Origin of the sequence: Mesorhizobium sp. NPDC059054 (assembly GCF_042739215.1) — a bacterium.
Classification (GTDB): domain Bacteria; phylum Pseudomonadota; class Alphaproteobacteria; order Rhizobiales; family Rhizobiaceae; genus Mesorhizobium.
Genome location: NZ_JBHYHV010000003.1, coordinates 379,323 through 436,212, shown reverse-complemented (window position 1 = coordinate 436,212; position 56,890 = coordinate 379,323). Strand labels below are relative to the sequence as shown.

54 protein-coding genes (1 of these 54 running past the window's edge) are annotated in these 56,890 nt (G+C 63.7%); 38 read left to right on the top strand and 16 right to left on the bottom strand.

The window, feature by feature from the left end; translation table 11 throughout:
- Positions 1-591, top strand: partial view of a type I pantothenate kinase gene (gene coaA, locus ACFWXH_RS15470; RefSeq protein WP_379121639.1) — the 3' portion only. It extends 369 nt beyond the left edge of the window; 591 of the gene's 960 nt are visible here — the last part of the coding sequence; its start codon lies beyond the left edge, outside the window; its stop codon occupies positions 589-591.
- A 29-nt stretch (positions 592-620) separates the two neighbouring features.
- Here the strand turns inward: coaA and ACFWXH_RS15465 are convergent, their stop codons facing one another.
- From ACFWXH_RS15465 to ACFWXH_RS15445, 5 genes are all read right to left on the bottom strand, one after another.
- The gene (locus ACFWXH_RS15465; RefSeq protein WP_379121637.1) at positions 621-1,769 is read right to left on the bottom strand and encodes a glycosyltransferase family 87 protein; all 1,149 of its coding nucleotides are present in this window, start codon (positions 1,767-1,769) and stop codon (positions 621-623) included.
- A gap of 82 nt (positions 1,770-1,851) precedes the next feature.
- The gene (locus tag ACFWXH_RS15460) at positions 1,852-2,466 is read right to left on the bottom strand and encodes an alpha-ketoglutarate-dependent dioxygenase AlkB (RefSeq protein WP_379121635.1); all 615 of its coding nucleotides are present in this window, start codon (positions 2,464-2,466) and stop codon (positions 1,852-1,854) included.
- Positions 2,467-2,572: 106 nt separating this feature from the next.
- Entirely contained in the window at positions 2,573-3,043 is a 471-nt protein-coding gene (gene lysM, locus ACFWXH_RS15455; RefSeq protein ID WP_054312610.1) for a peptidoglycan-binding protein LysM, read from the bottom strand.
- A gap of 179 nt (positions 3,044-3,222) precedes the next feature.
- Positions 3,223-3,660, bottom strand: coding sequence for an alternative ribosome rescue aminoacyl-tRNA hydrolase ArfB (gene arfB / locus ACFWXH_RS15450; protein WP_379121632.1), 438 nt, complete (start codon positions 3,658-3,660; stop codon positions 3,223-3,225).
- A gap of 176 nt (positions 3,661-3,836) precedes the next feature.
- A complete protein-coding gene (locus ACFWXH_RS15445; RefSeq protein WP_379121630.1) occupies positions 3,837-5,447 on the bottom strand; it encodes a phosphoenolpyruvate carboxykinase in 1,611 nt (536 codons plus the stop codon).
- A 351-nt stretch (positions 5,448-5,798) separates the two neighbouring features.
- On the opposite strand from ACFWXH_RS15445, the gene ACFWXH_RS15440 reads away from it, so the two are divergent.
- The 23 genes from ACFWXH_RS15440 to ACFWXH_RS15330 all read left to right on the top strand — a co-directional run bounded on the left by ACFWXH_RS15440 (position 5,799) and on the right by ACFWXH_RS15330 (position 34,313).
- The gene (locus ACFWXH_RS15440; protein ID WP_326894229.1) at positions 5,799-6,500 is read left to right on the top strand and encodes a response regulator transcription factor; all 702 of its coding nucleotides are present in this window, start codon (positions 5,799-5,801) and stop codon (positions 6,498-6,500) included.
- Between the two features lie 16 nt (positions 6,501-6,516).
- Positions 6,517-8,298, top strand: coding sequence for a sensor histidine kinase (locus tag ACFWXH_RS15435; protein WP_054312607.1), 1,782 nt, complete (start codon positions 6,517-6,519; stop codon positions 8,296-8,298).
- Between the two features lie 20 nt (positions 8,299-8,318).
- The gene (locus ACFWXH_RS15430; protein WP_379121628.1) at positions 8,319-8,774 is read left to right on the top strand and encodes an HPr kinase/phosphorylase; all 456 of its coding nucleotides are present in this window, start codon (positions 8,319-8,321) and stop codon (positions 8,772-8,774) included.
- A gap of 164 nt (positions 8,775-8,938) precedes the next feature.
- Positions 8,939-9,340, top strand: a complete 402-nt coding sequence (locus ACFWXH_RS15425) for a PTS sugar transporter subunit IIA (RefSeq protein ID WP_054312606.1) — start codon at positions 8,939-8,941, stop codon at positions 9,338-9,340.
- Positions 9,337-9,633 (top strand): HPr family phosphocarrier protein, encoded by a 297-nt coding sequence (locus tag ACFWXH_RS15420; protein WP_054312605.1) that lies wholly within the window; start codon positions 9,337-9,339, stop codon positions 9,631-9,633. The genes ACFWXH_RS15425 and ACFWXH_RS15420 overlap by 4 nt, the downstream gene beginning before the upstream one ends.
- 178 nt (positions 9,634-9,811) lie before the next feature.
- Positions 9,812-11,212, top strand: coding sequence for an adenosylhomocysteinase (ahcY, locus tag ACFWXH_RS15415; RefSeq protein ID WP_379121625.1), 1,401 nt, complete (start codon positions 9,812-9,814; stop codon positions 11,210-11,212).
- 290 nt (positions 11,213-11,502) lie between these two features.
- Entirely contained in the window at positions 11,503-14,061 is a 2,559-nt protein-coding gene (locus tag ACFWXH_RS15410) for an ATP-binding protein (RefSeq protein WP_379121623.1), read from the top strand.
- A complete protein-coding gene (tsaE, locus tag ACFWXH_RS15405) occupies positions 14,058-15,563 on the top strand; it encodes a tRNA (adenosine(37)-N6)-threonylcarbamoyltransferase complex ATPase subunit type 1 TsaE (protein ID WP_379122226.1) in 1,506 nt (501 codons plus the stop codon). Before ACFWXH_RS15410 ends, tsaE begins: the two co-directional genes overlap by 4 nt.
- Entirely contained in the window at positions 15,560-16,294 is a 735-nt protein-coding gene (locus tag ACFWXH_RS15400) for a nucleotidyltransferase family protein (RefSeq protein ID WP_379121621.1), read from the top strand. The genes tsaE and ACFWXH_RS15400 overlap by 4 nt, the downstream gene beginning before the upstream one ends.
- The gene (addB, locus tag ACFWXH_RS15395; protein WP_379121619.1) at positions 16,291-19,434 is read left to right on the top strand and encodes a double-strand break repair protein AddB; all 3,144 of its coding nucleotides are present in this window, start codon (positions 16,291-16,293) and stop codon (positions 19,432-19,434) included. Before ACFWXH_RS15400 ends, addB begins: the two co-directional genes overlap by 4 nt.
- On the top strand, positions 19,431-22,949 hold the full coding sequence (addA, locus tag ACFWXH_RS15390) for a double-strand break repair helicase AddA (protein ID WP_379121617.1): 3,519 nt from the start codon (positions 19,431-19,433) through the stop codon (positions 22,947-22,949). The genes addB and addA overlap by 4 nt, the downstream gene beginning before the upstream one ends.
- A 73-nt stretch (positions 22,950-23,022) precedes the next feature.
- Positions 23,023-23,346, top strand: coding sequence for a thioredoxin (gene trxA, locus ACFWXH_RS15385; RefSeq protein WP_024924257.1), 324 nt, complete (start codon positions 23,023-23,025; stop codon positions 23,344-23,346).
- 234 nt (positions 23,347-23,580) lie between these two features.
- The gene (locus ACFWXH_RS15380; protein WP_379121615.1) at positions 23,581-23,862 is read left to right on the top strand and encodes a cupin domain-containing protein; all 282 of its coding nucleotides are present in this window, start codon (positions 23,581-23,583) and stop codon (positions 23,860-23,862) included.
- Positions 23,863-23,922: 60 nt separating this feature from the next.
- Positions 23,923-24,687: a TSUP family transporter gene (locus tag ACFWXH_RS15375; protein WP_379121613.1), complete on the top strand. Its 765-nt coding sequence runs from the start codon at positions 23,923-23,925 to the stop codon at positions 24,685-24,687.
- Positions 24,688-25,023: 336 nt separating this feature from the next.
- Positions 25,024-26,562: an ABC transporter substrate-binding protein gene (locus ACFWXH_RS15370; RefSeq protein ID WP_379121611.1), complete on the top strand. Its 1,539-nt coding sequence runs from the start codon at positions 25,024-25,026 to the stop codon at positions 26,560-26,562.
- A gap of 102 nt (positions 26,563-26,664) precedes the next feature.
- Positions 26,665-27,606 carry an ABC transporter permease gene (locus ACFWXH_RS15365; protein WP_054312595.1) on the top strand — a complete coding sequence of 314 codons (942 nt, stop codon included), beginning with the start codon at positions 26,665-26,667 and terminating at the stop codon, positions 27,604-27,606.
- Positions 27,606-28,469, top strand: coding sequence for an ABC transporter permease (locus ACFWXH_RS15360; protein WP_379121608.1), 864 nt, complete (start codon positions 27,606-27,608; stop codon positions 28,467-28,469). Before ACFWXH_RS15365 ends, ACFWXH_RS15360 begins: the two co-directional genes overlap by 1 nt.
- Complete coding sequence (locus tag ACFWXH_RS15355) at positions 28,469-29,692, top strand: amidohydrolase/deacetylase family metallohydrolase (RefSeq protein WP_379121606.1); 1,224 nt, start codon at positions 28,469-28,471, stop codon at positions 29,690-29,692. The genes ACFWXH_RS15360 and ACFWXH_RS15355 overlap by 1 nt, the downstream gene beginning before the upstream one ends.
- Before the next feature lie 8 nt (positions 29,693-29,700).
- Positions 29,701-30,708: an ABC transporter ATP-binding protein gene (locus ACFWXH_RS15350; RefSeq protein ID WP_379122224.1), complete on the top strand. Its 1,008-nt coding sequence runs from the start codon at positions 29,701-29,703 to the stop codon at positions 30,706-30,708.
- A complete protein-coding gene (locus tag ACFWXH_RS15345; RefSeq protein ID WP_379121604.1) occupies positions 30,705-31,697 on the top strand; it encodes an ABC transporter ATP-binding protein in 993 nt (330 codons plus the stop codon). Before ACFWXH_RS15350 ends, ACFWXH_RS15345 begins: the two co-directional genes overlap by 4 nt.
- A gap of 12 nt (positions 31,698-31,709) precedes the next feature.
- The gene (locus ACFWXH_RS15340) at positions 31,710-32,198 is read left to right on the top strand and encodes a RidA family protein (RefSeq protein ID WP_379121602.1); all 489 of its coding nucleotides are present in this window, start codon (positions 31,710-31,712) and stop codon (positions 32,196-32,198) included.
- Between the two features lie 22 nt (positions 32,199-32,220).
- Positions 32,221-33,438, top strand: a complete 1,218-nt coding sequence (locus ACFWXH_RS15335) for an aminotransferase class V-fold PLP-dependent enzyme (RefSeq protein ID WP_379121600.1) — start codon at positions 32,221-32,223, stop codon at positions 33,436-33,438.
- A gap of 56 nt (positions 33,439-33,494) precedes the next feature.
- Positions 33,495-34,313 carry an IclR family transcriptional regulator gene (locus ACFWXH_RS15330; RefSeq protein ID WP_379121598.1) on the top strand — a complete coding sequence of 273 codons (819 nt, stop codon included), beginning with the start codon at positions 33,495-33,497 and terminating at the stop codon, positions 34,311-34,313.
- A gap of 60 nt (positions 34,314-34,373) precedes the next feature.
- Here the strand turns inward: ACFWXH_RS15330 and ACFWXH_RS15325 are convergent, their stop codons facing one another.
- The 6 genes from ACFWXH_RS15325 to ACFWXH_RS15300 form a co-directional block, all read right to left on the bottom strand.
- Positions 34,374-35,705, bottom strand: coding sequence for a bifunctional folylpolyglutamate synthase/dihydrofolate synthase (locus tag ACFWXH_RS15325; RefSeq protein WP_379121596.1), 1,332 nt, complete (start codon positions 35,703-35,705; stop codon positions 34,374-34,376).
- Between the two features lie 30 nt (positions 35,706-35,735).
- Positions 35,736-36,659 (bottom strand): acetyl-CoA carboxylase, carboxyltransferase subunit beta, encoded by a 924-nt coding sequence (accD, locus tag ACFWXH_RS15320; RefSeq protein WP_379121594.1) that lies wholly within the window; start codon positions 36,657-36,659, stop codon positions 35,736-35,738.
- Between the two features lie 60 nt (positions 36,660-36,719).
- Positions 36,720-37,559, bottom strand: a complete 840-nt coding sequence (gene trpA, locus ACFWXH_RS15315) for a tryptophan synthase subunit alpha (protein ID WP_379121592.1) — start codon at positions 37,557-37,559, stop codon at positions 36,720-36,722.
- A 91-nt stretch (positions 37,560-37,650) separates the two neighbouring features.
- On the bottom strand, positions 37,651-37,896 hold the full coding sequence (locus ACFWXH_RS15310; RefSeq protein WP_054312584.1) for a hypothetical protein: 246 nt from the start codon (positions 37,894-37,896) through the stop codon (positions 37,651-37,653).
- Entirely contained in the window at positions 37,893-39,113 is a 1,221-nt protein-coding gene (gene trpB / locus ACFWXH_RS15305) for a tryptophan synthase subunit beta (protein WP_379121590.1), read from the bottom strand. Before trpB ends, ACFWXH_RS15310 begins: the two co-directional genes overlap by 4 nt.
- Before the next feature lie 29 nt (positions 39,114-39,142).
- Complete coding sequence (locus tag ACFWXH_RS15300) at positions 39,143-39,814, bottom strand: phosphoribosylanthranilate isomerase (protein WP_379121588.1); 672 nt, start codon at positions 39,812-39,814, stop codon at positions 39,143-39,145.
- Between the two features lie 104 nt (positions 39,815-39,918).
- On the opposite strand from ACFWXH_RS15300, the gene ACFWXH_RS15295 reads away from it, so the two are divergent.
- A complete protein-coding gene (locus tag ACFWXH_RS15295; protein WP_054312582.1) occupies positions 39,919-40,137 on the top strand; it encodes a hypothetical protein in 219 nt (72 codons plus the stop codon).
- A gap of 30 nt (positions 40,138-40,167) precedes the next feature.
- Here ACFWXH_RS15295 and ACFWXH_RS15290 read toward each other — a convergent pair whose 3' ends face one another.
- Positions 40,168-41,040: a LysR family transcriptional regulator gene (locus tag ACFWXH_RS15290; protein WP_379121586.1), complete on the bottom strand. Its 873-nt coding sequence runs from the start codon at positions 41,038-41,040 to the stop codon at positions 40,168-40,170.
- Between the two features lie 170 nt (positions 41,041-41,210).
- Between ACFWXH_RS15290 and bla the strand changes: the two genes are divergently transcribed.
- The 3 genes from bla (at position 41,211) to ACFWXH_RS15275 (ending at position 43,969) form a co-directional block, all read left to right on the top strand.
- The gene (gene bla / locus ACFWXH_RS15285) at positions 41,211-42,104 is read left to right on the top strand and encodes a class A beta-lactamase (protein ID WP_379121584.1); all 894 of its coding nucleotides are present in this window, start codon (positions 41,211-41,213) and stop codon (positions 42,102-42,104) included.
- Between the two features lie 30 nt (positions 42,105-42,134).
- On the top strand, positions 42,135-43,307 hold the full coding sequence (gene ampC, locus ACFWXH_RS15280) for a class C beta-lactamase (protein WP_379121582.1): 1,173 nt from the start codon (positions 42,135-42,137) through the stop codon (positions 43,305-43,307).
- A 149-nt stretch (positions 43,308-43,456) separates the two neighbouring features.
- A complete protein-coding gene (locus ACFWXH_RS15275) occupies positions 43,457-43,969 on the top strand; it encodes a GNAT family N-acetyltransferase (RefSeq protein WP_379121580.1) in 513 nt (170 codons plus the stop codon).
- Between the two features lie 27 nt (positions 43,970-43,996).
- Here the strand turns inward: ACFWXH_RS15275 and ACFWXH_RS15270 are convergent, their stop codons facing one another.
- The 4 genes from ACFWXH_RS15270 to ACFWXH_RS15255 form a co-directional block, all read right to left on the bottom strand.
- The gene (locus ACFWXH_RS15270) at positions 43,997-44,755 is read right to left on the bottom strand and encodes a M48 family metallopeptidase (protein ID WP_379121578.1); all 759 of its coding nucleotides are present in this window, start codon (positions 44,753-44,755) and stop codon (positions 43,997-43,999) included.
- Between the two features lie 147 nt (positions 44,756-44,902).
- Complete coding sequence (locus ACFWXH_RS15265) at positions 44,903-45,379, bottom strand: DUF2852 domain-containing protein (RefSeq protein WP_054312577.1); 477 nt, start codon at positions 45,377-45,379, stop codon at positions 44,903-44,905.
- 118 nt (positions 45,380-45,497) lie between these two features.
- Positions 45,498-46,640 carry a benzoate/H(+) symporter BenE family transporter gene (locus tag ACFWXH_RS15260; RefSeq protein WP_379121576.1) on the bottom strand — a complete coding sequence of 381 codons (1,143 nt, stop codon included), beginning with the start codon at positions 46,638-46,640 and terminating at the stop codon, positions 45,498-45,500.
- Positions 46,640-47,410, bottom strand: coding sequence for an alpha/beta hydrolase (locus ACFWXH_RS15255; RefSeq protein WP_379121574.1), 771 nt, complete (start codon positions 47,408-47,410; stop codon positions 46,640-46,642). The genes ACFWXH_RS15260 and ACFWXH_RS15255 overlap by 1 nt, the downstream gene beginning before the upstream one ends.
- 307 nt (positions 47,411-47,717) lie before the next feature.
- Here ACFWXH_RS15255 and infC point away from each other — a divergent pair, with 307 nt between their 5' ends.
- From infC to ACFWXH_RS15205, 10 genes are all read left to right on the top strand, one after another.
- Positions 47,718-48,254: a translation initiation factor IF-3 gene (infC, locus tag ACFWXH_RS15250; protein WP_082407524.1), complete on the top strand. Its 537-nt coding sequence runs from the start codon at positions 47,718-47,720 to the stop codon at positions 48,252-48,254.
- A 120-nt stretch (positions 48,255-48,374) separates the two neighbouring features.
- On the top strand, positions 48,375-49,016 hold the full coding sequence (locus ACFWXH_RS15245; protein ID WP_379121572.1) for a methyltransferase family protein: 642 nt from the start codon (positions 48,375-48,377) through the stop codon (positions 49,014-49,016).
- 112 nt (positions 49,017-49,128) lie between these two features.
- Positions 49,129-49,761, top strand: a complete 633-nt coding sequence (locus ACFWXH_RS15240; RefSeq protein ID WP_379121570.1) for a methyltransferase family protein — start codon at positions 49,129-49,131, stop codon at positions 49,759-49,761.
- Positions 49,762-49,932: 171 nt separating this feature from the next.
- Entirely contained in the window at positions 49,933-50,136 is a 204-nt protein-coding gene (gene rpmI / locus ACFWXH_RS15235) for a 50S ribosomal protein L35 (protein WP_027166935.1), read from the top strand.
- A gap of 33 nt (positions 50,137-50,169) precedes the next feature.
- Positions 50,170-50,571 (top strand): 50S ribosomal protein L20, encoded by a 402-nt coding sequence (rplT, locus tag ACFWXH_RS15230; protein ID WP_379121568.1) that lies wholly within the window; start codon positions 50,170-50,172, stop codon positions 50,569-50,571.
- Positions 50,572-50,718: 147 nt separating this feature from the next.
- The gene (pheS, locus tag ACFWXH_RS15225; RefSeq protein WP_379121566.1) at positions 50,719-51,816 is read left to right on the top strand and encodes a phenylalanine--tRNA ligase subunit alpha; all 1,098 of its coding nucleotides are present in this window, start codon (positions 50,719-50,721) and stop codon (positions 51,814-51,816) included.
- Entirely contained in the window at positions 51,813-52,244 is a 432-nt protein-coding gene (locus ACFWXH_RS15220; protein WP_379121564.1) for an ASCH domain-containing protein, read from the top strand. The genes pheS and ACFWXH_RS15220 overlap by 4 nt, the downstream gene beginning before the upstream one ends.
- Positions 52,241-54,646: a phenylalanine--tRNA ligase subunit beta gene (gene pheT / locus ACFWXH_RS15215; RefSeq protein WP_379121562.1), complete on the top strand. Its 2,406-nt coding sequence runs from the start codon at positions 52,241-52,243 to the stop codon at positions 54,644-54,646. The genes ACFWXH_RS15220 and pheT overlap by 4 nt, the downstream gene beginning before the upstream one ends.
- A 27-nt stretch (positions 54,647-54,673) precedes the next feature.
- Entirely contained in the window at positions 54,674-55,516 is an 843-nt protein-coding gene (locus ACFWXH_RS15210) for an aldo/keto reductase (protein WP_379121560.1), read from the top strand.
- A 193-nt stretch (positions 55,517-55,709) separates the two neighbouring features.
- Complete coding sequence (locus ACFWXH_RS15205) at positions 55,710-56,723, top strand: Tim44 domain-containing protein (protein WP_379121558.1); 1,014 nt, start codon at positions 55,710-55,712, stop codon at positions 56,721-56,723.
- Positions 56,724-56,890: the final 167 nt, after the last annotated feature.

The window sequence follows — 56,890 nt, the reverse complement described above, 5'->3', positions numbered from 1 at the left end:
GATCTGGTGACGACCGACGGTTTTCTTCTGCCCAACGAAGTGCTGCGTCGCGACCGGCTGATGGAGCGCAAGGGCTTTCCGGACAGCTATGACGTCGGCGCGCTGCTGCGGTTCCTGTCCTCGATCAAATCGGGCGAACGCGACGTGCGCGCGCCGCTCTATTCGCACCTCACCTATGACGTGCTGCCAGGGGCCTATGTCACCATCGATCGGCCGGATATCCTGATCTTCGAAGGCATCAACGTGTTGCAGCCCGGCAGGCTGCCGATGGACGGCAAGTTCGTGCCGTTCCTGTCGGATTTCTTCGATTTCTCGATCTACATCGATGCCGACGAAGAGCTGATCCACGAGTGGTACATCGCCCGCTTCATGCGGCTGCGCGAGACCGCTTTCCGCAATCCGGAATCCTTCTTCCATCGCTATTCGCAGCTGTCGGAGACCGCCGCTCGCGCCATCGCCGAGGGGCTTTGGGCCAACATCAACCTGAAGAACCTGCGCGAGAACATCCTGCCGACGCGCCCGCGCGCCGATCTCATCCTGCGCAAGGGCGCCAATCATCTGGTCGAGGAAGTGGCGCTGCGGAAGCTTTAGGTTGTGCTTGTTGACGGCCGATTCTCGGGTCACGCGAGGAAAAGAAGCGGCAGGATCAACAGCGGGGAGATCGGCACGCCCGCCATGTTGAGAAAAAGCACGAGCTGAGGAATCATCCAGGCAAAGATAATCGGCAGTTCTGCTTTGAATGGGCCGCTGCCAGCGACCCAGGGGCGCCGCGCGACGAGGAGAGCGCCGCACAGCAACAGCGCAAGATCGTAGTTGTGTATGTAAGGGGTTATCAGAACCGTCGCCAGCAGCAGCAGGGCAGCTCGCCGCTCGGGGTCGGACACACGCCAAAGGCGCCAAACGAAAGCAATGCCGATCGCGATGGCGAAGACGGCATGGGCTGCTATGGCGATATCGGACTGCCCCGTCACGATCCGCATGGCCATGAACACGGACGGTATCATGGCCATGAAAGGTCCAGTGCCATTCCGTTCGAGCTCACTGAGTTTCGGCAGGGTGTCACCCAGATAGGTGCGCCATGTTTCGATTCCGAAAATGGCTATCGAGGAACCCAGGAAAAGCACCGTTAGAAACGCTGTCCAGAGGATCATCCACCAGCGGCGTTCGACACCCCAAAGCAGAGGCAGCAAGAAACCGCCTTGCGGTTTGATCGTCAACACGGTGGCGGCGATGGTTGGAATTGCGTCGCGTGACGTCCGGGCCGACAGTGCCAGCAGCACGAGTCCGGTGACGAGGCTGCCGCTCTGACCATAATAGAGGTTCAGGACCGTGGCCGGGGACGTGAGCAGGACGGCAGTCTCGAGCCGATTGAAACCAAACCGCCGCGCGCCGATGAAGAGCAGGATAAGGCCGAGCGCTGACCATATGGCGAGTGCCGGATAATAGCCGATGAGCCCAAACGGCCAGACAAGAAGCAAGGAGTGTGGTGGATAGGCCCACAGGCGCAGGCCAAGTTCGGCTCCGCCTACCAGTGTCGCCTGATAGGCTTCGAAGTCGGCAATGGAATAGATTTTACCTGCCTGGCCCGACAGCTCCATGCGGGCCACCGTCCACAGATTGATGAAGTCGTCACCAACAGGCCTGCCATCGGCATTAAGCATTCCGTTGATGCCGCTCAGCTCGCTGCTTTTGTATGCCAAAAAGCCGACGAGATGAGCCAGGCCCAATGCAAGAAGAGATAGTTTGAGATTGCGCCCGGTCTTGCCCATGCCCACCACCGCAGCGATTCGATGGCGAGACGATCCCCGAACTGGATGTGGACTGTCTATAGAGAACTTGCGATGAGCCGCGCTACGGCTGTGTCACCCGCCTCAGCGTCAGATTGATCCGGCCGCCGTTCTTCAGCAGTGCCGAAGTCATCGGATAGATGCGATCGACGCCATGGAAGGCGAGGCGCCCTTCGCCGCCCAGCACAACGACGTCGCCCGATTTCAGCCGGAACGAGACAGTCTTGCCGTCGCGCACCGTCTGCCCGACACGGAACAGGCAATCGTCGCCGAGCGAGATCGAGACGACCGGCGCTGCGAATTCAACCTCGTCGCGGTCCTGATGCAGCCCCATCTTGGCGTCGGCCGTGTAGAAGTTGACCAGGCAGGCTTCCGGCGGGTGCGGATAGGCTGAAACTTCACGCCACAAGGCGAGCAGGCTTTCCGGGATGGCTGGCCATGGCTTTCCGGTCACCGGATGCACGGCCTGATAGCGATAGCCGTTCTCCTTGTCCGTCACCCAGCCAAGCGTGCCGCAATTGGTCATGCGCACGCTCATCTCCTTGCCGGTGCGCGGCATTGCCGGCACGTAGAGCGGCGCTTCCTGCACGACGGTGCGTACGGCTTCGACCAAGGCCTCCTGGGCCGGCCGCGGAAGGTAGCCAGGCATGTGGCGGACGCCTTTGGGCAGGACAAGCATGATGATGTTTCCGGATTCGTCTCGCGTTCGAGGATAACAATGGATCCGCAAACGAAAAACGGCGACCCGAAAGCCGCCGTGTCGTTGTTCTGGTCCGTTTCGCGGATCAGGACAGCTCAGGGATGCGCAAAACCTGACCCGGATAGATCTTGTCGGGATGGGTGAGCATCGGCTTGTTGGCCTCGAAGATCAGCGTGTTCTTGGCACCCTTGCCCTTGCCGTACTGCGCCTCGGCGATCTTCCAGAGATTGTCGCCCTTCTTCACCGTATAGAATACGGGGGCATTGGCGGGTGCCGCGGTGGCGGTATCGGCGCCGACCTTGAGCTCGTCCGCCTGCACTTTCGAGACACCCAGCGTGTTGCCGACGGCAATCACCGCTTTCTCGAAGATCGACTGGTCCTTGACCTCGCCCTTCAGCACAGCCGTGTCGCCTTTGATCTCGACCTGGACGCCATCGGTGCCGAGCTTGTGCGAATCCAGCTCTTTCTTCAGCGTGCCTGCATCAGGTGCCGCTTCCTCATCGTCGCCAATGCCGAGCTTCTTGCCGACGCCTTTGACGAAATCGAAAATTCCCATTGGAGGCCTCCATGCCTGTTGAGCGGGAGCGCCAACCTTGCATCAGAAAGCTTCGATGGGAAGTCACTTAGAACATGATCCCCGAAAAATTGCATGCTTTTAGGGAAAAATAACGTTTCAAAACAAAGAGATAGGTAAAATAGCGGCTCGTCTTTTATCACATTCCGCTCGACCGGAATTTATTCTTCGCCAACCCTGCCGCGCAGCTTTTTCACCGTTGAACGCCCGGCCTTGCTCTTGAGCCGCCGTTCGATCGCGCCCTTGCTGGGCCTGGTCTTCTTGCGGGGCGGGGGCGGTGGCTCCGCTGCCTTGGCCACCAGCGCCACCAGTCGGGAACGCGCGTCGGCGCGGTTCTGCTCCTGCGTGCGGAAGCGGCCCGCTTCGATGACGATGACACCGTCCTTGGTGGCGCGCTGGCCGGCAAAGCGTATCACGCGATCGCGCACACGCTCGGACAGGCCTGTCGCAAGCGCCGCGTTGAAGCGCAACTGCACTGCGGTGGCGACTTTGTTGACGTTCTGCCCGCCGGGGCCGGAAGAACGGATGAAGCTCTCCTCGAGGTCGTCCGGATGGATGACCGCCTCCGCGCTCACCATGATGATGTCTTCGTTTGCCATGACGCAGTGATGGCGCGGCGGCGACAAAAAGAAAAGGCCCGACCTGGAGCGCCGCGCGTCCTTTCGGACGCGCAAAGGACGCTCCAGCACTCTGAACTGGTGCATGACCTCGAAACCGGGGTCATGCACTGAGCCGGGCCCGTTGGAGGCAGATTAAGACAGGAGCGTTGCCCAGCCTATTCCGCAGCTTCCTGTACACGCGGGGCCGCACCACGCACGGCGGCGTCGACGTGATCTTCGAACTTGCCGAAATTGTCGATGAACATGCCCACCAGTTTGGCGGCCTGGCGGTCATAGCCGAGCTTGTCGGCCCAGGTCGAGCGTGGATCGAGAATGGCGCCGTCGACGCCTTCCACGGCCACCGGCACCTCGAAGCCGAAATTCGGATCGGTGCGGAATTCGGCCTGGTTGAGGGAGCCGTTCAGCGCGGCTGTGAGCAGCGCACGGGTCGCCTTGATCGGCATGCGCCGGCCGGTGCCATAGGCGCCGCCGGTCCAGCCTGTGTTGACCAGCCAGCAATCGACGCCATGGAGAGCGATCAGTTCGCGCAGCAGATTGCCGTATTCCGAAGGATGGCGCGGCATGAAAGGTGCGCCGAAACAGGTCGAGAAGGTGGCTTCCGGCTCGGTCACGCCCTTTTCCGTGCCGGCTACCTTGGCGGTGTAGCCGGACAGGAAGTGGTACATCGCCTGTGCAGGGGTCAGCTTCGCGATCGGCGGCATCACGCCGAAGGCATCGGCCGTCAGCATGATGATGTTCTTGGGATGGTTGGCGCGGCCGCTGGCGCTGGCATTCGGAATGAAATTCAACGGATAGGCGCAACGCGTGTTCTCGGTCAGCCGGCCATCGTCGAAATCCGGCACGCGCTGGTCGTCAAGGATGACGTTTTCCAGGACGGTGCCGAAGCGCCGGGTGGTTGCGAAGATTTCCGGCTCCGCCTCTGCCGACAGCTTGATGGTCTTGGCGTAGCAGCCACCCTCGAAGTTGAAGATGCCATGCGGTCCCCAGCCGTGCTCGTCGTCGCCGATCAGCGTACGCGACGGATCGGCCGAAAGCGTGGTCTTGCCCGTCCCTGACAGGCCGAAGAATACGGCGGCATCGCCGTCCGCACCTTCATTGGCCGAGCAATGCATCGGCATGACGCCCTGCTCCGGCAGCAGGTAGTTCAACGCCGTGAACACCGATTTCTTCATCTCGCCGGCATAGGACGTGCCACCGATCAGAACGATCATGCGGGTGAGATCGAGTGCGATCATGGTTTCGGTCCGCGCGCCGTGGCGGGCGGGATCGGCGCGGAAGGATGGCAGATCGATGATCGTCATCTTTGGCAGGAAACTGGCGAGCGCTTCCGTTTCCGGGCGGATCAAGAGGTTGCGGATGAACAGCGAATGCCAGGCGAATTCGGTGATGACGCGGGTCGGCAGGCTGAGCTCGGTGTCGGCGCCGCCGACGAGATCCTGCACATAAAGATCCTTGTCGGCCGCATGCGCCAGGAAGTCGGCAAGCAGCGTGTCGAACTGCTCGGGGGTGATGGCCTTGTTGTTGCCCCACCAGACGGTGTTTTCAGTCCTGGCGTCGCGCACCACGAACTTGTCCTTGGGTGAACGGCCGGTGTGCTGGCCGGTCTCGGCGACCAGGGCGCCGTGAGCCGTCAACTTCGCCTCGTTGCGGCGCAGCGCTTCCTCGTAGAGCTCGGCAGCGCCGAAATTGTAGCGCACCGTGCCAGACGTCTTCAGGCCAATCGCCTCGAGTCCGCATGCGGGGTTACGCTTGCCGCGTTCCGCCATCGATATTCTCCTTGATTGCCGTTTCGGTGGTTGCGTCAGATCGGGCGATCCAAGCCTCGGAAAAAGGCCAAAATCAGAAAAGGCAAACGATATCAAATCTTTAATCGATTTAAAAAATTTGAAAGATGTTTAAATCGTTTAAAAGCAAAAAAATCCCGGGCCGGTGCCAAAGCATTGCGAGAGGTGCGTCGTCCAATCTTGGCGAAGTGATGGCGAAGGGCTCATTGTGGACATAAGCGCTTAGCCGATGTAGGACGGCTGGCGGCGTGCCACATTTTGTACCCAATTTGTCCTGCACAAGCCCCTTCCCACCGTATGAAGGGACACCCGCTCATGAGGGAGCCGCTTGAAATGGCGACAATCGCGCTGGTCGATGACGACCGCAACATCCTGACGTCTGTTTCGATTGCCTTGGAATCGGAAGGATACCGGGTCGAAACCTATACGGATGGCGCATCCGCGCTCGAGGGGCTCGCGGCGCGTCCGCCGAACCTTGCCATCCTCGACATCAAGATGCCGCGCATGGACGGCATGGAATTGCTGCGCCGTCTGCGCCAGAAGACCGACCTTCCGGTCATCTTCCTGACGTCCAAGGACGACGAGATCGATGAACTGTTCGGCCTGAAGATGGGCGCCGACGACTTCATCAAGAAGCCGTTCTCGCAGCGCCTGCTGGTTGAACGCGTGCGTGCGGTTCTGCGCCGCACCAGTGCCCGCGAGGCGGCAGCCAAGGCGCCTACGCAGGCGTCGCGCTCGCTGGAACGCGGCCAGCTGGTCATGGACCAGGAGCGCCACACCTGCACCTGGAAAGGCGAGCCGGTGGTGCTCACCGTCACCGAATTCCTCATCCTGCATTCGCTGGCGCAGCGCCCGGGCGTTGTGAAAAGCCGTGATGCGCTGATGGATTCGGCCTATGATGAGCAGGTCTATGTCGACGACCGCACCATCGACAGCCACATCAAGCGGCTGCGCAAGAAGTTCAAGGCCGTCGACGATGACTTTGAGATGATCGAAACGCTTTACGGGGTCGGCTACCGGTTCCGCGAAGCCTGAGATTGACCGGGATCCGATGGCAGTAGAGGTAGAGCGGAACAGGCCAGCGGCCGCGCGGCGGTCGTCGCGAATCCTGCCCTCGGCCTTGTCGAAGGTAACGGTGCCGATGCGCCGTTTCCTCGGCCATCACATCTTCTCCAGCCTCACCCGCCGCATCCTTTTCCTCAACCTCGCCGGTTTGGCGGTGCTGGTCGTCGGCATCCTCTACCTCAATACGTTCCGCGACGGCCTGATCGATGCCCGCGTCGAAAGCCTGATGACGCAGGGCGAGATCATTGCCGGCGCCATCGCGGCTTCCGCGACGGTGGAGACCGACGCCATCCGCATCGATCCGGAAAAGCTGCTTGAATTGCAGGCCGGCGAGAGCCTCGGCCCGTCAGCCGACCAACTCGACAATCTCGATTTTCCGATCAATCCCGAACGTGTGGCGCCGGTTCTGCGGCGGCTGATTTCACCGACCCGCACCCGTGCCCGTATCTACGATCGCGACGCCAATCTGCTGCTCGATTCCAGGCATCTTTATTCGAAGGGCCAGATCCTGCGCTATGACCTGCCGCCGGTCGAGGAAGAGGAGCCCAGCCTGGCGGAACGCGCGCAGAAATTCGTCTTCGACATTTTCTCCAACCATTCGCTGCCGGTCTACAAGGAGCAGCCGGGCGGCAATGGAGCTGCTTTCCCCGAAGTGGTGAAGGCGCTGACCGGAGGGCCCTCCACATTTGTGAGGGTCAGCGAAAAGGGAGAACAGATCGTCTCGGTCGCGGTTCCGATCCAGCGCTTCCGGGCGGTGCTTGGCGTGCTCATGCTGTCCACCGAAGGCGGCGACATCGACAAGATCGTCGCGGCCGAGCGCAAGGCAATCCTGCGCGTCTTCGGCGTCGCGGCGCTGGTGACGGCGATCCTTTCGATGCTGCTTGCCTCGACCATCGCCAATCCGCTGCGCCGGCTGTCCGCGGCGGCGGTGCGCGTGCGCCGTTCCATCAAGAACCGCGAGGAGATACCGGATTTCTCCGAGCGCCAGGACGAGATCGGCAATCTGTCGATCGCGGTGCGCGACATGACCAACGCGCTTTATGCCCGCATCGAGGCGATCGAAAGCTTCGCCGCCGATGTCTCGCATGAATTGAAGAACCCGCTGACCTCGCTGCGCAGCGCCGTGGAAACCCTGCCATTGGCCAAGAACGAGACCTCGCGTGGCCGGCTGATGGAAGTGATCCAGCATGATGTGAGGCGGCTCGATCGCCTCATCACCGACATTTCCGACGCTTCGCGGCTCGATGCCGAACTGGCGCGCGATGACGCTGCCAAGGTCGATTTCAAGCAGTTCATCTCCGATCTCGTCAGCGTTTCGCGCGAGGCTTCCCATCACAAGAAGTCGGTCGAGATCGAAGTAAAGATTGCCAAGCTGCCGCAGGGCGCGAAGGGCTACTATGTTCAGGGTCATGATCTGCGCCTGGGCCAGGTCATCACCAACCTGATCGAGAATGCCCGCTCATTCGTGCCCGACGGCCACGGTCAGATCACGCTGTCGCTGGCCCGGTCGGGCAAGTTCAATATCCTGACGGTGGACGACAACGGCCCGGGCATCCGTGTCGAGAACATCGAACGCATCTTCGAACGGTTCTATACGGATCGGCCTGCCGGCGAGGCGTTCGGCCAGAATTCAGGCCTCGGCCTGTCGATCAGCCGGCAGATCGTCGAGGCGCATGGCGGCACGCTGACAGCCGAGAACATCTCCGGCACAAAGCCGGGCGAAATCCGGGGCGCCCGCTTCATCGTCGCCCTGCCGGCTGAAGGCTGAGCCCCTTGGTCGAGGACGGGGTGACTGTGACATCCGCGCCAAACATCCACGGCAGCGGTTTGCTGATAGGGGACCGTGGCATCCTCATCACCGGGGCGTCGGGTTCGGGCAAGTCGACGCTGGCCCTGGCGCTGATCAGCCATTTTCGTGCGCAAGGCCGGTTTTCCCGTCTGATCGCCGACGACCAACTCCTCATCTCTAGTCACGGTGGTCGCCTGCTTTGCGCCGCGCCACCCACCATCGCGGGGCTCGCCGAGGTTGCCGGCATCGGCCCGCAACCGGTGGCATACGAGAAGGAAGCGATGATCGACCTGTGCGTGCGGCTTGTTCCGGCTGCCGAAATGGAGCGGTTTCAGGCCGATGCAATGGTCGTCGTTGCAGGTTGCGAGATCCCCAGACTTGACCTCGCGGCCGGCAACGTCACCGCAGCCCTGGCGGCGATTTCGGCGCGGCTGTCGATCGCGTCTTTTCGATGACGCAGCGGAATTTTTATGCTGCAATGCGTCAAAATGGCTCGCGCTGGCGCAAATTGGGGCTTGTCAACGCGACTTGCGTCGACAAGATAGCGCTCCCGCCGTCTGGACAGACTGGCGAAAATAAGATGTGCCTGTGAAGGGGCCATGACGGGAGCCGCCAAAGAATGATCGGACTCGTGCTCGTCACGCACGGTCGACTGGCCGACGAGTTCCGCCTTGCCGTGGAACACGTCGTGGGACCGCAGGACAATTTCGAAACCGTCGCGATCGGTGCCGAAGACGATATGGAGCAGCGCCGCAGGGACATCGTCGAAGCGGTACGGCGCGTCGATACCGGTGCCGGCGTCATCCTGCTGACCGACATGTTCGGCGGCACGCCTTCCAATCTTGCCATCTCGGTGATGGAAGCAGGGCGCATTGAAGTCATTGCCGGCATGAACCTGCCCATGCTGATCAAGCTCTCCAGTGTCCGCAAGAGCGACAATATGGCTGCCGCGCTCGACGAAGCGCAGGCAGCCGGCCGCAAATACATCAACGTCGCCAGCCAGCTCCTCACCAGCAAATGAACACCATGTCCTCCAATGCCGGCCATGTTGTCCGCGATATGCGGATCATCAACCAGCGAGGACTGCATGCACGTGCCTCCGCCAAGTTCGTCCAGGTCGCCGGCAGCTACGAGGCCGATGTGCATGTCGAGAAGGATGGCACCAGGGTCGGCGGCACGTCGATCATGGGGCTGATGATGCTGGCCGCCAGCCCCGGTTGTTCGATCCGGGTCACGGCCTCCGGTCGCGAAGCGGCCCAGGTGATTGCCGCGCTGGACGAACTCGTCGCCTCGAAATTCGGCGAAGAGATCTGACGGAGCAGGCACACAATTTTTCGCGTCTGGCGTCCGCATACCATATGCGCAGATAAAGATTTCTTTATATCCCGTTGTCTGTTTCGGCGTGATCTGCTAGGCAGTCGCCAACGCCGCGTTCATCTTTGCGCCATCCGGCCCGGACGCGTCAGCACAACAAATCAATCGGAGCACTGCCATGACGGGTAGCAAAGACTATGTGATCGCCGATATTTCGCTTGCCGGCTGGGGCCGCAAGGAAATCGAGATCGCCGAGACGGAAATGCCGGGCCTGATGGCCTGCCGCGAGGAATTCGGCGAGAAGAAGCCGCTCAAGGGCGCCCGCATCACCGGCTCGCTGCACATGACCATCCAGACCGCGGTGCTGATCGAGACGCTGAAGGCTCTCGGTGCTGAAATCCGCTGGGCTTCCTGCAACATCTTCTCCACCCAGGACCACGCTGCCGCCGCGATCGCCGAAACAGGCATTCCCGTCTTCGCCGTCAAGGGCGAGTCGCTGGAAGAGTACTGGGAATACACCGACAAGATCTTCCAGTGGGCCGATGGCGGCGTCTCCAACATGATCCTCGACGATGGTGGCGACGCCACCATGTACATCCTCATCGGCGCCCGCGCCGAGGCTGGCGAGGACGTGCTGTCGAAGCCGGGCAGCGAGGAAGAGGAAATCCTCTTCGCGCAGATCAAGAAGCGCCTGAAGGCCTCGCCTGGCTTCTTCACCAAGCAGCGCGAAGCGATCCGCGGAGTCACCGAGGAGACCACCACCGGCGTCAACCGCCTCTATCAGCTGCAGAAGAAGGGCCTGCTGCCCTTCCCAGCGATCAACGTCAACGACTCGGTCACCAAGTCGAAGTTCGACAACAAGTACGGCTGCAAGGAATCGCTGGTCGACGGCATCCGCCGCGGCACCGACGTGATGATGGCCGGCAAGGTCGCCGTGGTTTGCGGCTACGGCGACGTCGGCAAGGGCTCTGCTGCTTCGCTGTCCGGCGCCGGCGCTCGCGTGAAGGTGACCGAAGTCGACCCGATCTGCGCATTGCAGGCTGCGATGGACGGCTTCGAGGTGGTTACGCTGGAAGACGCCGCCCCCACGGCGGACATCGTCATCACCACCACCGGCAACAAGGATGTCGTGACGCTCGATCACATGCGCGCCATGAAGGACATGGTGATCGTCGGCAACATCGGCCACTTCGACAACGAGATCCAGGTTGCGTCGCTGCGCAATCTCAAATGGACCAACGTCAAGCCGCAGGTCGACATGATCGCCTTCCCGGACGGCAAGCGCATGATCCTGCTGTCGGAAGGGCGCCTGCTCAATCTCGGCAACGCCACCGGCCATCCGAGCTTTGTGATGTCGGCCTCGTTCACCAACCAGGTGCTGGCGCAGATGGAACTGTGGACGCAGCCCGGCAAGTACGAAAACAAGGTCTACACGCTGCCAAAGCATCTCGATGAAAAGGTGGCTCGCCTCCATCTCGGCAAGCTCGGCGCCAAGCTCACCGAACTGTCCGGTGAGCAGGCCTCCTATATCGGCGTGACGCCACAGGGTCCGTACAAGCCGGAACACTACCGCTATTAACCTTATCTGACTTTGCTACAAGATATTGAGGCCGGGCGATTGACATTTCGCCCGGCCTTATTTTTGCGGAATCGCCGCCTTCACGTCGATTCGGCGAGCAGGTATTGTGAGGTGATTCGCGAAGCTTCCTGCTCGCGCGCGGCCGCGATCCGGTCCGGCTCAAGGCACGATGCGCGGGTTTCCCGGTAAAGGGGTGTTCTTTGCGTGTCCGGGACGGGCTGCGCAGTGCTCCGGATTCGGGACGATGGCGGGTCGGGGGCGGCTTGTATTCAGGCGGAGAGGACCAGCATATGCCGGGGGAAGACCCGCACGAGGCGGGACAGGCCGTAACCGGCGGCAAAGAGGATTCGGCGATCGGGGATCGCCTGGCGGCGGCCAGCCGTCGGCGTTCGCCGCGCGGGTATCTTGCGCGTCTGCTTGCCGGCACGGCGTTGTTCCTTCCCCTTGGCTGCCTCGCTGCCCGGGCTCAGGACGTGACCGTCAAGGCTGCCGTGCCGCTGGGCACCATCGAAGTCATCCAGATGGCGGTCACGGTCGGCGTGCTCGGCGCGGCACTCATCTCCGCCATTGCGCTGATCCGCGAGCGCCAGCGTACCGCAGCCGAGAATGTCGAGTTGCGGGCCCGCCTGGCCGACGCCAACGCCTCGCTCCAGCGCTCGGAAGCGCTCCTCAACCTGCGCGATCAACGCGTCGTCGTCTGGCCGGCCGACAACAGGAAGCCCGACATCGTCGGCGGCCTGCCGATGGAAACAGGAGCGCCGGACGAGCGCGCCGCCTTCCTGGCTTTCGGGCGCTGGCTGATGCCGCGTTCGGCGGCGGCATTGGAAAATGCGATCACGGCGCTGCGCGAGAAAGGTACCTCGTTCGATCTCGTTGCCGAAACCCAGGCTGGCGCGCCGCTTGACGTCCAGGGGCGCAAAAGTGCCGCGCACGGCATCGTGCGGTTCGTTTCCCTGTCCGACACGCAGCGCAATCTGGCGCGGCTGAAGCTGGAGCACCAGCAGGTTGCCGCGGAGCACGATACGATGCTCGGTCTGTTCGACGCGTTGAAGATGCCGTTCTGGCTGCGCGACAGAGATGGTCGGCTGAAATGGGTGAACCGCGCCTACTGGAGCGCAGTCGAGGCCACCGATCGCGAAGCAGCGCTGAGGGACGGCCGCGAGTTCCTCGGGGGGCAGGCGCGAGACGCCATCATCAGCCAGCACAATCAACGGCCGGTGTTCGAACAGACACTGTCGACTGTCATTGCGGGTGACCGGCACGTCTTTTCGGTCACCGATGTCGCCGGCGCGGAGGGATCGGCCGGGCTTGCCTACGATGTCAGCGCCGCCGACACCGCGCGCGAGGAATATGAGCGCACCGTGCGCAGCCATGCCGATACACTCGATCAGCTCAACACGGCGGTGGTGATCTTCGACGCCGATGAGAAGCTGCGCTTCTACAACCAGGCCTTCCAGAAGCTCTGGGGTCTGGATACGGCCTTTCTCGGCAGCACACCCGACAATGCGCTGCTGCTCGATCGGTTGCGCAGCGAGGGCAAGATCGCCGAACAACCGGAATGGCGCCGCTGGAAGGAAAGCCTGCTGTCGGCCTATCGATCGGTCGAGCCGGTGGAACATTGGTGGCATCTGCCGGATGGCAAGACCATCCGCGTCGTCGGAAATCCGCAGCCGAAGGGTGGCGTCACCTGGGTGTTCGAGAACCTGACCGAAAAGATCGACCTTGAAAGCCGCTATCAGACGGCGGTGCGCGTGCAGGGCGAAACGCTCGACAATCTGGCCGAGGGCGTCGCCGTGTTCGGACCAGATGGCCGGTTGAGGCTTTCCAATCCGGCTTTCGCCACGATGTGGAACCTGCCGGTCGATGCCACGCAGCCTGGCATCCATGTCTCGCTGATCCGAGATCTCTGCGCCACCCGCGCCGAGGACGGGCCTTGGGCGGGCTTCGTTGCCGCGGTCACCGGTTTCGACGATGAACGCCGCGACCGTCATGGCCAGGTCACGCTGGAGGACGGCAGCACGCTGCGCTATGCCGTCATCCATCTGCCGAACGGCCAGGTGATGATCACCTTCGTGGACGTCACCGACAGCGTCAATGTCGAGCGGGCGCTGAAGGAGAAAAACGACGCGCTGCTGAAATCGGATCAATTGAAGAACGACTTCGTCCAGCACGTTTCCTACGAATTGCGCTCTCCACTGACGAACATCATCGGCTTCACGGAATTGCTGTCTCTCCCGGCGACCGGCCCCCTCAGCATCCGGCAGCAGGAATATCTCGACCATATCGGCTCTTCGTCTTCGGTGCTGCTGACCATCGTCAACGACATCCTCGACCTTGCCACCGTCGATGCCGGCATCATGCAGCTCGACATTTCCGAGGTTAAGGTGGAGAGCGCCGTCGCCGCGGCGGCGGAACTCGTGGCCGACCGCCTGGCCGAGCATACCATCCGGCTCGGCGTCGACATCGCAACCGCGCCGAAGAGCTTCCACGGCGACGAGACCCGCGTGCGGCAGATCCTTTACAATCTGCTCAGCAATGCCGCCAATTATGCGCCCGAGAAGAGCACGATCGCGCTGACCTGCCGCGAAACCGGGGAAGGCGTGGAATTCTCGGTTCATGACGATGGGCCCGGTATGCCGCCGGACGTTCTCGATTCGGTGTTCCGTCGTTTCGAACCGCGCGTGAATGGCGGCCGCCGGCGTGGTGCTGGCCTCGGACTTTCCATCGTCAAGAGTTTCGTAGAGCTTCATGGCGGCACGGTACGCATCGAAACCGGCGAAAACCGCGGCACGACGGTGATCTGCATGTTTCCGGCAGCACCGGCCGGCATCCGCGCGGCGGCCGAATAGCATTGCCGATGGTGGAGCGGTTTCTTGGCGACGAAGCGGCGACGATGCGTCTCGGCGAGGATCTCGCCATGGCGTTGCGGCCAGGCGATGTGCTTGCACTCCACGGCGATCTCGGTGCCGGCAAGTCGACGCTGGCGCGGGCGCTGATCCGCGCACTTGCCGACGACGGTGCGCTCGACGTGCCGAGCCCCACCTTCACCCTGGTGCAGAGCTACGACACGCGCGTCCCGGTCCATCACTTCGATCTCTATCGGCTTTCTTCCGCCGATGAACTGGAAGAGCTCGGCTTTCCGGACGTGCTCAAGGATGGCGCGGCTCTGATCGAATGGCCCGAACGGGCAGACCGATTGCCGGATACGACGATCACCGTCGAGCTTGTCCATCAGGACGAAGGGCGCTCGGTGCGCGTCCTGGGTGAGGGTGCCGGTTACGAGCGCGTTGTGCGATCGCTGGCGATGCGCGATTTCCTGGACAATTCCGGTTGGGGTGCGGCCAGGCGACGGCATTTCGTCGGCGATGCCTCGGCACGCTCCTATGAAATCGTCTCGCTGGCGGACCAGGCGCCTCGTGTACTGATGAATTCGCCGCGGCTCGTGCTGGGGCCGCCTGTGCGCGACGGCAGGCCATATGCCGAGATCGCCCATACCGCGCAGACCGTTGCCGCCTTCGTCGGTATCGACAGGCTTCTTCGCGAAGCTGATATCGCAGCACCTGAAATCCATGCGCAGGATCTCGACAAGGGTTTTTTGCTCATCGAACATCTGGGAACGGAGGGGTTGCTCGCATCGGACGGAACGCCCATCGTCGAGCGGTACGCGCTGGTTTCCGAACTGTTGGCCTTCATGCATGGGAAGCGCTGGTCGGATCGTGTCGCCGTTGCGCAGGACATATTCCACGTCGTGCCGCCCTTTGATCGCGATGCGATGCTGATCGAGGCGGAGCTGCTGATCGACTGGTATCTGCCCGCCATTCGGGGTCACGCGGCAAGCGATGAGGAACGAAATGCGTTTCGGGCCGCCTGGAACGCCGTACTGGACCGTATCAGCGGTGCGGAACCGACCTTGATGTTGCGCGACGTGCAGTCGCCCAACTTCATCTGGCGCGGGGATCGAGCCGGCTTCGACAGGCTCGGTATCGTCGATTTCCAGGATGCGCTGATCGGCCCTTCGGCCTATGACGTCGCATCGCTCGCATTGGACCCGCGGGTCACCATCGAACCCGCGTTCGAGCGCGCCGTCGTCGATGCCTATGTTGCTGCCCGCAGCTCCGCTGGACGTTTCGACAGGTCGGATTTCGAAGAGGCCTATGCCATCATGGGAGCGCAGCGCCACTCGAAGATACTGGGGATTTTCGTGCGTCTCGACCGGCGCGACGGCAAGCCGCACTATCTGAAACATCTGCCGCGCATCCGTGACTATCTGCGCCGGCTTCTCATCCATCCCGCGCTCGCCGAGGTGCGGGTGCTGTATGATCGTCTCGGTGTCCTCGAGGAACCGGCATGATGGATGCGGAACGTCCGTCCACGGCCATGGTGCTGGCTGCCGGGCTCGGCAAGCGCATGCGGCCGATCACCGACACCATTCCGAAGCCGCTGGTGCCGGTCGCCGGCAAGACCCTGCTCGACTGGGGTCTGGACAGCCTCGAACAGGTCGGGGTCGAAAAGGCGGTGATCAACGTCCACTACCTGCCGGATCAGATCGTCCGCCACGTTGCAATACGCGATCGGCCCAGGATCGTCATCTCGGATGAGAGCGAGCGCCTGCTGGATTCGGCTGGCGGCATCGTCAAGGCACTGCCCGAACTCGGCAGCAAGCCCTTCTATATCCTCAACGCCGACACGTTCTGGCTCGATGCCGGCAAGCCCAATCTCGAACGGCTCGCCCTTGCCTGGGATGGTAAGGCGATGGATATTCTGCTGATGCTGGCAGAACTTCCCTCAACGACCGGCCATTCGGGCGGTACCGATTTCCTGATCGGGCCGGACGGGCGCCTTTCGCGCGCCAAAGGCGATCCAGCCGGGCTGATCTATGCCGGCGCAGCCATTTCCAATCCGGCTATCTTTGCCGGCGCTTCAGCCGAGCCGCATTCGCTCAACGCCTATTTCGACCGCGCCATAGCGACCGGCAGGCTGTTCGGCATGGTGATGCGGGGGCACTGGGTCACTGTCGGCACGCCGGATGCCATCGCTCCGGCGGAAGCGGCGGTCAGAAGGGCCTTCGCGAGCGCGAAATGAGCGGCCTGCCCCGCGTCCATACCCCCCGCGTCTATTCCATTGCGCCCGGTTCCCCGTTCCTGTCGACGCTCGCCGACGCGCTGATCGAAGGGCGCCTGATCCCCGGTTTCCAGCATGGGGGTGATCCCCTGGCCCTGGCCGGTGCCACCCTCTATGTGCCGACGCGCCGTGCCGCCCGCGCCCTGCGCGGCGTCTTCGCGGAACGCCTGCGCGGTGCTTCGACCATCCTCCCGGTCATCAAGCCGCTCGGCGAATTCGACGAAGACGAAGCGGCCTTCGACCAGGAAGCCGAGGACGCCGGCGCCATCGATCTTGCGCCGCCGGTCGCCGCCCTGGAGCGGCTTCTGCTTCTGGCACCGCTGGTGCGTGCCTGGAAACGCCGACTCCCGGCCCATGTCGCGGCGCTGTTCGACGAGGAGGTCGTCGTTCCCGCCTCGGCGGCGGATGCGGTCTGGCTGGCGCGCGATCTCGCCCGACTGATGGATGAGATCGAGACCGAGGGCTCCGACTGGGCGAGGCTTGCCGGGCTGGTCGAAGGCAATCTTGCCGGCTGGTGGCAGGTGACTCTGGATTTCCTGAAGATCGTCACCGAGGCATGGCCCGGTGTCCTGATCGAACGGGACCGCTCGAACCCAGCCGCGCACCGCAGCGCGCTAATCAGGCTGGAAGCGGAGCGTCTGAAGCGCAACCCGCCGGCCGGACCGGTGATCGCGGCGGGTTCCACCGGTTCGATCCCCGCCACCGCCGATCTTTTGGCGGTGATCGCCGGCCTGCCGAATGGCGCCGTGGTGTTGCCGGGACTCGATACGGCAATGGATCAGCCGTCTTTCGACACGCTCACCGCGCCGGACCCACGGCCGGCGCTGCTTGGTCATCCGCAATATGGTCTCGCCAAGCTTATCGGCCGGATCGGCATATTGCGTAGCGACGTCGAGGAGATCGGCAGCGTCACCGACGCGTTGCGCGGGCGCGCGGCGCTGGTTGCCGAGGCGTTGCGGCCGGCGGAAACCACCGAATTGTGGACTGAGACGCGGGCCGGTTTCGAAACGTCGCAGATCACCGCTGCCCTGCAGGGGGTTACGTTGGTGGAAGCCGCCAACGAACGCGACGAGGCAGCATGCATCGCGCTCGCCTTGCGCCGCGCGGTTGTCCAGCCAGGCCATCGCGCCGCGCTCGTCACCGGTGATCGTGCACTGGCGCGCCGTGTCTCAGCCGAATTGCTCCGGCTCGGCATCGTCGCCGACGATTCCGGCGGCAGGCCGCTGACCGATACGCCACCGGCAAGCCTGCTGCGGCTTTTGCTCGACACGGTGCTGCGGCCGGGCGACCCGGTAGCGATCCTGGCGCTGCTGAAGCATCCGCTGCTCGGTCTCGGCCTGCCGCGTGCCGACGTGCGGCGCGCTGCCGAAACGGTCGAACTGGTTGCTCTGCGCGGCGGCACCGGCCGGCCCGACATCGTCTCGCTGGCCGAGCTGTTCGAAACCCGGTGGGCGCTGGCGCAGGAAGCCCAACGCCGGCCGTTCTGGCTGTCACGGCTATCGGCCAGGCGCATCGAGGAGGCGCGCTCCTTGCTCTCGCGCCTGGCCGATGCCGTCGCGCCGCTCGCAACCTGCCGCACAGAGCCGGAAAGCGACGTCGCAACCCTGGTGCGAGCGAGTGTGGTTGCGCTGGAGGCGCTCGGCCGGTCCGAGAACGGTTCACTTTCGACGCTCTACGATGGCGATGCCGGCGAGAAGCTGGCTGAATTGCTGCGGGGCCTGATCGGCGCCGATGCGGTCTTCACGTTGTCGCCGCAGGAATGGCCCGATGTGGCGATGGCGCTGATCGCGCCGGAAATGGTCAAGCCGGCGCGCGGTGCGGACGCTTCGATCGCCATCTGGGGCACGCTGGAAGCTCGCCTGCAGCCTGTAGACACGCTCGTTGTCGGCGGTCTCAACGAAGGTGTCTGGCCGCGCAAGCCGGAAGGCGATCGTTTCATGTCGCGGCTGATGAAGACCGGCATCGACCTGGAACCGCCGGAGCGGCGCATCGGCCTCGCGGCTCACGATTTCCAGATGGCGATGGGCGCACCGAACGTCGTGCTGACCCGCTCGGCGCGGGCCGGCGATGCGCCCGCGGTCGCATCGCGCTGGCTGCAGCGGCTGCTCACCTTCATCGGCAGGGAGCAGGCAGAGCCGCTGCGCCGGCGTGGCGGCGAGCTGCTTGCCTGGGCGCGTGGTCTCGACGCCGGCCCGAAGGTGGACTTCGCATCCCGGCCGCAGCCGAAGCCGCCATTGGAGAGCCGGCCGCAGCATTTCTCGGTGACCGAGATCGAGACGCTGCGGCGTGATCCCTATGCCGTTTATGCCCGTCGCATCCTTGGGCTGATGCCGCTGGAGCCGGTGATCCGCGACCCGGGTGCGGCGGAACGCGGCACATTGTTCCACGCCATCCTGCACAACTTCTCGCAGGCGGTGACGGATCCACGCGCGCCGGAAGCCCTTGCCGTGCTTCTCGACGCCGGCCGTGCCTGTTTTGCCGAGGCTGCACTTCCGCCCGATGTCGAGGCCGTCTGGTGGCCACGCTTCGAGAAACTGGCTACCGGCATCATCGAATGGGAGCGCTCGCGTGCGGACAATGTCGTGCGCCGGCAGTCGGAAGAACGCGCCGAGAAGACGATTGTCGGGCAATCCGGCATCACCTTGTCGGGTTACGCCGACCGCGTCGACCTGCTCGCTGCCGGCATGGCCGACATTCTTGACTTCAAGACGGGTTCATCCCCTTCCAAGGCGCAAGCGCACACCTTGCTGGCACCGCAACTGGCGCTGGAAGCCGCTCTCCTGAAACGCGGTGCGTTCCGGGAGGTCGGCGCGCGCGAACCCGCCGAACTTGCTTTCGTCCGGCTCAAGGCCAATGGCGAGGTCGAGCAGGAATCGATCCTCGAATACAACCGCAAGCCGCGCACCGCATCCGATCTCGGCGAGGAGGCCTGGGCAAGGCTCGAAAAACTGCTCCTGCATTATGCCGATCCGCAGACCGGTTATCTGTCGCGCGCCCTGCCTTTCCGGGAGGGCGAAACCGACGGCGACTACGATCATCTCGCCCGCGTCCTGGAATGGTCCGCCGGCGGCGATGGTCCGGATGAAGGAGGGGAGGCTTGAAGAAGCTCTATCCCATTCCTTCCGGCACCGCCGAGAGCCAGGCGCGCGCTTCCGACCCCCGCACATCCGCCTGGGTTTCGGCCAATGCCGGTTCCGGCAAGACGCATGTGCTGGCACAGCGCGTCATCCGTCTGCTGCTGCGCGGCACCGATCCCTCGAAGATCCTCTGCCTGACCTATACGCGCGCTGCCGCCGCCAACATGTCGAACCGCGTCTTCTCGACCCTGTCGGAATGGACCGTGCTTCCTGATGCGGAGTTGGAGCAGAAGATCGCCGCGCTCGATGGCCGCATGCCCGATGGCGAGACCATGCGCCGGGCACGTCGGTTGTTCGCCGAAGCGCTGGAGACCCCGGGTGGCCTGAAGATCCAGACCATCCACGCCTTCTGCGAATCGGTGCTGCACCAGTTTCCGCTGGAAGCCAACATCGCCGCCCATTTCGAAATGCTCGACCCGCAGATGGAACAGGCGCTGTTGGCGCAGGCGCGGCGCGAGATGATCACTGGCGCCGGCGCGCCGGGCGGCGTGGAACTGGCCGAGGCTTTCGCCACCGTGCTGGAGCGCGGCGGCGAGAAAGGGCTGGACGATCTTCTGTCCGAGATCATGCGCAAGCGTGACGGCCTGCGTGGTTTCATCGATGCCTTCGGCGGCGATGGCCAGGGCTTCCGACCGCTCTTCGATGAGTTCGGCTTCGCTTCTGAAGAGACCGCCGCAGGCATTGCCGCTTCGTTGTGGCCCTTGCCGGGGTTCGAACCCTCCTATTTCGCGGCCTTCGTGCGCGCCGCCGAGGCGACCGATGCCCGGTCTGTGCTCAACAACATCGTGCCGCATGCGGCACTTGGCTTTGCCGAAGCCGATCCGGTGCGGCGGTTGCCGCTGCTGGCGAAGGGGTTTCTCCGTTCGGACGGCGATCCTTACGATCCGGCCAAAGCATTCAAGAAAGCGTTGCTCGACCGGCTGCCTGATCTGCCCGAACGCTATGAGGCCGCCGCTTCGGCCATCATCCGCACGGCCGACCGGCTGGCGCTGTTTCGCATGCTGGAAGGCACTGTCGCCGCCCTGACCGTCGCAGACTGGCTCATCAGCCGCTATGAACAGCTGAAGCGCGGGCGCGGCTTCCTCGACTTCAACGATCTGATCACGCGCACCGTCAATCTGCTGTCACGCACCGATGCCGGCCCCTGGGTGCAATACAAGCTCGACCAGGGCATCGACCACATCCTGCTCGACGAGGCGCAGGACACCAGCCCGGATCAATGGGGTGTCGTCCGGCGTCTGGCCGAGGAGTTCTTTTCCGGCGAAAGCGCGCGTCTGGTGCGGCGTACGGTCTTTGCCGTCGGCGACGAAAAACAGTCGATCTATTCCTTCCAGGGCGCGGCGCCGGATTCCTTCCACGAGAGCCGGCAGTTGTTCGCCCGCCGCGTGCGCGAAGCAGAGGCAAGCTTCGCCGACCTGAAACTGACCTGGTCGTTCCGTTCGACCGGCGACGTGCTGGCGGCCGTCGATCGTGTTTTCGCCGCGCCCGAGACACGCCGCGGTATCAGCCACGATCCCGATCCTCTCGACCACAAGGCGATCCGCAATGACGCGCCGGGCTATGTCGAGGTCTGGCCGTCCATCGGGGCGGACGTGGTCGAGGAACCCGACGACTGGACGCTGCCGGTCAACCATGTCAGCGCGCCTGCCGTGCGGCTGGCCGAACAGATAGCCAGGACCGTCAAGCGCTGGATCGAGAGCGGCGAGATCATCGAGGGCAAGGGCCGCAAGCTGAAGGCCGGCGATGTCGTGGTGCTGGTGCGCAAGCGCGACCGTTTCGTGCATGCGCTGTCGCGAAGCCTGAAGGAAAAAGGCATTCCGGTCGCCGGTGCCGACCGGTTGAGCCTGCCCGGCCATATCGCGGTGAAGGATCTGGTGGCGCTGGGCCGCTTCCTGATCCAGTCGCAGGACGATCTTTCGCTGGCGGCGTTGTTGCGCAGTCCGATCTTCGATCTGGCGGAAGAAAAATTGTTCGAGCTTGGCGCCCATCGCGGCGCCGGCATCTCGCTTCACAAGGCATTGCTCGCCAATGCCGAGAGCGACGAGACGTTGGCAACGGTGGTTGCGCAGCTCGATGCCTGGGCCGACGAGGTCGCCTTCAAGCCGGTGTTCGAATTCTATGCCGGCCTGCTCGCGCGCGACGGTGTGCGACGCCGGATGATCGCCCGGCTCGGACCGGAAGCCGGCGACATCCTCGACGAATTCCTCAACTTCTGTCTGGCCGAAGAACGAGCGGGCCTGCCGGGGCTCGAAGCTTTCCTGTCGACGCTGGAAAATGCCGGCCCCGAGATCAAGCGCGAGATGGACCAGACCCGCGACGAGGTGCGGGTCATGACGGTGCACGCCGCCAAGGGCCTGGAAGCACCGGTGGTCTTCCTGGTCGATGGGGGTGCCGCACCCTTCAGCGACCAGCATCTGCCGCGCCTGATGCCGTTCGACGGCTCCGGCAGGCATTGGGTCGGCAAGGGGTTCCTGTGGCGGTCCAATGCCGAAGTCGCCAACGGTTTTTCCCAATCCGTCGCGGCGCGTGCCCGCGAACTGGCCGACGACGAATATCGCCGGCTGCTTTATGTCGGCATGACCCGCGCCGAAGACAGGCTGATCGTCTGCGGTTATCACGGCAAACGCACGCCCAGCCCCGGCACCTGGCATTCGCTGGTGATGCGGTCTCTTGCCGGCGCCGAAGAGACGGAGACGCGTCCGCATCCGGTCGACGAAGGAGAGGTGTTCCGCTTCCTGTGGACGAAATTTCCGCCGCTCGTCGCTGCTGAAGCCGGTGAGCAACTGGAAGCCGAGACCTTCTCTCCGGTCCCCTCATCCTTGTTCGAACCGTTGCCGATCGTCGAAGACCTGCCGCGGCCACTGTCGCCATCCGGCGCGTCGGCGCTGATCGACGAGACGACCGAGCCCACCACCGACCGCCGCTCGCCGGTGCTGGATGCCGACAACGAGCCCGGCATGGCGGTGCGGCGCGGCCTTGCCATGCACAAGCTGCTGCAGATGCTGCCCGACCTCGCGGAAGAACAGCATGTGGCGGCGGCCCGTCGTTATCTGGCGCGTACCGGCAGCGACTGGTCGGAGGCTGACCGCGAGCAGGCGCTGGCATCCGTCGCCAGCATCCTTGCCGACCCGCTTTTCGCGCCGTTGTTTGCATCCGGTTCGCGTGCGGAAGTCTCGGTGATGGGCAGCCTGACGGTGAAAGGCAAGCCGCGCGTCATCTCCGGCAAGATCGACCGGCTGGCGGTCGGCGCCGACAAGGTCTTCATCGTCGACTACAAGACCAACCGTCCGGCGCCTGCGACATTGGCCGAGGTGCCGACGGCCTATATCCTGCAGCTCTCGCTCTATCGCGCCCTGCTCAAGCCGCTCTATCCCGGCCGGGAAGTTGCCGCCGGACTGCTTTTCACCGAAGCGCCGCGGCTGATCGAACTGCCGGCAGCGGCAATGGACGATGCCCTTGCCCGACTCACCGAGGCGTGACACAAACTGTGCTTGAACAGAGCTGCCTGCAGCACCACATCTAGCGTAACGAAACATCCGAAAGGACTTGGCTATGGCCACCGTCAAGGTCGACAACAACAACTTCCGTGCTGACGTACTCGAGGCCAATGTGCCGGTCGTCGTCGATTTCTGGGCGGAATGGTGCGGCCCCTGCAAGATGATCGCCCCGGCGCTGGAAGACATTGCGAGCGAACTCGGCGCCAAGGTGAAAGTCGCCAAGCTGAACATCGATGAAAATCCGGAACTCGCCGCGCAGTTCGGCGTGCGTTCGATCCCTACCCTGATGATCTTCAAGGGTGGCGAAGTGGCCGACATCAAGGTCGGCGCCGCCCCCAAGACCGCGCTGTCGCACTGGATCAACGGCGCCGTCGCCTGATCGCTTCCGGTTCCGATACGATAAAAGCCCGACCTCGCGCCGGGCTTTTTGTTTGCCCCCACCGAACCCTGTCGCTGGCACTCGCGCCGCGTCTTGTTATGGCTTTCCTTCCTTCTTAGAGCGTTTCCATCTTTCATGGAAACGCGGAAACGCTCTAACTCTTTGTTTTTACGCAATTCCGAACGGAAAACCGCTACACACTTTTCCTGGAATTGCTGTGGGGAGGAGAAGCACATGACCGGAATCGCCAAAGCCACCGTCTTCATCGACAATGAACGCGTCATCGTTACCGAATACCGTTTTGCGCCCGGTGCCAACACAGGCTGGCATCGCCATGGCCATGACTATGTCGTCGTGCCGCTGATGGACGGCAAGGTGAAGCTGTTGACCGACGACGGCGAGAGTGTCGCCGAGATGAAGAAGGGCGTGCCCTATTTCCGAAAGGAAGGCGTCGAGCACGATGTCATCAACGCCAATGACGGCGAATACGCCTTCATCGAAATCGAGCTGAAATAGACGTGTTTTGATCCCAGTGGCCAGCTTGCGCGATTCCATCCCCGCGTCGTACGGGATGTCATGGGTCTAGGGTCTCTCGTCGCCTTTGTCGGTTTTACCGCGGTCGCAGCCTACGTCCAGACATTGACGGGTTTCGCCTTCGGTCTGGTCATGATGGGCGCAATCGCGCTCGTCGGCCTGCTGCCTCTGCCCGACGCCGCCGCGATGGTCGGCATGCTCACCTTGATCAATGCCACGCAGATGCTGGTTCAGGGCGGCTGGCGCGAGGTTGCTCTGCGGGAGTTGCGGCTGATCCTGGTCGCCAGCCTGCCTTCCCTGTTCGTGGGTTATGCGCTGCTGGAATGGCTGGCGGATACGCGGTCCGATCTCTTGAAGATAGGACTTGGTCTGGTCATCATGCTGTCCAGCCTGCAACTGGCCATCAGGCCCGCCGGTTTGGCAAAGCCGTCGTCGGATGCGAGTTTCGTCGGCTTCGGTGTCGTCTCGGGCCTGATGAGCGGACTGTTCGCGACCGGTGGTCCACCGCTCGTCTATCTTCTTTTTCGCCAGCCGTTGCCGCATGCACGCATTCGCGAAACGCTGGTCACCGCTTTCGGCACCGCGCAGGCGGTCCGGCTTGTCGTCGTGGTGGCAAGCGGCAACCTGCCGTCCCTGTCGCCTGTCGCGCTCGTTCTCGCCATACCGACAGTGATGCTGATGACCTATGCGGCGCGCCGCTGGCCGCCGTCGCTGTCGCAACGGACGATGCGCACGAGCGTCTTTTTGCTGCTTTTCCTGTCGGGCCTGTCGCTGGCGTTGCCGGCCGCCATGCATCTTGCCGGCTAGAGCGTTCCCATTTCGCTGAAAGCGCCATAATTATTTGTTTTTTAAGCAATTTCCGACGGAAAACCGCTGCGCACCTTTCCTGGAATTGCTCCAGGGAACCATCGCGTGCCGGCGCCGGGCATTAAGGCCGACGCTGCCGGTCGATGACCCGCCATTCAAATCTTTCCCGGCAAATCAGACAGCATTTTCTCACGCCGGGTGCGTGATCGCAGCGCCGGTCGCGCGTTGCGACGGCGCCAAGGGGATTGCCGCTCGCGCTTGACGAAACGGAAAGTGGATGGAATAGTCATACACAAATAAAGCATAAATTACATAATAAGGGAACAAGGAGAGGCTATGAGACGCTTGTTGAGTGTTGCCGCGCTGCTTGCCGCAATGACATTGCCTGCCGTGCAAGGAGCCTGGGCCGAACCGGTCAAGGGTGGTGTGATCGACGTGGCGACCGTTGGCGAGCCGCCGACGCTCGATCCGATGGCCTCGACCGCCGATCTGGTCGGCATCGTCACCCAGCACATCTTTGAGACGCTCTACACCTTCGGCAAGGACTGGAGCATTACGCCGCTTCTCGCAGCCGACCTGCCCGGGATTTCGGGGGACGGGCTGACCTACACCATCCCACTCAGGACCGGCATCAAATTCCACGACGGTTCCGACATGGATTCGGCCGATGTCGTCGCCTCGCTGCAGCGCTGGGAGAAGGTGGCGACGCGCGGCAAGCAGGCGGCCGAGGTGATCAGTTCCATTGAAGCGGTCGACGCCAGCACGATCAAGATCGTGCTGAAGAAACCCTATGCGCCGCTGGTCTCGCTGCTCGCTTTCAACAATGCGGCGGCCATTATCATCCCATCGGAAAACGCCGGTGAAGACCCCCTCACCAAATTCATAGGCACCGGTCCCTACCTGCTGAAGGACCGCAAACCCGACCAGTTCATCCAGCTTGCCCGCTTCGACGGCTACAAGTCGCGCGACGGCGAGCCGAACGTCTACGGCGGTGCGCGCAAGCAGTATCTGGACGAGATTCGCTTCGTGCCGGTGCCGGACCCCAATACCCGCGTGGAGGGCGCGGTGGCTGGCCAATTCGCCTATGCCGACGCGTTGCCGGTGGAAGCCTACGACAAGATCTCCGGCGGCAAGACCAAGCCGGTCATCCTCAAGCCGTTCGGCTGGCCGGTCTTCGTCATGAACACCAAGGAAGGCCTGAATTCGGATATCCGCATCCGCAAAGCGGTGCAGGCCGCACTTGCCCCGAACGACATGCTGACCGCCGCCTTCGGTTCGACGGACTTCTTCACAATCGACGGATCGATGTATCCGGAAGGCTTCGCCTGGCACAATAAAGTGGGCACTGACGCCTATAAGTCCGACGGCGACACCGAGACCGCCGCGACGCTGCTCAAGGAAGCCGGCTACGACGGTTCGAAGCCGCTGCGCATCCTTACCAGCCGCCAATACGAGTTCCACTACAAGATGGCGCAGGTGGCACAGGCCTATCTCGAGCAGGCCGGCTTCAAGGTCCAACTCGACGTGGTCGAATGGGCGACGCTGACGAAGAACCGCCAGGACCCGAAGCTGTGGGACATCTACATCACTCACAGCCCCTTCCTGCCCGAACCCTCGCTCAATGGCTTCATGTCGGACACGACGCCTGGCTGGTGGGCGACCGACGCGAAGCACAAGGTGGTCGAGGCCTTCAACGCCGAGTCCGATCCGGCCAAGCGCGCCAAGCTTTATGAGGATGTGCAGAAGGTGATCTACGAAGAAGCGCCGATCTACAAGGTCGGCGACTTCAACGCGCTCGCCGCGCAGGCGCCGAACCTGCAAGGGATGACGCCGTCGCCGTGGCCCTTCTTCTGGAACGCTTATCTGGAAAAGTAAGCCGTTTCTCCCGCCCGTCCTCTTCTGCGGAAGAGGCCGCCGGGCGCCGAAAGGTGCCGGCGCCCGGCAAGTTTCCAGCGACGATGCAAGGATCGTGAGCCGATGCTGCGCACCATCTTCAACAGGCTCCTCGGCATGATCGTGGTAATGGCGCTGGTCGTGACCATCGTCTTCGTCATCGTGCGCGTCACGCCCGGCGACCCGGCCGCCGTCATGCTGGGTCCGGACGCCACTGCCGCCGACGTCGCCGCACTTCGTTCGAGGCTCGGCCTCGACCAGCCGATGGTCGTGCAGTTCGGCCGCTATGTTCTCGGCGTCGTGCAGGGCGATTTCGGCCAGTCCATCTTCCTCAACCAGCCGGTGACGACGGCACTCGCCCAACGCGCCGAGCCGACTTTCTTCCTTACCGTGTTCTCGCTGTTGATCGCCACTGTGATCGCGCTGCCGGTCGGCATCCTTTCAGCTTACAAGCGCGGTTCCACCTTCGATCAGGTGGCGACGACACTGGCCATGTTCGCGGCCAGCGTGCCGAGCTTCTGGCTCGGCCTGTTGTTCATCCAGTTCTTCGCCGTGAAGCTCGGCTGGTTCGACACGTCTGGTTATGGCGGGCCGGGCGCGTCCTTCCTCGAGCGGCTGAATCATCTCGTCCTGCCGGCCCTGGCGCTCGGCCTGGTCTCATCGGCGCTGATCACGCGCTTCGCGCGCGCCTCCATGCTCGACGTGCTCAATGACGACTATGTACGCACTGCCCGTTCCAAGGGCATGAGCGAATGGCGCGTGGTTCTCAAACATGCGCTGAAGAATGCGCTGATCCCGATCCTCACCGTCATCGGCCTGACGGCGGCGCTGCTGATCTCCGGTGCCGTCGTCACCGAGACGGTGTTCAGCCTGCCGGGCGTCGGCTCGCTGGTGGTGTCGGCCGTGCTGAGGCGCGACTATCCGGTCATCCAGGGTGCGCTCCTGGTCATCGCCGGCCTCTACGTGCTGGTGAACTTCGCCATAGACATGCTTTATCTTGCCATCGATCCGAGGGTCCGCGCCTGATGGCCGCCATCTCCGCCCCCCTGCAAAGCGAACCCAACCTGCTGGCGAGACTGATGGGCCGACCGACCTCGGGGGTCGGGCTGGTCGTGCTGGCGGTGATCGCGCTAACCGCGCTTCTGGCGCCATGGATCGCACCCTATGCGCCGGTCAAGCTTTCCATCGCGCATCGGCTGGAGGCGCCGAGCTTCACGCATCTGTTCGGCACCGATGATCTCGGCCGCGACGTCTTTTCCCGTATGCTTTATGCCGCACGCACTTCGCTGTCGGTCGCGCTTGCCGTCGTGGTCTTCTCATCGATCGTCGGCATTGTGCTCGGGCTGATGGCTGGCTTCTTCAAGAAGCTCGACATGCCGGTGTCGCGCCTTGTCGACGCCATGATGACCTTTCCCGACATATTGCTCGCTATCGCGCTGGTCGCAGCACTCGGCCCGACCGCCGTCAACGTTGTGATGGCACTCGGTATCGTTTATGCGCCGCGGCTGGCGCGCGTGGTGCGCGCCTCGACGCTGGTGATCCGCGAGCTGCCCTATGTCGAGGCAGCTCGCGCTCTCGGCGTGCCGACCCCGGTGATCCTTGTGCGGCATGTGCTGCGCAACATCGCCTCGCCGATACTGGTGCAAGGCACCTTCATCTTCGCCAACGCCATCCTGGCCGAGGCCGGCCTTTCGTTTCTCGGGGTCGGCATCTCACCCGACATCCCGACCTGGGGCACCATGATCGCGGTCGGCCGGCAGTATATGGACCAGGCCGGCTGGATCATGATGTTTCCGGGTGCCGCCATCGTCATCACCGTGCTCGCGCTGCAACTGGTCGGCGACGGCTTGCGCGATCTCCTCGATCCCCGCCTGGCAAAGGATATCTGATGTTCGCCAATCGCTTCCCGCAAGCTCAGCGGCCGCTGCTGATCAGCGGGGCAAGGCCTGTCGGCTTCGGCTCCGGTTTCCCCGAACGGCTGGACGTGCTGGTCGGCAGGGACGGTCGTATCGCCGAGATCGGGTCGACAATCGCGGCGGGCGACGATGTGCGGACCGTGGAGGCGAACGGCGCATATCTGTCACCCGGCTGGACCGACCTGCATGTCCATGTCTGGTATGGCGGCACCGACATCTCGCTGCGCCCCGAGCAGTGCGGCGCGGCGCGCGGCGTCACCACCATGGTCGACGCGGGCTCGGCCGGCGAGGCTAATTTCCACGGCTTTCGCGAATATGTCATCGAGCCGGCGCGGGAGAATATCTACGCCTTCCTGAACATAGGCTCGATCGGGCTGGTGGCCTGCAACCGCGTCTCCGAACTGATCGACATGCGCTCGATCGACATCGACCGCACCATCGCCACCGTCGAGGCCAATCGCGATGTCATCGTCGGGCTGAAGGTGCGGGCAAGCCATGTCATCACTGGTGGCTGGGACCTTACCCCGGTGCGGCTGGCGAAGAAGTTCAGCCGCATCTTGAAGCTGCCGATCATGGTGCATGTCGGCGAACCGCCGCCGCTCTACGACGACATCCTGCCGCTGCTTTCGCAAGGCGATATCGTCACCCATTGCTTCAACGGCAAGGCCGGCGGCTCGCTCCTCGAGGACGAGGACCTCTACCGGCTGGCCGAGGACGCGGCCGCGCGCGGCATCGTGCTCGACGTCGGCCATGGCGGCGCTTCCTTCTCCTTCGACGTGGCCAAGGCTGCGCTTTCGCGCGGCCTGCCGCCGAGGACGATCTCGACCGACCTGCACAACCGTTCGATGGACACGTCCGTGTGGGATATGGCCACCACCATGTCGAAGCTTCTCTCGCTCGGCATGGCGTTCGAAGATGTCGTCGCCGCCTCCACCGTCGCGCCGCGGCGGGCGATCTCGCTGCCGAGCGAAAAGCTCATGGAAAAGGGCAAGCCGGCCGAATTCACGCTGTTCGATCTCGTCGAGGCCGATGTGACGGTGAAGGATTCGCAGGGAGCGACCTCGACGCTGCACCGCCTGTTCGAGCCGCGCCATGCGATCCTCGGCGCCGAGGCGGTTCCTGCGCACCGCCACGTGCCGGTGGAAGGCGCGCCCGGCGGTGGCCAGGTCTGCCCGCATTGCGGATGGAAATCATGAGCGACAGCCTGCCCTCCGACACCATCCTGTCCGTCCAGGACCTGAAGACCTGGTTCGTTACCCGGCACGTCACCGCCAAGGCGGTCGACGGTGTGACCTTCGACCTGAAGCGCGGCGAGACGCTTGCCGTGGTTGGCGAGAGTGGCTCCGGCAAGTCGGTCACCAGCCTGTCGATCATGGGACTTCTGTCGCACCCAGGCAGGATCGAAGGCGGCCGGATCCTGTTCCGCGATCGCGCCGAGACCGTGCATGACCTCGTCAGCTTCCGGCCCACGGACTTCCGCCGCATCCGCGGCCGCGAGATCGCCATGATCTTCCAGGAGCCGATGACCAGTCTCAACCCGCTCTATACGGTCGGCGACCAGATCGGCGAGATGATCGCGCTGCACGAGAAGGTGAGCCGCGAGGAAAAGCGCAAGCGCGCCCTGACCATGCTCAAGCATGTCGAGATCCCGGACGCCGCTTCGCGCCTGGACGACTATCCGCACCAGATGTCGGGGGGCATGCGCCAGCGCGTCATGATCGCCATGGCGCTGGCCTGCAACCCCTCGCTGCTGATCGCGGACGAGCCGACGACGGCGCTTGACGTCACCATCCAGGCACAGATCCTCGACCTGTTGCGCCGGTTGCAGGGCGAGTTCGGCATGTCCATTTTATTCATCACCCATAATCTCGGCGTGGTCGCCGAGATCGCTCACAATGTCGTGGTCATGTATGCTGGCCGCGTCGTCGAGCAGGCGCCGGTCAACCAGTTGTTCGCGCATCAGCGTCATCCCTACACGAAGGGGCTGCTCGCCTGCACGCCGAATGCCGGGCGTGATATCGATGCAGCGGGCGAACGCCGCGCCCTCTATTCCATTCCAGGCTCGGTGCCGCCACTCACCATGCTGCCGCCAGGCTGCACCTTCGAACCACGCTGCGACTTTGCCATCCCGCCCTGCAAGGCAGCACCTCCGCCGCTGGTGCCGGCCGGCGCCAACGGGTTCTCCCGCTGCATCAGGAGCGCGGAGCTATGAGCGCCGTCATCGAGATCGACCGACGTGTCGAAACCAAGCCGCTGCTCGTCGTAGAGGGCCTCACCAAACATTTTCCGGCCCGCAGCGGCCGCATCGTCCACGCGGTGGAGGATGTCAGCTTCTCGGTGAAGCGCGGTTCAACAGTGGGGCTGGTCGGCGAGAGCGGTTCCGGCAAAACCACCGCCGGCCGCGTCCTCCTGCGCCTGACCGAGCCGACTTCGGGCAAGGCACTGTTCGACGGTGTCGACCTGTTCTCGCTGTCGACCGCCGAGATGCGCGCCTATCGACGCAAGCTTCAGATCGTTTTCCAGGACCCGTTCTCCAGCCTCAATCCGCGCTTGCGCGTGTCGGCCATCCTCGGTGAGGCGCTTGACGCCTGCGGTTTCCCGCGCGGCAAGAAGCGCAAGGAGCGCATCGCTGAACTGCTGACGCTGGTCGGCCTGTCGCCGGACCACGCCTTGCGCTATCCGCACGAATTTTCCGGCGGCCAGCGCCAGCGTATCGGCATCGCGCGCGCGCTTGCCGTGGAGCCGGAATTCGTCGTCGCCGATGAGCCGGTTTCGGCACTCGACGTATCGGTGCAGGCGCAGGTGCTCAACCTGCTTGGCGACTTGCAGAAGAGGTTGGGGCTCACACTGCTGTTCATCGCCCACGACCTGTCGGTGGTCGAATATCTCTGTGACGAGGTGGTGGTGATGTATCTCGGCCGGGTGATGGAGCGGGGGCCGAGCAAGCTGGTCTATGCTGCGCCGCGACACCCCTACACCAGGGCGCTGCTCGCCAGCGCACCGGTGCCCGACCCGACGCGTCGGCGCACGCATGTGGCGCTGACGGGCGATATCGCGAGCCCGATCGCGCCGCCGTCCGGCTGCGTCTTCCGCACCCGCTGCCCCGAGGCGATTGCCGCCTGCGCCGAAATCGTTCCGCCCACCGTCGAGATCGACGGCGGGCATCATGTGGCCTGTATCCGCCACGACGGAAGAGCCTGACTGGAGCCTTGCATGAATTTTTCGACATCGAAGCGTCCGCACGAGACGCCCTATGAGCGATTGAAGGCGCTCGGGATCACGCTTCCCGAGGCGCCGCCGCCGATCGCCAATTTCGTCACCCATGTGCAGGAAGGCAAGCTGCTGTTCCTGTCAGGCCAAGGACCGAGCGAAACGGACGGCCGCCAGCATATCGGCAAGGTTGGCGCGGATGTCACCGTCGAGCAGGCCTACGCTCATGCCCGGTTGACCGGCGTCAACCTGATCGCGGTCATGCACGCGGCCCTGGGCGACCTTTCGCGCGTGCGCCGCCTGGTCAAGCTGTTCGGCATGGTCAACGCCGTACCGGATTTCGCCGACCATCCGGCGGTCATCAATGGCTGCTCCGACCTGATGGTCGACGTTTTCGGGCCAGCCGGCGCGCATGCCCGCTCGGCCATAGGCCAAGGTTCGCTGCCTGGCCAGATCACTGTCGAGATCGAAGCCATCGTCGCGATTGACTGACGAACGATTGATGAGGAATACCATGGACAAGCCCTCCAGCAGAAAACAGATCGACATCCGCGCCCGGCTCAAGCTCAGGCCGGTCATCAACGTCTCTGGCACGATGACGGCGCTCGGTGCCTCCATCGTGGTACCCGACGCTGTCGAGGCGATTTCGGCCATTCTCGGCGAATTCGTCGAGATGGGTGATCTCTATCGCCGCGCCAGCTCCGTGATCGCGGAACTTACCGGCGCGGAAGCCGGCTTCGTCACGGCGTCCTGCTCGGCCGGCATCACGCTGGCCGCCGCGGCATGCATGACCGGCTCCGATCTGGCGGCGATCGAACGGCTGCCCGACGCCACTGGATTGAAGGACGAGGTCCTGATCCAATCCGGCCACATGGTCAGCTACGGCGCGCCGGTTGAGCAGGCGATCCGGCTGGCCGGCGCGAAGGTCGTTCCCGTCGGCCAGGCCACGAGCGCCCATGCGTATCAACTGGCCGGTGCGATCACCGAATGCACGGCCGCGGCCGTCTATGTCGTGTCGCATCACGTCGTCGACTATGCCCAGATTCCGCTGAAAATATTCTGCGATGTCTGCCATGCCCGCGGCGTGCCGGTGATCGTGGATGCCGCGTCCGAGTACGACATGACTGGCTTCCTCGCTGACGGTGCGGACTTGGCGCTCTATTCCGGCCATAAGTTCCTCGGCGGTCCGACTTCCGGCATCGTTGCCGGACGCAAGGAAATGGTGCGTGACACCTATCTGCAGAACCGGGGCATCGGCCGCGGCATGAAGGTCGGCAAGGAAGGCATCGTCGGCGCGCTTGCCGCACTGCAAGCTTGGAAGAGCCGCGATCATGCCGGTATCCGTGCCCGCGAGCAGCTCGCCTTGGATTGCTGGGTCGAGGCTCTGGCTGACCGGCCGGGTATCGCCGCGGCGGTCGTTCCCGATCCGACGCACAATCCGCTGGACCGGTTGAAGGTGAACGTCGATACCGAAGCGGCTAACATCACCGCCTGGGATCTCGCCGACCGGTTGGCCGCCGGCGATCCGCCGGTGATCGTGCGGGATCATGAGGTCGAGCACGGCTACTTCTTCCTCGACCCGTGCAACCTGCATCCCAATGAGGAGTTCATCGTGGCGAAGCGGCTTGCCGAGGAACTGGATCAGGCACGGAAGTCGAACACAGTCATTGCGACGCCTTTCGAGAATCGGCTGCTGGCGCGTGAGGCGGCGATCCTCAAATGGCCGGATTGAACGTCTGTTGCGCACCAACCCCTGATTCTACTATGGGGTGAAAAAGGCGAGATTTCATGTCGACGACAGAGACTGATAGTGAGGTGGGCGAGGCGGAAGCGGCGCGGATGCCGCGCCGTTCGCGCACCAGCGGCATCGATCGGGCGCTGCAGGTCCTCGACCATTTGCAGAAGCAGGGCCGGCCGACCACCGCATACGAGATCGCGCGCGCTGTTGGTGCGCCACTGTCGACCATCTACGTCATCGTTGACGACCTTGTCGACAAGGAGATGCTCGATCGCAAGGACGGCGGGCTGCTGTGGCTCGGGCCGCGGCTTTATCATTACGGCCTGAGCTATGCGCGTTCGCTGGACCTGCTCGAGGTTGCCGTGCACGAGATGCACCAGCTGGCGCACCGTTCGGGCGAGACGGTTCAGATTTGCGGCAGGGACGGCGACAACATGGTGGTGCTCGCCATGGAGGAAGGATCGGATCACTTCCAGGTCACCTCGCGCGTAGGCACACGCACGCCGCTGAATTGGACTGCCTCCGGGCGCCTTTTGGTTGGCCATCTTTCCGAAGCTGAACGGCTGGAGCTGTTCGGCCGCTCGGCCACGGCCTCGCCGACCGGCCGCGCCGAAACCGATAAGGAACTGCTTGCGTCCGCCGCTGCCGCCGCGCTCGAGCAGGGCCTGTCAATCCAGGCCGGCGAGTCCGATTTTTCGGTCGCCTGTGTCGCGGCTCCCATCCGCGACTCTCAAGGTGCCTGTCGAGCCACGGTTTCCATTGTCGTGCCGGATGTAAAGATCAAGCAGAAGGATCCGGATCTGGTAGCGCTGGTCAAGGAAAGCGCTCGGCGTATCGAGACACGGCTGGGCTGGCACCGTCCGGACTGAGAAACCGCTGCGTTAAGGCTGCTATCGCGACGATGCTGGAGCGTTTCCGCTTTTTGTGATTCAGCTCGGCGGGGTACCGTTTTCGGCCAGCACGGCACCGGCAAGATAGAGCGAGCCGCCGATCAGGATACGCGGCGCGACTTCCTTTTCGTCCCAGGTATCGCGCAGCAGCATCAGCGCGTTGGCGACGGAGCTGACCGGCTCCGCCGACAGCTCCGCCTCGGCCGCGCGTGCAGCGAGTTCGTCGTTCGGTACCCCGGAATCGCTCATCGACACCGGCACCGTGTAGACATGCCTGGCCAGCCCCTTGAAGGCGCGAAAATAGCCGCTCTGGTCCTTGGTGTTGATCATGCCTGAAATCAGGAACAGTGGCCGCGGCGTCTTTTCCTCCTGCTCGGCGAGTGCCTCGGCGATGGCCGTGCCGGCGCCCGGATTGTGGCCGCCGTCCAGCCAGATCTCGGCGCCGCGCGGCGCCAGGTCCACCAGCCGGCCCTGCGTCAGCCGCTGCATACGGCCTGGCCAGGATACGCTGGTCATCGCCTGGTCGGCGTCATGTTCGCCGATCTCGAAACCGGCGGCCTTGATTGCGGCGATGGCCGCCGCGGCATTGGCGAACTGGTGGCGACCGGGCAGGCGCGGCGGTGACAGATCCATCAGCCCGTCACCGTCCTGATAGACCATGCGGCCGTTCTCGCCGAAGGCGAGGAAGTCCTGGCCATAGACCGAGAGCGGTGCGCGCAGCCGCTCGGCGGTCTCGATCAGCACGAGCTGTGCCGCTTCGAACTCCTGCGCACCGACCACGACCGGGCAGCCGCGTTTGATGATGCCGGCCTTTTCGGCCGCGATCAGTTCGACGCGATCGCCGAGATAGGCTTCGTGGTCGAGCGACACCGGCATGATCACCGAGACCGCCGGCCGCTTGATGACGTTGGTGGCATCGAAGCGCCCGCCGAGGCCGACCTCCATGATGGCGGCGTCCGCCGGATGCTCGGCAAACAGCAGGAAACCGACAGCGGTCAGGATCTCGAACACGGTGATCGTCTCGCCTGCATTGGCTTCGGCCACGCGGGCGATCGCATTGGCGAAGACCTTGTCTTCCACCAGTTTGCCGCCGCCTTCGGCGCCCAGCCGGTAGCGTTCGTGCCAGTTCACCAGATGCGGCGAGGTGTGCACATGCACGCGGTAGCCGGCGGCCTCGAGCAGTGCGCGCGAGAAGGCCGCGCAGGAGCCCTTGCCGTTGGTGCCGGCAATGTGGATCACCGGCGGCAGCCTGTCCTGCGGATTGCCGAGACGCTCCAGCAGGCGGCTGACGCGATCCAGCGAAAGGTCGAAGCCCTTCGGATGCAGCGTCATCAGGTGTTCGATCTGACGCTCGGCGGAGAGTGTGGTCATGCGGAGGCTCCGCGCTGCACTTGGATAGGGTTACGCCTGCGGCCGCGCTTCGGGCTTGGTCACCACCGGCGGCAGGATTTCCGGCTCGGCGATCTTCTTTTCCGGCGGCTGCTTGAGCAGCAGCTTGAGCAGGCCGGCCACGGTTTTCTTCATCTCCAGCCGGGAGACGACCATGTCGACCATGCCGTGCTGCATCAGATATTCCGAACGCTGGAAGCCTTCGGGAAGCTTCTCGCGGATCGTCTGCTCGATGACACGCGGGCCGGCAAAGCCGATGAGCGCGCCGGGTTCGGCGATGTGTACGTCGCCCAACATCGCATAGGAGGCGGTAACGCCGCCGGTCGTCGGGTTGGTCAGCACGACGAAATAGGGCAGGCCGGCTTCCTTCAGCCGGTCGACGGCAACGGTGGTGCGCGGCAATTGCATCAGCGAGAGGATGCCCTCCTGCATGCGCGCGCCACCGGACGCGGCGAACAGGATCAGCGGACGCTTGCGCTGCAGGGCGACCTCGAAGGCGCGGATGATGGCCTCACCGGCGGCCATGCCGAGCGATCCGCCCATGAAGGCGAAATCCTGCACGGTGACGACCACGGGAAGGCCCTCGATCGTGCCGGTGGCGTTGAGGATGGCGTCCTCCAGTCCGGTCTTGGCCTTCGCCTCCTTGAGGCGGTCGGTATAGCGCTTCTCGTCGCGGAACTTCAGCGGGTCGATGGGAACCTTGGGGTTCTCGATGACCTCGTACTTGCCGTCGTCGAAGAAGAACTTCAGCCGTTCCTTGGCCGAGATCTTCATGTGGTGGCCTGAGGATGGGATGACGAACTGATTCCCTTCCAGGTCCTTGTGGAAGATCATCTCGCCGGTTTCCGGGTCTTTGACCCAGAGGTTCTCCGGCACTTCCCGGCGGCCCAGCATCGAATTGATCTTCGGGCGAACGAAGTTGGTGATCCAGTTCATCGCTTCGGCTCCTGCCCGTGTTTGTTGGTCGGGCGTCGTAATTGTAGAGAGGTAGGAAAACTATTCGGCAGCAGCAAGGCGGGCCGAACGCACGCCTTGTGCCAGGCCGCTCACCAGCGTGGCCACGGCCTCGGCCGGGTCGGCGGTCTTCTCGCCTTTCGGGCCCAGCACATTGGCTATCGCATTGACGATCGCCGTGCCGATCACCACACCATCTGCAGAGGCGCCGATGGTGCGCGCCTGCTCGGCGGTCTTGACGCCGAAGCCGACACAGACCGGCAGGTCGGTGTGTTCCTTGATGCGCTGGACGGCGGTCGCCACCTTGGTCGTGTCGGCCAGCGCCGAACCGGTGATGCCCGTCATCGACACATAGTAGACGAAGCCGGAGGTGTTCTCGAGCACCTTGGGCAGGCGCTTGTCGTCGGTGGTCGGCGTGGCGAGGCGGATGAAGTTGATGCCGGCCTTCAAGGCGGGGATACACAGCTCCGCATCCATTTCCGGCGGCAGGTCGACGATGATCAGTCCGTCTATGCCGGATGCCTTGGCCTCGGCCAGGAAATTGTCGACGCCATAGACATAGATCGGGTTGTAGTAGCCCATCAGCACGATCGGCGTCTCGTCGTCGCCCTTGCGGAATTCGGCGGCTATGGCCAGCGTCTTCTTCAGCGTCTGCCCGCCTTTCAGCGCGCGCAGGCCGGCAGCCTGGATCGCCGGACCGTCGGCCATCGGGTCGGAAAAAGGCATGCCGAGCTCGATGATGTCGCTGCCGGCCTTGGGTAGCGCCTTCATGATCGACAGCGAGGTGTCGTAGTCCGGGTCGCCGCCCATGAAATAGGTGACGAGGGCCGGCCGGCCTTCTGCTTTGAGCTTCGCCATGCGGCGGTCGATGCGGGTGGTCATGCCATGCCCTTCATAGTCGAATGGATCTGGGTTGCTGCGCCGGCGGCTGCGAAGCCCTGCGCGGCAAGGTCGAGGATCGCAAGCATCCGTCTCATTCGGGATGTTCGCGGATTTCGATGGTCACCGCGAAGGCGTAGAAGCCGTCGCGCGCGATGCGGCTGCGTGCCAGCTTCGGATCGAAGGCGATGCGCGGCTCGCCGTCGTCGGCGACATTGGTCAGGAATTTGAGGTTCTGGCTGTCGCGCACGCCCTTGGCGTTTTCGCGCTGGTCGCCGGCCTCCACCGCCACATAGTGGTGGGGATTGTGCCTGGAGTGATAGATCTCGAAAGTGCTCATATCTCCATGCCCATCATCTTTGCGACCGTGTGGACGTCCTTGTCGCCACGGCCGGACAGGTTGACGATGATGATCTTGTCCTTGGCCATATTGGGCGCGATCTTGACGGCATGCGCGATGGCATGCGCCGATTCCAGCGCCGGGATGATGCCTTCGGTCCGCGTGCAGAGCTGAAATGCCTCCAGCGCCTCGTCGTCGAGGATCGGCTGGTAGTCGACCCGGCCGCTGTCGCGCAGCCAGCTGTGCTCGGGCCCGACGCCAGGATAGTCGAGGCCGGCCGAGATCGAATGGCCTTCCAGGATCTGCCCGTCGTCGTCCTGCAGCAGGTAGGTGCGGTTGCCATGCAGCACGCCCGGCTTGCCGGCATTCATCGAGGCGCAGTGCTCGACGCCGTCCAGCCCGCGGCCACCCGCCTCGATGCCGATGATCTCGACATCCTTGTCGTCGAGGAAGGGATGGAACAGGCCGATGGCATTGGAGCCGCCGCCGACGGCGGCGATGATGGTGTCGGGCAGGCGGCCCTCCTGATCCAGCATCTGCTGGCGCGCTTCCGTGCCGATGACCGACTGGAAGTCGCGCACCAGTTCCGGATAGGGATGGGGCCCGGCGGCGGTGCCGATCAGGTAATAGGTGTCCTCGACATTGGTGACCCAGTCCCGCAGCGCTTCGTTCATCGCATCCTTCAGCGTGCCGTGGCCGGCGGTCACCGGCCGCACCTCGGCGCCCAGGAGCTTCATGCGGAAGACGTTGGGGCTTTGGCGGGCGACATCGGTGGCGCCCATATAGACCACGCAAGGGTAGCCGAAGCGTGCCGCCACCGTGGCGGAGGCGACGCCATGCTGGCCGGCGCCGGTTTCCGCGATGATGCGCTTCTTGCCCATGCGCTTGGCCAGCAGGATCTGGCCGAGGCAGTTGTTGATCTTGTGCGAGCCGGTGTGGTTCAAATCCTCGCGCTTGAAGTAGATTTTCGCCCCACCGAGATGGCGGGTCAGGCCTTCGGCGAAATAGAGCTTGGAGGGCCGGCCGGCATAGAAGGTCGACAGTGCCGATAGCTCCGCCTTGAACTCCGGATCGTCCTTGGCCTTGTTCCACTCCCGCTCCAGGTCGAGGATCAGCGGCATCAGCGTCTCGGCGACGAAGCGGCCACCGAAAATGCCGAACATGCCCTGCTCGTCGGGGCCCGTGCGGAAGGAATTTGGCAACGCCGGCTTGTTCATAGCCGATCTCCTAGAAAGCTGTTTGATGCTCAGGCGGCGCGGATTTTACGCGCTGCCCGCACTGCCTGAAAGAACTCTGCGATCAGCCGGACATCCTTGACGCCCGGTGCGCTTTCAACGCCGGACGAAATGTCGAGGCCGGGCGGATTGGCGATTGCCAGCGCCTCGCCGACATTGTCCGCGTTGAGCCCTCCCGAAAGCATGTAATCGAGATCGGCGTCAAGGCTGGTCAGAATGCGCCAGTCGAAGGCAACACCGTTGCCGCCGGGCAATTCGGAACCCTTGGGCGGCTTGGCATCGAACAGGAAACGGTCGGCGACGCTGCGATAGGGCGTGACGGCGGCGAGATCGTCGGCTTCGCGCAGCGAAAACGCCTTCATGACCGGCAGGCCATAGCGGGCCTTCACTTCGGCCACGCGTTCGGGGCTTTCGGAGCCGTGCAGCTGCAGCATGTCGGGCGCCATCGCGGTCACGATCTCGTCCAGAAAGGCGTCGTCGGCATCGACGGTGACGGCGACTGCCTTGGCTTTGCCGCGTGCCGCCTGGCGCAGGCGTCCGGCATCGGCAGGCGCGATGTTGCGCGGGCTCTTGGCAAAGAAGATGAAGCCGACATGGCTGGCGCCATTGTCAAGCGCGGCGGCCAGGGCCGCCTCGGTCCTGAGACCGCATATCTTGATCTCGCGTGTGTTCTCACGTGCCATGAGGCCGGCAAGTGCCACGAAAAGCCGGCAAAGTCGAGGAAAAGCGACGATTTGCCGAAATGAGGAAAGCGGCTACCTTGTCAGCAAATGGGAGCAGCATTGCCATGGCCGAAAACACCGTCACCGAGCTGAAGGAAAAGCTCGCCCAGGCGCGTGAAGTGATCGCGCATCTGATCGACAAGGCTGCCTTCAACGGAGCCGAGGCGCATCGCGCGCTCGACTATTTCGGCGGCGATGCCTTCGAGAAGGAATTCCTGCCCTGGCCGCGCCAGGAGGATGAGGGGCTGAGGCCCGACGAACTCAATGCCGCCAACGACGATTGAATTCGGCTTCTGCAGTGACTGGCGCGCCGATCAAGCCTGGTCTGTGGTGTCGACCAGCCATTCCCGGAACGCGGTCATTGCCGGCGTCTCTTCGCGCGATTTCAGCCGCGTCAGCCAATAGTTCCCGGTGTGCACGGCGATGTCGAAGGGTTGCACGATCCGTCCTGTCGCGATGTCGTGGCTGAACATCGCCACCGGAACCAGCGCGACGCCGACCCCGCGTGCTGCCGCCTCCACCAGCGTCAGCGAGGAATCGAACATCCAGCCACGCAGGCTCGGCGCCTCTGTCCCGGCAGCTTTGAACCACAGCTTCCATTCGTCGATCCGGTAGGAGCGCAACAGTTCGGCATTGGCCAGGTCAGCGGGGGTGCCAAGGCGCGGATGCAGCGTCGGCGCACACACGGGTGAGAGCGGAGCATCCATGAGGTGAAAAGCCTCTGTGCCGTGCCAGGCGCCATCGCCGAAGCGGATGAAGAAATCGAGCCCATCGAGCACGATGTCCGAGCGGTTGTTGTTCGTCTTGAGGCGCAGATCGAGATGTGGGTGCTGTTCCTTGAATGCATTGAGCCGCGGCAGCAGCCAGCCGATGGCGAAGGTACCGACCACGCCGACCGTCAGGATTTCACGGTAGTTGCCGTCCTCGAACTGGCTGAGCGTGGCGCTCATGCGCCTGAAGGCATCGGTGAGCACCGGCAACAACGCATGGCCCTCGTCTGTCATTGCGAGCCCGCGCGGCAGCCGCTTGAACAGGGTCACGCCCAGGGCATCCTCGAGCGCCTTGATCTGGTGGCTGATCGCCGTCTGCGTAACGCGCAGCTCGAGCCCGGCCCGGGTGAAGCTGCAATGGCGGGCGGAAGCCTCGAAGGCACGCAGCGCATTGAGTGGCAGTTGTGAAACTTCCATCGCTATGACCAAGTTTTATTCATGGCTGAGCTTAGAATTGATCGTTTGCCTAAGGCAAGTGGCGTCTTCATAGTCGCTTCCGAGAGTCGCGAATGGGAGTTGGCCACGGTTCGCTAGGACCGTCGGCGTTCGTTCCTCTCCCTCAATCAACGCTGATATGGAACACGCGAATGACGATGTCCTTTTCGCGCCGGCAGGCCCTTGCCGGCAGCCTTCTTGCCATCCCAACCCTGGCGGCTCTCGGCTCGGTCGCACGCACCGAGCGCGCCGGAGAAGCCGAAACCAGGCTCGCCGAACTGGAGCGCAAACATCCCGGCCGCTTCTGCGCGACCATCCTCGATCTCGGCAGCGGCAGGCGTGTCCAGCACCGGGCCGACGAACGCATCCTGATGTGCAGCACCTTCAAGGCTTTGGCAGCAGCCCTTGTGCTTGCCCGCGTCGACAAGGGTGAGGAGAAGCTGGATCGCCTCATCAAATATACGAAGAAGGATCTGGTCGAATCCGGCTCGCCGGTGACGGAGAAACATGTCGACGAAGGCATGACGGTTGCGGAGCTATGCGACGCGACCGTGACCCGAAGCGACAACACCGCCGGGAACCTTCTGCTTGCCAGCTTCGGTGGGCCGGCAGCCCTTACCGCTTTCTGTCGGAAGATCGGTGACGTTATCACGCGCCTCGACAGGTTCGAGCCTGAATTGAACTACCACGACAGCCCGGATGATGAGCGCGACACCACCACGGCAAATGCGATGGCCGAAACCCTGCGCAAGCTCCTGTTTACCGATACCCTGTCGGCCGCTTCGCGCTCTCAACTGGCGGCATGGCTGATCACCAACAAGACCGGCGATGCACGGCTGCGTGCAGGCTTGCCCAACGATTGGCTTGTCGGCGACAAAACGGGCACCAATGGCGACGAGCATGGCAATGCCAATGATGTTGGCATTGTCTGGCCGCCGGATCGGGCTCCGCTGATCGTGACGGCCTTCTGCGAGATCCCCAGGATCTCGTCCAAGGAGCGCAATGCGGTCATTGCCGAGATCGGCCACATCGCATCGCAAGTTTGACATCCCCGGCCTATCGAAAGATCCAGGAACATGATCAGAATTCTCAAAATCGGAATCCTTGCAGCCGCATTCCTGCAAGTCACCAATGCCCACGCCGCCGACAGCAAGGGTGCCGAGCACCAGCTGGAGCAACTGGTGAACGAGACGGTCCGGCCGGTGATGAAGGAAAACGGATTGCCTGGCATGGCCGTGGCGATCACGGTCGACGGCAAGCGGTTTTTCTTCGGCTACGGTGTCGCTTCCAAGGAAAGCGGCCGGAAGGTCACGGAAAACACCATCTTCGAAATCGGTTCGGTATCGAAGACCTTTGCCGCAACGCTGGCTGCCTATGCCGTGGAAAGCGGCACGTTTTCGCTGTCTGAAAAGGCGAGCACCTACCTGCCGGCGCTTGACGGCGGTGCCTTGGGCAAGACCGATGTCCTCGATCTCGGCACTTACACAGCGGGTGGCCTGCCGCTGCAGGTCCCGGATGATGTGACCAATCAGGACGGAATGATTGCCTATTTCCGGGCCTGGAAGCCGGAATTTCCGGCGGGCACGCACCGCCGCTACTCCAACCCCAGTATTGGCTTGTTCGGTTATCTGGCGGCAGAAAGCATGGGCAAGCCCTTCGATGTGCTCATGGAGGAAAAACTCCTGCCGGCGCTCGGCCTGTCCAACACCTTCATCCACGTGCCCAAGGCGCGGATGGGCGACTATGCCTATGGCTATTCGAAAGCAGGCAAGCCCGTTCGCGTGACATCAGGCGTTCTGGATTCGCAGGCCTATGGCATCAAGACCACAGCGCCCGATCTGATCCGCTTCGTCGAATCGAACATGAGTGGCGCGGTGTCGGATGAGAAACTGCGCGCCGCCATCGCCGGCACACATCTCGGTTACTACAAGGTCGGCGGCATGACTCAAGGGCTGGGCTGGGAGAGTTATTCCTATCCAACCACTCTCGACAGGCTGCTGACTGGCAATTCGGCGGACATGGCGTTCAAGCCGCAGAAGGCCGAGAAGCTCAATCCGCCAGTGCCGGCGGCAGCCGATGCCTGGCTCAACAAGACCGGTTCGACGAACGGTTTCGGCGCCTATGCCGCGTTCATTCCGGCGAGGAAGGTCGGTATCGCCATCCTGGCGAACAAGAACTATCCGATCCCGGTTCGGATAAAGGCGGCTTATCGTATCCTTTCCGGGATCGAGAAATTGCCTGGCCTGTAAACGACTGCGCAGACGCATTTGCGACTGGACCGGCCGGGTTCGTCTGGCCGGTTCTGTCACTGTCGTCTGGACCATGCCATGGAGTTGCTTCCGACAGGAGCTGTGGCCATCTGTCGGAACAACGGATAGGCGACGAAAGACTGGCGGCGATGACGGACGGCTTCACCATCAGGGCTCTAGAGGCCGGCGATCCGGAGCGGATCGCTGCGACGAACGGCGGCCCGGCATGGAATGCCGAGCCCGTACTTTGGCAAGGCTATCTTGCCGATGCCGCTCAGGGCTGCCGCGTCGTGCTGATTGCGTTCAAAGGCCAGGACGTTGTCGGCTATGGCACGCTGCTGTGGCAGTCTGGCTATCTGCCGTTCAAGGCAGCGGGTATTCCCGAAATCAACAATCTGGTTGTCGCGCAGGCTGCGCGCGGCGGCGGTATTGCCACGGCGATGATCGGTCGCTTCGAACAGCTCGCCGCCTCGGCCGGCAAGCCGACGATCGGCCTGGGCGTCGGCCTCTATGCCGACTATGGTGCGGCCCAGCGCCTCTATGTCAGACTGGGTTACCAACCGGACGGACGCGGCATCACCTATGGCGAAAAGCCGGTGGCTCCCGATCAGTCCGTGCGCGTTGACGACGACCTGATCCTGTGGCTGACGAAATCGCTGTGAGCGGGCCGGACTGTCGACGGACGGTCTCTACTCGAACGCGATCGCCTGCAGCGCACCGCCATTCTTCTTCAGCCAGGCCCTGCAGCGCTCGGTATCAGGGCACAGCGCTTCGCACAGCTTCCAGAATTTAGGGCCGTGGTTCATCTCCTTCAGATGCGCCACCTCATGCGCCACCAGGTAATTTATCACCGGCGGCGGCGCCATCATGATGCGCCAGGAGAAGGACAGGTTGCCGTCCGCGGTGCACGAGCCCCAGCGGCTCGACGTATCCTTGAAGCGGACGCTTTTTGCCTTGCGGCCGATCGCACCGGTATGGCGCAGCACCAGCGCCTCGATATCGCGCTTGGCCTCGCGTTTGAGGAAATCGGCGACTCGGCGCGGCAGGTGCAGCCGATCGCCATGGATGGTCAGCGTCGGGCCGGTTTCGTCGGCGCCGACCACAACGGTACCGCGCTTGCCCGGCTCATGCACGACCAGATGCGGCACGCCGCGCAGCGGGATCTTGATACCCGGCCGCACCTGCGGTCGGTCCGGCACCTTGGCCAGTCTCTGTTCGAGCCAGCCCTGATGGCGGGTGAGGAACCTCTCGACCTCGCCCTGGCGCAGGCCAGGCGGCACCGTGATGCGCAGGCTCTGCCCGCCGGCATCGATCCTCAGCGTCAGGCGCCGGGCGCGCTCGTTCTCCACGATCCTGAGCGGCAGCGTACGCCCGGCCACATGATGCTCACGCTCTTCGGTCGGAGCGGGCCTGGGCTTGGTCAGGTTGCGGAAGAAGGCGAAGGACATAAGAGGAACATAAGCGATTCGGGAAAATCTGTAGTGCCTTTCGCGGCGATGTGATTGCCACGGGGCGATGATGGATAGTTCGGCAGCCCATAAGACAGCGGCGCCGCTTTCAGACGGCGCCGCTGGAACTCATGCTGATCGCATCGATCAGTCGTCGAGCAGGTTCGTGCCCTTGCCCTTGGTTGACTTGCCGGGGGCCGGCTTGGTGGTCGTCGGCGCGGTCGGCTTGTTGCGCTGGGCCATGAAGCGGTCGAACTCTTCCTGGTCCTTGGCGCGGCGCAGCTCGCGGGCATACTCGTCGAACTCGGCCAGCGCCTCATCGAGCTTGCGGCGCTCTTCGGCCAGGCGCTCCAGCTCCTTGTCGCGCCAGTCGTCGAAGGCGACATTGCCGGTGCGGGCAGAGCCATGGCCCCAGCGATGAGCCTTGTCGGCGCTGCGGCGGCAGCCGGCGAAGATGCCATCCGTGGCCTTGTTGACGTCGCGCTTGAAGCCGTCGAGCCGGTCGCCCCAGATGATGTAGGCGAGCATGGCGAGGCCCAGCGGCCAGAACACCACGAAGCCAAGAACCATCAGCGCGATGGTTGCCGGCGTCCAGGCCGGGCGGATCAATGCAGTCGTGTTCATTTCTCCCGTTCCTTTGGTTGGAGGCAGCCAAAGCGCGGCTGCTTCCGATCGAAGTGGGAACAGCGGGCGCCTTGTTCAAGACAAAACGCCTGGGGAACCGGGCAACCGGCTGTAAAGCCTAACGATTTTTTGCGTGATCGAGCAGGACCACGATCATGCCGGCGACAAGACCCCAGAACGCGGCGCCAACGCCGAACAGGGTGAGACCCGAGGCGGTGACGGCAAAAGCCGTCGTGGCGGCCATGCGTTCATGCTCGTCCTTGAGCGAGATGGTCAGCGCATTGGTGAGCGGCCCCATCAGGGCGAGGCCCGCGACCAGCACGATCAGGCTCTGCGGCAGCACCGCGAAGATCGCCACCAGCGAGGCGCCGAAGATCGCGAAGACAACATAGGCGAGCGCATAGAAAGGCCCGGTCTTCCAGCGCTCGGCAGGGTCCGGATGCACGTCCGGTCCGGTGCAGATCGCTGCCGAGATCGCGGCAAGATTGGAGGTCGAGGCGCCGAACGGCGCGAGCAGAACGGAAACCAGCCCGGTGAAACCGATCAACGGGCCCGGTTCGGGGTGGTAGCCGGCTGCCCGCAGCACGGCGAGACCCGACAGGTTCTGCGAGGCCATGGTGACGAGATAGAGCGGCAATGCCAGCCCGATCGCCGCCTTGGCGGTGAAGACGGGTGCGATCAGCGTCAGCGTCGAAAGTTCGGGTGTCGGCAGGCTGCCGACACGGCCGGTCGCAAAGGCGGCGAACCCGCCACCGATCAGAACCGCGAGCACGGACAGCGAGGGGTTCCACAGCCTGATCAGGAAGAAGGCCGCGATCAGCGGCAGCACCAGCCAGGGGTCGACGGGAACGGTCCTGACGGCATTGAGCGCGAAGGTGACAAGGATGCCGGCCAGCATGCCGGATGCCACCGAGGCGGGGATTTTCGAGATCAGCCGGGTCAGCGGCTTGAGCAGGCCGGTCAGCACAAGGAGCACGCCGGCGATCAGGAAGGCGCCGACGGCTTCCCCGATCGAAAAGCCGCTCGATGCCGCAATCAGTGCCGCTCCCGGTGTCGACCATGCGCTGATGATCGGCATCTTGGTGCGCCAGGACAGCCATGCAGTCTCGACCGCCATCGAAATGCACAGCGCGGTGACCCAGCTCGCCGTCTGCAACTGCGTGGCGCCGACGGCATTGGCGGCCGCGATGATGATGGCAAGCGTTCCGCCGAAGCCGACGATCGCCGCGACGAAAGCGGATATCGGGATGGAAATGCGCATCAGCGGATCCGCTCGATCAGCGTTTCCACGGCGCGGACCAGCAGTTCCAGATCCTGGGGCCGCGACAGGCGGTGGTCGCCTTCCGGCACCAGCGACAGCGTGACGTCGTCGGCGGGCAGATGGCTGACCAGCTTCAAGGCATGGGTGTGCGGCACATCCGGATCGGCCAGGCCTTGGATCACGTGAACCGGGCAATGCGTGTCGATAGGGCCGGTCATCACGAGGTTGTCGCGGCCGTCCTCGATCAGCGCGCGCGTGTAGACATAAGGCTGGTCCGAATATTCGGAAGGCTCGGCGAAGAAGCCTTTTTCGGCGAGGTCGCGGCGCTGCGTGTCGGTCAGCGTCGGTTCGATCAGCTCGGCGGTGAAATCGGGTGCCGGCGCCAGAAGTACCAGTCCGGCGACACGGTCGTCGCCCGCCTTGCGCAGTTCCTGCGCCATGCGCAAGGCGATCCACGCGCCCATCGACGAGCCGACCAGGATCTGCTTGCCTTTGGCGTGCTGACGAAAGACCGCGAGGCTTTGGGCAAGCCAGGTCGAGATGGTGCCTTCGTTGAAGTCGCCACCGGATTCGCCGTGGCCGGAATAGTCATGCCGCAAAAAGGCGTGGCGGCTCCTGTCGGCCCAGTCGGCCAGCGTCTCGGCCTTGGTGCCGAGCATGTCGGACTTGTAGCCGCCGAGCCAGATCACGCCCGGTGCTTTGCCGGGCTGTTGGCGGACGGCGATGGAAATGCCGTCGACATCAAGGAATTCGGGAGCGGTCGGTTGCATGGCGCGGTTCCAAGCGCATCGTGCCTGCCAGGCCGATGCGCAGCTTCAAAATGTCAGAACCCGCGTCCCAATAATGACGTGCAGTGTTCTGGGGTCGCGCTTCTTGACATGGCCGAGGCGCAGCGAAAAGACCGCTGTTCAGTTCTTTGCTTGGTTCAGAAAGCAACAGTAGGACTAAATTGCCTGAACAGGTGATTTGTTGTCGCGCCTGTGCTATTGACTCGCGCCGCGCGGTCACCACATTGACGCGCCAAAGCAAAATTTGAACTGAATCCCAGAACGCCAACGGCTCGAGGAGACCACGACAATTCGCAGACCTTTCAAAGCAGCGGCGCCCACGAAGGATGGCCCGCGCGCAAACCGGGATATCCGCGTCCCCCGCGTCCAGCTTATCGACGCAGAAGGCAAGAACCGCGGTGACGTTTCCATCAACGAAGCACTGCAGCTGGCTGAGGAAGCCGGGCTGGATCTGGTCGAGATCTCGCCCAACGCCGTCCCGCCGGTCACCAAGATTCTCGACCTCGGCAAGCTGAAATACGCCAACCAGAAAAAGGCTGCCGAGGCTCGCAAGAACCAGCGCGTCATCGAGATCAAGGAGATCAAGATGCGCCCCAACATCGACAGCCACGACTACGACGTGAAGATGCGCGCCGTGCGCCGCTTCTTCGAGGAAGGCGACAAGGTCAAGCTGACGCTGCGTTTCCGTGGCCGCGAGATGGCGCACATGGAACTCGGCATGCAGCTTCTCAACAAGGTGCGCGAGGAAGTCGCCACCATCGCCAAGGTCGAGGCCGAGCCGAAGCTTGAGGGCCGCCAGATGATGATGGTGCTGGCGCCGCGTTGACCGTGGCGCCTGCCCAGTGCGTTTTTGATCAAGGCGTCCCGTCTCCGGCGGGGCGCCTTTTTCCTGCCTCAACTCGGTGATTTGTCGCCTGGGACTGCGGCACTGAGCGGACTTCTGAACATGGACAACAAAATCGTGGAGACGGATGCCCGGCGCGCGCTTGGCGCCTACCAGTCTCTCAGGCGCCTGGTGCTTGCCTTCGTCATCGTTGCGATGTTTGCGGCGCTGCTGTTCGGAGAGGCCATCTATCCGCCCGAGAGCTTCATCCACGAAACCGTGGAGATGGTCGGCGTCCTGATGATGTTTCTCGGCATCGTCGGGCGCCTGTGGTCGACGCTTTATATCGGCGGGCGCAAATCGCATGAGGTGGTTACGGGCGGCCCGTATTCGATCACCCGCAATCCGCTTTATGTCTTCTCGACGCTTGCCGCCGCCGGCGTCGGCGCGCAGATGGGTTCGCTTGTCGCGACTGCGGGTTTTGCCCTGCTCTGCGCCGGCGCGTTCCATATCGTGATCCTGCGCGAGGAGCGGTTCCTGACGGATGAACTTGGGGCGCCCTACAAGGCCTATCTCGCCCGCGTGCCGCGCTTCATTCCCAACCTCTCGCTCTACCAGGAAGGCGATACCGGCTCCTTCCGGCCGCGCCTCCTGCTCAACACCTTGCTCGACGGCCTGGTCTTCCTGGCGGCCATGCCGATCTTCGAGCTGATCGAAAACGCTCAAGGGTCCGGCGCGCTGCCGGTTCTTTTCCGGTTGCCCTGACTGCCACGATTCCTCCGCAAACAGACCGGGTAAATTCCACAAACAGGCCCGACAAATTCCGCAAACGGGTCCAATAACAACGCGATCGCAGTTCTGCGGTCGGGTTCTTCCCATGCCCACTACCCCATCATCCGAGGCGCTCGAGGCATTGGGGCGCTATCAGCGGCGACGGCGCGGCGGTCTCGCCGTCCTGATCGTCATCTTCTTCGGGCTCCTCGTCTTCAGCGGCTCGTTGCATGACGAACTCACGCATGAACGGATAGAGTCGACAGGCCTTGCCTTGATCCTGGTGGGCATCGGCGGCCGGCTCTGGTCGATCCTCTACATCGGCGGGCGAAAGTCGGCGGAGCTGATTTCGACCGGCCCTTATTCGGTGATGCGCAACCCGCTGTATTTCTTTTCCACGATCGCGGCCGCAGGCATCGGCGCGCAGACCGGCAGCGCGGTGGTGACGATCGCCTCCGCTCTGCTTTGCGCGGTCGCGTTTCATATCGTTACCTTGCGGGAAGAGCGTTATCTGAAGTCCGTGCTCGGCGCGCCTTACGAGGATTATCTGCGGCGCGTACCGCGCTTCCTGCCGAATCCGTTTCTTTACCGGGATCAGACCGAAGTGACGTTCACCACGCGCATCTTCAATCTCACCTTGCGCGACGGGCTGATGTTCCTGGCTGCCATCCCCTTCTTCGAATTGATCGAGGAAGGTCAGGAGAACGGGCTGGTCCCGATCCTGTTCTGGCTGTATTGATGCTGGAGCGTCGGCGGGGATTGCGCGGCCGGCGTCTTTGCAGTATAGGGCCGCGTTCCAGAAAAACCGCCCGGCAGGGCATGCCGTGGCGGTTTCATTTGCTTTCCAGGCTTTGGTCGGCCCGGAAACAACAACAAGAGGTGCTTCAAGCCCTCGCATAGGAGTAGCAAAATGCCCAAGATGAAGACCAAGTCCGCCGCTAAAAAGCGGTTCAAGATCACTGCGACCGGTAAGGTCCTGTCGGCTGCGGCCGGCAAGCGTCACGGCATGATCAAGCGCAGCAACAAGTTCATTCGCGATGCCCGCGGCACGATGGTTCTGGCTGAACCGGATGGCAAGAAGGTCATCAAGAACTTCCTTCCGAACGGCCTCTGAGCCGGCTGCGCCCCAATTTAAGGAGATCATGACATGGCACGCGTAAAGAGAGGCGTTACCGCCCACGCCAAGCACAAGAAGGTCCTGAAAGCCGCCAAGGGTTTCTACGGCCGTCGCAAGAACACCATCCGCATCGCCAAGCAGGCGGTCGAGAAGTCACTGCAGTACGCCTATCGCGACCGCAAGGCGCGCAAGCGTAACTTCCGCGCGCTCTGGGTACAGCGCATCAACGCCGCTGTCCGCGAGCACGGCCTGACCTATGGCCGCTTCATCGACGGTCTCAACAAGGCCGGCATCGAGATCGACCGCAAGGTCCTGTCCGACATGGCTATCCACGAGCCGCAGGCTTTCGCCGCGCTCGTCGGCAAGGCCAAGGTCGCGCTCGAATACCTGAAGAACACCACCCCGAATGCTTTTGAAAGCGCTGTCGCTTAAAGACCAGCGTCTTCCCAAGCTTTTCGAAATCTGATTTGGGAAACCCGCGCTGGCACGGCTGGCGCGGGTTTTTCTTCATTCGCGCTCGAAACAACAATGGCTATCAGGCAGTCGCTGCCGCGTAGTCCCGATCGAAAGAGTTTTATCGTGAACGCCAACGCTGGAAATCTCGAAGTCCTGGAGAGCGCGCTGCTTGCCGATATCGCGGCTTCTGCCGATGAGCAGGCCATCGAGGCTGTGCGCATCGCTGCTCTCGGCAAGAAGGGCTCCGTCTCGGAGTTGTTGAAGACGCTGGGCGCAATGACCGCCGAGGAGCGCCAGGTCCAAGGCCCTGCGATCAACGGGCTGAAGAACCGCGTCACCGAGGCGCTGGCTGCCCGCAAGGCCGAGCTGAAGAATGTCGCCGTTGCCGCCCGCCTTGTCGCCGAGACGGTCGACGTCACGCTGCCGGTGCGCCAGTCGCCGGCCGAGCGCGGCCGCATCCACCCGATCAGCCAGGTCGTCGACGAGATCGCCGCTATCTTCGGCGACATGGGCTTCGCGATCGCCGAAGGCCCGGATATCGAGACCGACCACTACAACTTCACCGCGCTCAACTTCCCCGTCGGCCATCCGGCGCGCGAGATGCACGACACGTTTTTCCTGCAGGCGGCCGAGGGCAACGAGGCCAGGCTGCTGCGCACCCACACCTCTCCGGTGCAGATCCGCACCATGGAGGTGCAGAAGCCGCCGATCCGCATCGTCATCCCGGGCAAGACCTACCGCATGGATTCGGACGCGACCCATACGCCGATGTTCCATCAGCTCGAGGGGCTGGTCATCGACCGCACGGCCAACGTCGCCAACATGCGCTGGGTGCTGGAAGAATTCTGCAAGGCCTTCTTCGAGGTTCCGAGCCTGAAGATGCGCTTCCGCCCGTCCTTCTTCCCGTTCACGGAACCGAGCCTGGAAGTCGACATCCAGTGCGACCGCTCGCGTCCGGGCGAAGTGCGCTTCGGCGAAGGCAACGACTGGATGGAGATCCTCGGCTGCGGCATGGTGCATCCCAATGTGCTGCGCGCCGGTGGGCTCGATCCCGACGAATACCAGGGCTTCGCCTGGGGCATGGGCATCGACCGCATCGCCATGCTGAAATACGGCATGCCGGACCTGCGCGCCTTCTTCGACGCCGATGTGCGCTGGCTGTCGCATTACGGCTTCCGCCCGCTCGACATGCCGACGCTGTTCGGCGGCCTCAGCACATGAATGCCGTTGCCGATCCCTATGCCAAGGCCGTGACCTTCACCTTCGGTGACAGTCCGGAACTGGCGGACGAACTGCTGGCGCTGGTGCTGGCAGGCCGCAAGACCGCGACCTGCGGCGCGTTGCGCGACTTCGGCGATCACGAGCCGGTGCCGGCGGTTGGACGGCGCGACGTCGTGCTCGATGGCCAGGGCCGCCGTGCAGCGGTCATCGAGACGATGGCTGTGGAGATGAAGCGCTTCGACGAGGTCGACGCCGCCTTTGCGCGCGAAGAGGGCGAAGGCGACCTGTCTTATGAATACTGGCGTGAGGCACATGAAGCCTATTTCGCCCGCAATGGCGGCTATTCGCCCGAGATGATTCTGGTTTGTGAGCGGTTCCGGCTGGTGGAAGTGCTCGACCGCAACGATACGAAACGAGTGAACCCATGAAATTCACCCTCTCCTGGCTCAAGGATCATCTGGAAACCGATGCCACGCTGGACGAGATCGTCGAGCGTCTGACCTCGATCGGCCTCGAGGTCGAGTCGGTCGACGACAAGGCGGCGCTGAAGCCCTTCGTCATCGCCAAGGTGCTGACGGCTGCCAAGCATCCGGACGCCGACAAGCTGCAGGTGTTGAGCGTCGACATCGGCTCCGGCGCACCGGTGCAGGTCGTCTGCGGTGCGCCGAACGCGCGCGCCGGCCTGGTCGGCGCCTTCGCGGCGCCCGGCGCCTATGTGCCCGGCATCGACGTCACGCTTTCGGTCGGCAAGATCCGCGGCGTCGAGAGCCATGGCATGATGTGCTCCGAGCGCGAGCTCGAACTGTCGGACGAGCACAATGGCATCATCGACCTGCCGCAGGATGCGCCGGTCGGCACATCCTTCGCTGCCTATGCCCATCTCGACGATCCGGTCATCGAGATCAACCTGACGCCGAACCATCCGGAAGCCACTGGCGTCTACGGCATCGCGCGCGATCTCGCCGCATCGGGCCTCGGCAAGCTGAAGACCGCGCCGGTCGAGCCGGTCGCGGGCAAGGGCGCCACGCCGGTCAAGGTCAGGATCGAGGCGCCGGATCTCTGCCGCGTCTTCGCGCTCAGGCTGGTACGCAACGTCAAGAACGGCCCGTCGCCGAAATGGCTGCAGCAGCGGCTGATGGCGATCGGGCTCAGGCCGATCAACGCCCTGGTCGACATGACCAACTACATCACCTTCGACCGTGGCCGGCCGCTGCACGTGTTCGATGCCGCAAAGGTCGCGGGCAACCTGGTGGTCCGGCGCGGCAAGGAAGGCGAAAGCGTGCTGGCGCTCGACGGCCGCACCTATTCGGTGACGCCGGACATGTGCGTCATCGCCGACGACAACGGCGTCGAATCCATCGCCGGCGTGATGGGCGGCGAACATTCGGGCTGCGACGAGAACACCACCGATGTGCTGATCGAGGCAGCCGTCTGGGAGCCGCTGACCGTGGCGCGCACCGGCCGCACGCTCGGCATCATCACCGACGCGCGCTATCGCAACGAGCGCGGCATCGATCCGGTCTTCAACAGCCCGGGCATCGAGCTCGCCACGCGCATGGTCATGGACCTCTGCGGCGGTGAGCCGGCCGAGGTCGAAGTGTCCGGCGAGACCGGCTTCACGCCGAAGGTGGTTTCCTTCCCGGTGTCGGAGGTGAAGCGCCTGACCGGCATCGAGGTGCCGAAGGCGGAGAGCCTCGATATCCTGACCCGCCTCGGCTTTACCGTGAAAGGCGATGGCGACGTGGTCGAGGTCGCGGTGCCGTCCTGGCGCCCGGACGTCGACGGCAAGGCCGACCTGGTCGAAGAGGTGATGCGCATCCACGGCGTCGACGAGATCCGGCCACAGCCGCTGTCCAGCCACGGCGTCGTCAACGGCAAGATCCTGACCACGCTGCAGATCCGCACCCGCGCCGCCAAGCGCGCGCTGGCGGTGCGCGGCATGATGGAAGCGGTGACCTGGTCGTTCATCCCGGCCAAGCACGCCGAGTTGTTCGGCGGTGGCCAGAAGCATCTGAAGCTGGCGAACCCGATCGCCGCCGACATGTCCGACATGCGGCCGTCGCTGCTGCCTGGCCTCGTCGCCGCGGCACAGCGCAACGCCGATCGCGGTTTCAGTGATGTCGCCTTGTTCGAGGTTTCCGGCACCTATGAAGGCGATACGCCGGAAACACAGCGTCGTGTCGCCGCCGGCGTGCGTCGTGGCACCGCGAAGCTCGACGGTTCCGGCCGTCACTGGGCCGGCAATGCGCAAGGGGTCGGCGTGTTCGATGCCAAGGCCGACGCCATCGCCGTGCTGGAAGCCTGCGGTGCGCCGGTCGACCGGCTGCAGATCGAGACGGGTGCGCCGTCCTGGTACCACCCGGGCCGTTCCGGCGTCATCAAGCTCGGCCCCAAGGTCGTGCTTGGTCATTTCGGCGAGTTCCACCCGACCGCGCTGGAGGTGCTCGACGCTTCCGGCCCGCTCTGCGGCTTCGAGGTGTTCGTCGACGCCATCCCAGAGCCGAAGGCCAAGCCGACCCGCACCAAGCCGAAGCTTGAGCTTTCAACGTTCCAGGCTGTGAAGCGCGACTTCGCCTTTGTCGTCGACAAGACGGTCGAGGCCGGTACGCTGACGCGCGCCGCCCTTGCCGCCGACAAGAAGCTGATCACCGGCGTTTCCGTTTTCGACGTGTTCGAAGGGGCAGCGCTAGGGAGCGGCAAGAAGTCGATCGCCATCGAGATCTCGATCCAGCCGGTGGAAAAGACGCTGACCGACGAGGATTTCGAAGCGCTCGCCAAGCGCGTGGTCGAAAACGTCGCCAAGCAGACCGGCGGCGTGCTGCGGACCTGACAGGTCCTGTTCCAAGGGAGAAAAACGATGCCGGCGATCCGTACCACACGTCTTCCCGCCGGCGTCGACGTTCCGGTGCTCGGCCAGGGCACCTGGTACATGGGCGAGGACAGGCGCCGCGCTGCCGATGAAGTGGCGGCGCTGCGGCTTGGCCTCGATCTCGGCATGACGCTGATCGACACCGCCGAGATGTATGCCTCGGGTGGCGCCGAGGAGGTGGTGCGCGAGGCGATTGCCGGGCGCCGCGACGAGGTCTTCCTTGTCTCAAAGGTCTTGCCGTCGAATGCCTCGCGCCAGCGCACCATCGCAGCCTGCGAGACCAGCCTGAAGCGGCTGGGCACGGACCATATCGACCTCTACCTGCTGCATTGGCGTGGTGGCGTGCCTCTGGCAGAGACGGTCCAGGCCTTCGAGACCCTTCAGGCTGCCGGCAAGATCGGCCATTGGGGCGTCAGCAATTTCGATGTCGACGACATGCGGGAACTGGCAGGCGTATCCGGTGGCGGCGCCGTGCAGACCAACCAGGTGCTCTACAATCTGGAAAGCCGCGGCATCGAATTCGATCTTCTGCCGGCCTCGCAGCGGGCGAGCATCCCGGTGATGGCCTATTCGCCGATCGGGCAGGGCGGGTTCGCCGGCGACGACAGGCTTGCCGCGATCGCCGGGCGTCACGGTGTCAGCACCACGCAGGTGGCGCTGGCCTGGGTGCTGCGCCACAAGGGCGTCATCGCCATTCCCAAAGCCGTCAAGCCGGAGCATGTTCGCGCCAATCGCGCGGCCGCCGATCTCGTCCTGACGGAGGCGGATCTCGCCGAACTCGACGCGGTCTTTCCACCGCCGCGCCGCAAGGTGCCGCTGGAAATGATCTGAAGGCGAAAGTTCGCGGCTCGCTTCGACCGATTTCGGCATATCCGCCCTTGCAAAGCAGCCGTCCGCCTCCCACATCCCATGCGCGGGCCGGGCCCCTCTGACGTTCGTGCAAGACACGACGTGATGTCGGACCGCTGAATTGGGCCCGCTTTTCAAAAAAACTCACCGGAGCGGGTTGTGGGAGAAGGACCCGATGATCTCTGGCAAGACACGTTCATTCGCATTGTTGGCCACGCTTCTGATGGCGTTCACACTGGTGTCGACCGATTTCGCCGACGCCCGGCGTGGCGGCAGCTTCGGCAGCCGCGGCACACGCACATTCCAGTCGGCGCCGCCGACGCGCACCGCGCCGAACACGACCGCCCCGGTCGAGCGCTCGATGACGCCGAACACCGGACCGACCGCGACCACGCGGCAGCAGCAGCCTGGCATGGCGCAGCAGCGTCCGGGCCTGTTCAGCGGTCTGGGCGGCGGCCTGATGCGCGGCATCCTGATCGGTGGCCTGTTGGGCGTGCTGTTCGGTTACGGCTTCGGCGGCATGGCCGGCGCGCTCGGCTTCATCGTGCAGCTTCTGCTGGTCGGCCTCGTCGTCATGCTGGCGCTGCGCTTCTTCCGTTCGCGCCAAACACCGGCAACCGCCACGGCGAGTGGACCTGCCGCCGGCGGCCCTGACAGCCGCGAGATGTTCGGACGCATGGCCAACCGTGATGCTGCCGAGGACGAGCGTCCTGCCGGCAATGGCCGCGCGGGCTCGTTCTCCATCCCTGGCTTCGGAACCCAGTCGGCCCCGGCCTCGCAGGACATCGAACTGGAAAAGGATGATCTCGACAGGTTCGAGCGCATGCTGGACGAAGTCCAGACCGCCTTCGCCAAGGAAGACCATGCCGGCCTGCGTCGCCTGACGACGCCCGAAATGGTGTCCTACTTCTCGGAAGAGCTGGCAGAAAATGCCCAGAACGGTGTCCGCAACGACGTTGCCGACGTACATCTGGTGCAGGCCGACATCGCCGAAGCCTGGCGCGAGGACAACCAGGATTACGCCACCGCGGCCTTCCGCTACGAGTCGGTCGACGTGATGCGCGACCGCAAGACCGGCAAGATCGTTGAGGGGGACGAGGAACTCACCGAGACGACCGAGCTGTGGACCTTCACCCGTCCGCGCGGCGGCGACTGGAAGCTGTCGGCGATCCAGGAAGCGACTGCTTAATCTTTGGAGCAATCCCGGGAAAAGTGTTGGGGGGGGGGGGGGGGGGGGAGGGGGGGGGGGGGGGGAGGTGGGGGGGGGGGGGGGGGATGGGGGGGAATCAGGGGAAGCAGTAATGGCAGTAATGCGCGGGATGGGTACCAGCGGCACCCAGGATCTTGACGCAATGA

Coding starts and splice junctions, on each gene's coding strand:
- ACFWXH_RS15465 (WP_379121637.1), bottom strand. CDS start 1,769: ATGGGCAAGACCGGGCGCAATCTCAAACTATCTCTTCTTGCATTGGGC.
- ACFWXH_RS15460 (WP_379121635.1), bottom strand. CDS start 2,466: ATGCTTGTCCTGCCCAAAGGCGTCCGCCACATGCCTGGCTACCTTCCG.
- lysM (WP_054312610.1), bottom strand. CDS start 3,043: ATGGGAATTTTCGATTTCGTCAAAGGCGTCGGCAAGAAGCTCGGCATT.
- arfB (WP_379121632.1), bottom strand. CDS start 3,660: ATGGCAAACGAAGACATCATCATGGTGAGCGCGGAGGCGGTCATCCAT.
- ACFWXH_RS15445 (WP_379121630.1), bottom strand. CDS start 5,447: ATGGCGGAACGCGGCAAGCGTAACCCCGCATGCGGACTCGAGGCGATT.
- ACFWXH_RS15440 (WP_326894229.1), top strand. CDS start 5,799: ATGGCGACAATCGCGCTGGTCGATGACGACCGCAACATCCTGACGTCT.
- ACFWXH_RS15435 (WP_054312607.1), top strand. CDS start 6,517: ATGGCAGTAGAGGTAGAGCGGAACAGGCCAGCGGCCGCGCGGCGGTCG.
- ACFWXH_RS15425 (WP_054312606.1), top strand. CDS start 8,939: ATGATCGGACTCGTGCTCGTCACGCACGGTCGACTGGCCGACGAGTTC.
- ACFWXH_RS15420 (WP_054312605.1), top strand. CDS start 9,337: ATGAACACCATGTCCTCCAATGCCGGCCATGTTGTCCGCGATATGCGG.
- ahcY (WP_379121625.1), top strand. CDS start 9,812: ATGACGGGTAGCAAAGACTATGTGATCGCCGATATTTCGCTTGCCGGC.
- ACFWXH_RS15410 (WP_379121623.1), top strand. CDS start 11,503: ATGCCGGGGGAAGACCCGCACGAGGCGGGACAGGCCGTAACCGGCGGC.
- ACFWXH_RS15400 (WP_379121621.1), top strand. CDS start 15,560: ATGATGGATGCGGAACGTCCGTCCACGGCCATGGTGCTGGCTGCCGGG.
- addB (WP_379121619.1), top strand. CDS start 16,291: ATGAGCGGCCTGCCCCGCGTCCATACCCCCCGCGTCTATTCCATTGCG.
- trxA (WP_024924257.1), top strand. CDS start 23,023: ATGGCCACCGTCAAGGTCGACAACAACAACTTCCGTGCTGACGTACTC.
- ACFWXH_RS15380 (WP_379121615.1), top strand. CDS start 23,581: ATGACCGGAATCGCCAAAGCCACCGTCTTCATCGACAATGAACGCGTC.
- ACFWXH_RS15375 (WP_379121613.1), top strand. CDS start 23,923: ATGGGTCTAGGGTCTCTCGTCGCCTTTGTCGGTTTTACCGCGGTCGCA.
- ACFWXH_RS15370 (WP_379121611.1), top strand. CDS start 25,024: ATGAGACGCTTGTTGAGTGTTGCCGCGCTGCTTGCCGCAATGACATTG.
- ACFWXH_RS15365 (WP_054312595.1), top strand. CDS start 26,665: ATGCTGCGCACCATCTTCAACAGGCTCCTCGGCATGATCGTGGTAATG.
- ACFWXH_RS15360 (WP_379121608.1), top strand. CDS start 27,606: ATGGCCGCCATCTCCGCCCCCCTGCAAAGCGAACCCAACCTGCTGGCG.
- ACFWXH_RS15355 (WP_379121606.1), top strand. CDS start 28,469: ATGTTCGCCAATCGCTTCCCGCAAGCTCAGCGGCCGCTGCTGATCAGC.
- ACFWXH_RS15345 (WP_379121604.1), top strand. CDS start 30,705: ATGAGCGCCGTCATCGAGATCGACCGACGTGTCGAAACCAAGCCGCTG.
- ACFWXH_RS15340 (WP_379121602.1), top strand. CDS start 31,710: ATGAATTTTTCGACATCGAAGCGTCCGCACGAGACGCCCTATGAGCGA.
- ACFWXH_RS15335 (WP_379121600.1), top strand. CDS start 32,221: ATGGACAAGCCCTCCAGCAGAAAACAGATCGACATCCGCGCCCGGCTC.
- ACFWXH_RS15330 (WP_379121598.1), top strand. CDS start 33,495: ATGTCGACGACAGAGACTGATAGTGAGGTGGGCGAGGCGGAAGCGGCG.
- ACFWXH_RS15325 (WP_379121596.1), bottom strand. CDS start 35,705: ATGACCACACTCTCCGCCGAGCGTCAGATCGAACACCTGATGACGCTG.
- accD (WP_379121594.1), bottom strand. CDS start 36,659: ATGAACTGGATCACCAACTTCGTTCGCCCGAAGATCAATTCGATGCTG.
- trpA (WP_379121592.1), bottom strand. CDS start 37,559: ATGACCACCCGCATCGACCGCCGCATGGCGAAGCTCAAAGCAGAAGGC.
- ACFWXH_RS15310 (WP_054312584.1), bottom strand. CDS start 37,896: ATGAGCACTTTCGAGATCTATCACTCCAGGCACAATCCCCACCACTAT.
- trpB (WP_379121590.1), bottom strand. CDS start 39,113: ATGAACAAGCCGGCGTTGCCAAATTCCTTCCGCACGGGCCCCGACGAG.
- ACFWXH_RS15300 (WP_379121588.1), bottom strand. CDS start 39,814: ATGGCACGTGAGAACACACGCGAGATCAAGATATGCGGTCTCAGGACC.
- ACFWXH_RS15295 (WP_054312582.1), top strand. CDS start 39,919: ATGGCCGAAAACACCGTCACCGAGCTGAAGGAAAAGCTCGCCCAGGCG.
- ACFWXH_RS15290 (WP_379121586.1), bottom strand. CDS start 41,040: ATGGAAGTTTCACAACTGCCACTCAATGCGCTGCGTGCCTTCGAGGCT.
- bla (WP_379121584.1), top strand. CDS start 41,211: ATGACGATGTCCTTTTCGCGCCGGCAGGCCCTTGCCGGCAGCCTTCTT.
- ampC (WP_379121582.1), top strand. CDS start 42,135: ATGATCAGAATTCTCAAAATCGGAATCCTTGCAGCCGCATTCCTGCAA.
- ACFWXH_RS15275 (WP_379121580.1), top strand. CDS start 43,457: ATGACGGACGGCTTCACCATCAGGGCTCTAGAGGCCGGCGATCCGGAG.
- ACFWXH_RS15270 (WP_379121578.1), bottom strand. CDS start 44,755: ATGTCCTTCGCCTTCTTCCGCAACCTGACCAAGCCCAGGCCCGCTCCG.
- ACFWXH_RS15265 (WP_054312577.1), bottom strand. CDS start 45,379: ATGAACACGACTGCATTGATCCGCCCGGCCTGGACGCCGGCAACCATC.
- ACFWXH_RS15260 (WP_379121576.1), bottom strand. CDS start 46,640: ATGCGCATTTCCATCCCGATATCCGCTTTCGTCGCGGCGATCGTCGGC.
- ACFWXH_RS15255 (WP_379121574.1), bottom strand. CDS start 47,410: ATGCAACCGACCGCTCCCGAATTCCTTGATGTCGACGGCATTTCCATC.
- ACFWXH_RS15245 (WP_379121572.1), top strand. CDS start 48,375: ATGGACAACAAAATCGTGGAGACGGATGCCCGGCGCGCGCTTGGCGCC.
- ACFWXH_RS15240 (WP_379121570.1), top strand. CDS start 49,129: ATGCCCACTACCCCATCATCCGAGGCGCTCGAGGCATTGGGGCGCTAT.
- rpmI (WP_027166935.1), top strand. CDS start 49,933: ATGCCCAAGATGAAGACCAAGTCCGCCGCTAAAAAGCGGTTCAAGATC.
- rplT (WP_379121568.1), top strand. CDS start 50,170: ATGGCACGCGTAAAGAGAGGCGTTACCGCCCACGCCAAGCACAAGAAG.
- ACFWXH_RS15220 (WP_379121564.1), top strand. CDS start 51,813: ATGAATGCCGTTGCCGATCCCTATGCCAAGGCCGTGACCTTCACCTTC.
- pheT (WP_379121562.1), top strand. CDS start 52,241: ATGAAATTCACCCTCTCCTGGCTCAAGGATCATCTGGAAACCGATGCC.
- ACFWXH_RS15210 (WP_379121560.1), top strand. CDS start 54,674: ATGCCGGCGATCCGTACCACACGTCTTCCCGCCGGCGTCGACGTTCCG.
- ACFWXH_RS15205 (WP_379121558.1), top strand. CDS start 55,710: ATGATCTCTGGCAAGACACGTTCATTCGCATTGTTGGCCACGCTTCTG.